The organism is Marinobacter sp. (genome assembly GCF_040904845.1).
In the GTDB taxonomy this organism is placed as follows: Bacteria; Pseudomonadota; Gammaproteobacteria; order Pseudomonadales; family Oleiphilaceae; genus Marinobacter.
In genome coordinates, this window is sequence record NZ_JBBDSR010000035.1 from 1 (window position 1) to 44397 (window position 44397).

A 44397-nucleotide genomic window follows, 5' to 3' on the forward strand; every position below is an offset into this window, starting at 1 on the left:
AACTAATGAAATTCAGGCGGAACCGCCAACTGGACAACTAGGCTGACAGAGGGGGTGATTGCCAGCAGAAAATGTAGAAAGAAGAGCGCTACTGCTAGTGCCGCAACGATTTTTCCGACCTTCTCATGCCTTTTATGTATCAGACCACCAAAAAACGCCAAAAACACAAATGTTGGGATGGCGTAGCTTATAAGATCTGAACGAACGTACCAATTCGCCGCCGTCGTGAAAGCACCTAGGAGGAGAATGAATACGAAGATACCAATAATAATCCCCATGGTTCCCGACCTATGTTCCATCATGGATTTTTACGTCTGGAGCTAGGGAGCGCAGCGTCGTCGCTGTTGGACAACCTGAGCTTGTTAATGGAATGGCACCCCATTTAGCATCAAGCGTGGTTTGTCTCGCTTTCATTTCGAGAGAACAGCTGCCACAAAATATGCCGGTGCCAACATACCTACGCCCATCAGTGCGTACATAAAGAAATCTTCACTGCCACAAGATCGAGTTTCGATACACGACATGACAGCCGACATCATCGCCATGAGTGCAAGCCAAACTATGGCTCCTGCTATCACTCCCCGCTCATCAATTTTGGACACTGTTTCCCCTCCCTGAAATCGAGATATATCCGGTCGCCAAGTGCAGAGAAGCCACTAACGTGAAGCGGCGTAAAAATTGTCCGGAAATAGTCATTTGTTGGGCCCCATCATCGTACTTGGAAGTACGACAGAACTTGCGGATCAACGCCGCCAGCACTGCGCATCAAGCCCACCACTCTCTCGTTTTTTCGCTTGAAATATTGGACCACTGAGGTTTGAGAGTCAGAAACACCCTCCAATTCCTGAAGATAGCTGCTCAGCTCCGAGACCGCCGTTGTCAGCTGCGAGTAGAGGGCCTCTACAGCTGTCCCCGGTGTTCGAGCCAATTCCAAAAATTTTGCAAACGCTCCCGTTGGAACCTGCCCACTTGATTGGCGATAAACTTCGTGAGCAATGTGATCCACGGTTATTGCTGGCTGTGTCCCAGGCTCGGAAACTAATGTCTGACGAAGCTGGCCAATTTCTTGGTCAATAAGCTGAATTATTCGGATCAGGTTCTCTTGTTTGTCGGATAGCTTCAGATGATCAATTTGCTGCTGTGCGGCATCAGCAGAGCGTCGGAATTCCACCCGGGTTTGCTTTAGCTCAGTTCTTTGTAGATTGATCGTATAAAGCAAAGCGAGAAACGCGAGGAATGCATATAGAGGATTTAAAACACCTCCCAGAAAGTCACCAAACTGGGCCCATTTTTCATGTGAGTATACTGGGTTACTCCCAAACATAAGTATATAGCCTACAACCGGCACTATCAGGATCATTCCCGCGACCGTGGCTATTATGGCTAAGATCCTATTCTCCCTCACTTGCACCCTATCCCTGTTTTACGCCCAACAGTATATTAGTTTGAATTACGACTATACCTCAGTTGTCCTCGCTGGACAGTGGCCAGCCGGACCAGTCATTTCTGAAACGGCGACTTTGCTCTGCGTGAAAACGCGCCTGGCCCTCTCAGGTTTAACGAGACCCCGAAGGATCCAATCGATGCGGTCTGCATTTATATATGTTTATTTAAACAGCATTTTCTTGAGCAAATGGGGTGCGCAGAGAGCGCCATTTGGGGCATCGAAAAGGTCCGCTTTGTGGTCATAGCAAAGAAGTTGAACCTGAGCCGAGACGTTCTAGATGTTGGTGAGCGTGATCACACGGACAAAGTTGGTTTAAATTTTTACTATAGTTTGGCCAAAGCGGACAAACTATGGGTCCATGGACAGAAGTTCAGTGCGATTGAAAGGAGTGGTGGGCCCACCTGGACTCGAACCAGGGACCAAAGGATTATGAGTCCTCTGCTCTAACCAACTGAGCTATAGGCCCTTATCAGCGAATGCTGTTCTAAGGTTTGCTTTTTTGGGGGGTTGCTTCCGGGCGGGAGCAACAAAACGGGTGCCATTATACCGGTGAGGTGTGGCACCCGCTACTGCTGTGGTGATTATCCGTTGCCCTGGTCGTCAATGAAGCCGCGCAGGTGATCGGAGCGGGAAGGGTGGCGCAGTTTGCGCAGGGCCTTGGCTTCGATCTGGCGAATTCGCTCACGGGTAACATCGAACTGTTTGCCCACTTCTTCCAGGGTGTGATCGGTGTTCATTTCGATGCCGAAGCGCATGCGCAGCACCTTGGACTCTCTTGCGGTCAGGCCGGAGAGCACGGAGCGGGTGGCTTCGCGCAGGCCTTCTGCGGTGGCGGAGTCGACGGGCGACAGGGCCTGGATGTCTTCAATGAAGTCGCCCAGGTGGCTGTCTTCGTCATCACCGATCGGGGTTTCCATGGAGATCGGTTCTTTGGCGATCTTCAATACCTTGCGGATCTTGTCCTCGGGCATTTCCATGCGCTCGCCCAGCTCTTCCGGTGTGGGCTCGCGGCCCATCTCCTGCAGCATCTGGCGGGAGATGCGGTTGAGCTTGTTGATGGTTTCGATCATGTGCACCGGAATACGGATGGTGCGGGCCTGGTCCGCGATGGAGCGGGTGATGGCCTGACGAATCCACCAGGTGGCGTAGGTGGAGAACTTGTAGCCACGGCGATACTCGAACTTGTCAACGGCCTTCATCAGGCCGATGTTGCCTTCCTGGATCAGGTCCAGGAACTGCAGACCGCGGTTGGTGTACTTCTTGGCGATGGAGATAACCAGACGCAGGTTGGCCTCGACCATTTCTTTCTTGGCGCGGCGGGCCTTGGCTTCACCGATGGACACCCGGCGATTGATTTCCTTGATGTCGGCAACGTCCAGGTCCACTTCGACCTGGATATTGTGGATACGCTTTTGCAGGCGAACCACTTCATCAATGCGCTCGTTCACTGCGGCGGCGTAAGGTTTTTTGCTTTTGCCGGTTTTCACGGCCCAGTCAAGGTTGGTTTCGTTGCCGGGGAAGGACTTGATGAAGTCCTTGCGGGGCATTTTGCTTTCCTTGACACAGATCTTCATGATCGCCCGCTCGTTCTCGCGGACCAGATCGTTGGTGGAGCGTACGACTCTGACCAGCTCTTCAAACGCTTTGTTAGCGAGCTTGAACGGGGCAAATACCTGGCCGAGTTCGTTCAGCGCCGCCTGGGTTTTCTTGTCGCCACGGCCGTGCTTTTCCAGCGCTTTGTTGGCGGCGTCCAGTTTGTCTTTCAGCAGCTCGAAGCGCAGCCGGGTCTCTTCAGGGTCCGGGCCGCTCTCGGTTTCTTCTTCGTCAGAGTCGTCATCATCATCGTCGGAGGACGAGCCGCTGTCGTTGCTTTCGGCGGGTGTTACCTCACCCATGAACGGTTCCGCACCGTCCGGGTCCAGGAAGCCGGTCACGATGTCGCTGATGCGGCCTTCGTTCTCAATGATGCGCTCATACGCCTGGAGCACGGTGCCGGAGGTGCCCGGGAAGTGAGCAACGGCGGCCATGACGTCGCGAATGCCTTCCTCAATGCGCTTGGCAATGACGATTTCGCCTTCACGGGTCAGCAATTCAACGGTGCCCATCTCCCGCATGTACATGCGAACCGGGTCCGTAGTGCGGCCAGCGTCGGATTCCACGGCGGCGAGTGCGGCAGCGGCTTCGGCGGCAGCGGCCTCATCGGCGGTGGAGTCTCCGTCGGTCATCAGCAGCGTGTCCGCGTCTGGTGCAACTTCAGAAACCTGAATGCCCATGTCGTTGATCATGCGAATGATGTCTTCGACCTGATCCGGGTCAGCAATGTCTTCCGGGAGGTGGTCATTTACCTCAGCGTAAGTCAGGTAACCTTGCTCTTTGCCTCGTGCTATGAGGTCTTTCAAACGTGATTTCTGCGAATTGCCTGACATAGACACCCTGTAGACTCGCTGGTAAAAGTATAAAAGTGAAACAGCCATTATAGCTGTCGCGCGGTTGCTCTGCCACCGGATGGTTAGATGGTGATCAAGGCTTCAAGTTTCAAGTGCAATACCGGGCGAACCCAGTATTTTCCGGCTTTCTTGCCGTTGTAGCGGCAACCGGCCCATTTTTTAATCGTCTGTGCCCCCGCTAAGGGCTTTCAGTTCCTGGCGTTCTTCCGGGCTCAGGTCTGCCAGGCTGCGCTTGGATGACAGCAGCGATGTCAGCCTTTGCTTGCGCGCCGCTTCCTGGTTGGGGCTCAGCAGCTCACGGGCACCGGCCAGGGTCTTTTCCCGCGACGGTATATGCTCAATGCCGTCAAACAGGTTGTAAAAACGGTCTCTGGCCTGCTTGTCGGTGGCCAGCGTGCGCACCAGAGTGCGCTGGTCGCCAATCTGACGCTCCAGAATCCACTCGGCGAACCCCCGCGCCAGGCGGAAGTGCCGTGACTGGCGGGCGAGGTCAACCACTTCGCTGGCCATGTCCGGGGCTTCCACCAGTGCCAGGCACAAGGTGCTGTCCTTGTTGAGCCTGACGTCAATGCGATCCTCCTGGACACGGTCCCGACGGTCGCCGTAGCGCTTCTGTCCCGGTTGCTGGCGACGGTTCTGCCACTCATTCCGCCCGCCGCACAATCTCAGCATTTCGTGCCACATGGCATCCCGCAGGGTGCTTCTGGGCATCTTGTTCAGCAGCGGTTCTGCCCGGGCCCGGAGCTCTCCGCGATGTTCCGGCAGTTTCAGGTCCAGCCCTTCACTTTGCCGGTCGAACAGGTAGCGTGACAGCGGCGTGGCACCTTCGATGCGCTTGCGGAAGGCGTCGGTGCCCTCTTTGCGCACGAGTGTGTCTGGGTCTTCGCCGTCTGGCAGCATCAGAAACTGCAGGTGCAGTCCGTCAGCCATCAGTTCCAGTGCGTTGTCCATGGCCCGGTCAGCAGCCCGATACCCGGCCTGATCGCCGTCAAAACAGAACACAATATGCCGCACCTGTCGGAGCAGGGCGGTCAGGCTGTCCTGGTTTGTCGCGGTGCCCAGGGTCGCAACCGCAAAATGGATGTCGTGCTGTGCCAGCGCGATAACATCCATATAGCCTTCGACTACCAGCAACTTGTCCAGTTGCCTGATGGCCTGTTTCGCCTCATACAGGCCGTATATCTCGCGGCTCTTGTGAAAGACATCAGACTCCGGAGAGTTGATGTACTTGGCCTTGTCGTCGCCGAGGGTGCGCCCCCCGAAGGCGATCGTCTTGCCGCGGCTGTTGCGAATCGGGAACATCACCCGATTGCGGAACAGGTCCCGTGGCCGGCCATATTTGTCAGACACGGTGCCGGTTTCAATCAATGGCCCCTGCAAGTCACTGCTGCAGGTGTCATACAGTGCGGTGCCGCTCCCGGGTGCAAAGCCCACCTGGTAAAGCTCGATGACGTTGTCGTCCAGCCCGCGCTGTTTGAGGTAGTCTCTGGCGAGCTCGCCCTGCTGGCCGCGCAGTGCCGAATGGTAAAAACGACTGGCGTAGTCCAGCGCGTCGGTCAGTGTGCGAGCCTGCTGAATTTCCTGGCGTGCGCTCTGATCGTAGGGCACTTCCAGGCCGGCGCGCCGCGCCAGTTCCTCCACAGCATCGGTAAATCCCAGCCCTTCAAACTCCCTGACAAAACTGATGGCATCGCCATGGGCTCCACAGCCAAAGCAGTGGTAAAAGCCCTTGTCGGGTCGAACGTTAAAGGACGGTGTTTTTTCGTCATGAAACGGGCAGCGGGCTTTGTAGTTGGCCCCGGCCTTTTTCAGCGTAATGCGCGATCCGATAAGCTCGGCGAGATCGACCCGGTCCAGCAGGTCTTCCACAAAGCGTTGAGGGATCAGTCCGCTCATGATGACTCCGGTTGCTCAGAGGGTGCCGGCTTGGCACCATCAATAGCCAAAAATGCCGCCGAAGCCAGGCCTCGGCGGCATTTTGGAATCGCTCTGTGCAGCCTGCGGCTTAACAGGCGATCAATGGTGTGCAGTCAAGCGGCGTCTGCTGAAGCTTAGTACAAACGCTCGAACTTGCGCTGTTCCCGCTGAAGCTTCTTGAGATGACGCTTAACGGCAGCGGCTGCCTTACGCTTGCGAACGGCTGTCGGCTTCTCGTAGTGCTCACGACGACGTACTTCCGACAGGACGCCTGCTTTTTCGCAGGAACGCTTGAAGCGACGCAGTGCTACGTCAAACGGTTCATTCTCTTTCACTTTAACAGCTGGCATTCGAAAATCACCTACCTGATTAATTCGGTTTCTGTAGTGTCTGATCGACTCGTGCGTCAAATCGACTCGAACCCTGGTCAGATTGGCTAAAACTCGACCAGTGCATATTTAAGGGCGGCAATGATAGCCCCTGCGACAGGCCGAGGTCAATGTTTGTTCGGATGAATCTGACAGCCGGTTTCGGGTTTCTGCTAAAATAGCGGCTTCCAATTTAACACCACCCGTAGTGACCGATTTATATGCTGATTCTTGGAATTGAAACGTCTTGTGATGAAACCGGTGTTGCCCTCTATGACAGCACAGCGGGTTTGCTGGCCCACGCGCTGTTCAGTCAGGTGGACATGCACGCGGATTACGGCGGCGTGGTGCCCGAGCTGGCGTCACGCGATCACGTTCGCAAGCTGTTGCCGCTGTGTGATCAGGTGCTGACCGAGGCGGGTCGAACCCGCGGCGACATCGAAGGCATTGCCTACACCGCGGGCCCCGGGCTCATTGGCGCGCTGATGGTGGGCGGGTCTGTGGCCCACGCCCTGGGCTTTGCGCTGGGCGTGCCGGTACTGGGCGTGCATCACATGGAGGGCCATTTGCTGGCACCGATGCTGGAGCCTGAGCCGCCAGCCTTCCCATTTGTGGCGTTGCTGGTGTCCGGAGGACACACCCAACTGGTCAGGGTGGATGGCATTGGCGAATACGAGTTGCTGGGTGAGTCGGTGGACGACGCCGCCGGGGAAGCGTTCGATAAAACCGCCAAGATGCTGGGGCTGGATTATCCCGGTGGCCCCAGGGTGGCGGCGCTCGCCGAGCAGGGGGCACCCGGACGGTACCGGTTTCCACGCCCGATGACCGACCGGCCTGGCCTGGATTTCAGTTTCAGTGGCCTCAAGACGTTCACCCTGAACACGGTGACGGCGGCGCAGAAAGCTGGCGAGCTGAATGAGCAGACGCGGGCGGACATCGCCCTGGCGTTCGAGGCGGCGGTGGTCGATACGCTGACCATCAAGTGTCGCAGGGCCCTGGAGCAAACAGGTTGCAAACGGTTGGTGATTGCCGGGGGCGTCAGTGCAAACACCCGTCTCAGGGCGGGGCTGGAAAAAATGGCAGCAAAGCTGAGGGCCAGCGTGTTTTACGCGCGCCCCGAATTCTGCACCGATAATGGCGCAATGATCGCTTACGCGGGCTGCCAGCGCTTGCAGGCGGGGCAGCGCGATGGTGACCGCATTGTCGCGGTGCCGCGCTGGCCAATGAATACGCTGCCACCGTTGGCGAGCCCCCGCCTGAACGGCTTGGTGGACTAGCGCGCTAGAACCGGGACTCGCGGCCTTGCGCCAGGCGTATCAGATTGTTGCGGTGTCGAACCACAATCAGGATGGCCATCAGGCCGAACAGCGGCAGGGCTTTGGGTTCGATAACGGCACTGATCAACGGCCCGCTGATGATGGCAATGATGGAAGCCAGTGCAGAAATGCGCCAGCGCCACATCACCACCAGCCAGATAACCGCCAACGACAGTGTGGTCATTGGCGCGAGCGCAAGCCCGGAGCCCAGGGCCGTGGCGACCCCTTTACCACCCTTGAAGCGATAGAACATCGGCACCATGTGCCCGGTTACAGCACACAGTGCGACCATCGCCTGCGCCAGGATCGATAGCCCTGCCGTGTGGGCAAGCCACACCGGGAAAAACCCTTTGGCGGCGTCCAGGGCCAGTGTCAGGATGGCGGGTGGCCATCCGCCACTGCGGTAAACGTTAGTGGCACCGGGGTTGCCGGAGCCCAGCGCTCGCGGGTCTGGCAGTTTCCAGAGCTTGCAGATTTCCAGCGCAAACAGCACCGAGCCGGCGAGGTAGGCGAGGGCACACAACAGTATGGTCAGTAATGGATCGCTCATTGGGTTCACTGGCAATCGGGCGGAAGCAAAGACGCGTCCGTGTCATTTGTGAGAAAATGCCGGCCCTTAATGAATGTCGGTAGGCCAACAAGGTAACAGTATCCCCGGCCTGTTCGAACTTCAATCCGCAAAACGTGTAACCCGGGAGACAGTAGCCAGTGGCAGACAGTGTTCTGATCGAAGGCCTGGCCGTAGAGGCGGTGATTGGCGTGTATGACTGGGAGCGTGAAGTGACCCAGCAACTGTTGGTTGACCTCGATATGGCGTGGGATAACCGCGTGCCGGGCGCGTCTGATAATGTTGCCGATGCACTGGACTACGCCGCAGTCAGTGAACGGGTTACACAGTGGCTGCGGAGCGCTCAGCCGGCGCTGCTGGAAACGGCGGCAGAAGGTCTGGCAGCGGTTATCCGTGATGAATTCGGCGTGAAGTGGCTGCGATTGACGCTTCGCAAACCGGGTGCCGTGCCGGCGGCAACCGCGGTCGGTGTGCGCATTGAACGAGGGCAGGGATGATGTCGACCAAAGCGCGGGTGTACATCAGTATCGGCAGCAACATTGACCGGAAGCGGTACCTCACCTCCGCACTGGATGCGCTGGCAAGCTGGTTCGAGCATTTGATGATCTCGCCGGTCTTCGAGAGCGAGTCGGTCGGATTTGATGGCTCGCCGTTTTACAATCTGGTGGTCGGGATCGATACGGACTGGAGCGTTGGCGAGTTGTCGCGGCGTTTCAAACAGTTGGAAGCAGACAACGGCCGTCACCGGGAAGCGCCCAAATTCAGTGCGCGTACGCTGGATCTGGACATTCTCACCTACGACGACATGGTGGGCGAGATTGACGGTGTTGAACTGCCGCGCCAGGAAATCCTCAGCAACGCCTTTGTACTCTGGCCTTTGGCGGAGGTGGCTCCAGACACGCGCCACCCGGTATGCGGTCAGCCTTACCGGCAGTTATGGCAAGCCTACACGAGCGACCAGAAACTCTGGCCGGTCGACTTTATCTGGCAAGGCCGAGTGATTTCACAGGCGCTTTGACTGAAACAGGCGGATAAGCTGCCCAGTAGAGGTGTCGGTGTCGGTGTCGGTGTCGGTCGATTCGGACGAAGCTCCAAGGATCTGCTCCAGAATACCCTTGCCCATCTGCTTGCCCAGTTCTACCCCCCACTGATCAAACGAATCCACATCCCATATCACGCCCTGCACAAACGTGCGGTGTTCGTACAGCGCAATCAGCGCGCCCAGTGTCTGCGGGGTGAGTTGGTCCATGAGCAGGGTATTGCTCGGCTTGTTGCCGGGGATAACCTTGTGCGCAGCCAGGCTGTCGGCGTCCTGTTCCGGCAAGCCTTCAGCGGTGAGTTCTGCCCGGGCTTCGGCATCCGTTTTGCCCGCCATCAGCGCTCTGGACTGGCTCAGACAATTGGCAAACAGCGCGGCGTGATGGTCGCCGACCCGGTTGTGGCTTCGCAGCGGAATGATGAAGTCCGCAGGAATCAGGCGGGTGCCCTGGTGCAGTAACTGGTGATAAGCGTGCTGGCCGTTAGCGCCAACGCCGCCCCAGATCACCGGCCCGGTCTGGTAGTTGACCGGTGTGCCATCCCGGGCGACGCGCTTGCCGTTGCTCTCCATGTCGAGTTGCTGAAGGTGCGCCGGCAGGCTCTCCAGATAATGGTCGTAGGGCAAAATGGCGTGGGTCTCGGCACCCCAGAAGTTGCTGTACCACACGCCGAGCATCGCCATGAGTGCCGGCAGGTTCTTCTCCAGCGGTGCCTGGCGGAAGTGGGTGTCCATATCATGGGCCCCCGCAAGCAGGGCCCGGAAATGCTCCATTCCCAACAGCAACGCCACCGGCAGCCCGATTGCCGACCACAGCGAGTACCGACCACCGACCCAGTCCCACATCGGGAAGACATTGTCCTCGCGGATGCCGAACCGGCCCGCTTCGCCGGGGTTCGCGGTGACCGCCACAAAATGTCGTGCGACCATGGCGTCGGTGCCGCCGTTGTTCAGAAACCAGTCCCGTGCGATGCGGCTGTTTTCCAGAGTTTCATGGGTGCGGAAAGATTTTGACTGCACCAGGAACAGGGTGGTCTCCGGGTGAACCCGCGCCAGCACTTCGGCGATGTCACTGCCGTCAATATTGGCGACGAAATGCGCGCGGAGCTGGCCATGATGGTAAGGACGCAGTGCTTCGCACGCCAGCTTCGGGCCCAGGTAGGAGCCGCCGATGCCAATGCTCACTACGTCGGTAAAACGTTTGCCGGTGAACCCGCTGCGCTGTCCGTCAAGCACCTCCCGGGTGAACGATTCCATGCGAGCCAGAGTGTCTTGGACGGCCGGCATCACGTTCTGGCCATCGACAGTCACCGAGGCGTCGCCTCGGTTCCTCAGGGCGGTATGAAGCGCCGGGCGATCCTCGGTTTCGTTAACGTGCTCGCCCTCGAACATGGCGTTCATGCGTTCGCGGAGTCCGCAGGACCGGGCCAGAGCCATCAAGGCACTCACCACCTCATCGGTGATGCGGTTCTTGGAGTAATCCAGGGACAACCCGGCCCCCTCGGCGAAAAACCGCTGGCTGCGGCTGGGGTCCTGTTGAAACAGGTCCCGCATATGGACCGGTTCCAGTGCACGCTGAAGGTCTGTCAGCGCCCGCCACTCAGGGCGGGAGGTAAGCAGGGAGTGTGCTGCGGCCATGGTCGGGTCCTTTCTGGCAGGGTGCAATCCGATCATCGCGTGACGGACAGGTTGTCGATCAGCCGTGTCGTGCCGAGGAAAGCCGCGACCAGAATGGTCAGCTCTGTATCGTCGGTGCTGGCCGGCTTCAGCGTTTCACTGTTGACGATATTGAAGTAGTCGGGGCGCAGGCCGCCGGCGGCCAGGGACTCAATGGCCTCGCGCTCAAGGGTACCGAAATCCTTACGGCCTTCACCGAGCTTGCGGGCACTGTCCTGCAATGTACGATAAACCACCGGTGCCATGGCCCTTTCGGATTTGCTGAGGTAGCCATTGCGGGAGCTTTTGGCGAGTCCGTCGCGCTCACGCACCGTGGGTGCACCAATCACCTGCACCGGGAGCATCAGGTCGCGCACCAGTTTGCGGATAACCGCCAGCTGTTGAAAGTCCTTCTCGCCGAAGACGGCGATGTCCGGCTGTACCATGTTGAGCAGCATGGTGACCACGGTGGCGACACCGTCGAAGTGGCCGGGACGACTGGCACCACAATGCCCGTCGCTGACTTCCGGAACCACGACTTTGGTTTGTTGTACCAGGCCCTGGGGGTATATTTCCTCAACGCCCGGGGCAAACACCAGGGTGTTGCCGGCAGCCTCGAGTTGCCTCTGGTCTTCTTCGAGGGTGCGGGGGTAGGTGTCCAGGTCTTCGCTGGCACCAAACTGCATCGGGTTGACAAAAATGCTGGTGACCACCACGTCCGCCGCCTCGCTGGCCTTGCGAACCAGCGACACGTGGCCCTCATGGAGGTTGCCCATGGTCGGAACCAGGCCGATGGTTTTGCCCTCGCGGCGGTAGCCGCGAAGGATGGTGCGCAGTTCTCTCAGGGAGTTTACGGTTCTCATGCCTTGAACGTATGCTCCTCAGCAGGGAATGAGCGGTCGCGGACCGCTTTGACATAAGCCTCAACCGCCGCCTGTATGGAGTCGGTTTCGGCCAGGAAGTTTTTAACGAATCTGGGTTTTCGACCCGTGGTCACGCCCAGCATGTCGTGCAGTACCAGAACCTGGCCGTCGGTGTCGGAGCCGGCACCAATGCCAATGACCGGAGCCTTCACCGCCTGGGTGATGCGAGCGGCCAATGGGGCGGGTACGCACTCCAGCAGGATGACGTCGGCACCGGCGGCCTGCAGCTCGCAGGCGTGCTCGATCATCATTTCAGCCGCTTTTTCATCGCGCCCCTGTACTTTGTAGCCACCGAACTTGTTCACGAACTGCGGTGTCAGGCCCAGGTGCGCGCACACCGGCACCCCACGCTCGCTGAGCGCTGCGATGGTGTCTGTCATCCAGTCGGTGCCCTCAAGCTTGACCATGTGAGCGCCAGCGCGCATCAGGTCCGCGGCGTTCTCAAGTGCGGCCTCGGTGGTGCCGTAAGTCATGAATGGCATGTCGGCCATGATCAGCGAACCGCGGTTGCCCTTGGCGACCGCGCTGACGTGGTAAATCATCTGGTCCATGGTGACTGGCAGGGTGCTGTCGTGGCCTTGCAGGACCATGCCAAGGGAGTCTCCAATCAGGATGACATCCACGCCGGCTTCACTGACGACCTGTGCAAAGGTGGCGTCGTAAGAGGTCAGGGCCGAAAATGCTTCGCCCTTCTGTTTGTATTCCCGCAGGGTATTGATGGTAACAGCCATAGAATCCGTGCCTTATGGGTGGATGGGCCAAGACTGTGCCGGGGTCTGCCGGCGCTCAGATGTTAAGGGTAATCCGGGGGTGTGGCTGAGGCAATAGTAGCACGAGGCCTGCCTTGTCAGCCGGGTGGCTGAGGCTCCCGTGGCAATGGCAGTAATCGCCGCAGCTGGTTGTCCGGGCACTGCTGTCTGAGTTCGGAGATTGAGCGCCCGTCTGGCAGGTTAAGCCCGGCGTTCAGGTCCAGCAGTGGCTGAAGCACAAAGTCCCGGTTTGGGAGCTCGGGGTGGGGCACGGTCAGGCGCTCACTGTGGATGGTCTCATGGCCAAACATCAGCAGGTCCAGGTCGAGGGTTCTGGGGCCCCAGTGTTGTACTCGTTGCCGTCCATGCTGCTGCTCAATCGCCTGGAGGTAGTCCAGCAAATCCAGCGCGCCAAGGGCGGTGCTCAGCCATACCGCACCGTTCACGAAGTCCGGCTGGTCCTGGGGGCCAACAGGATGGCTCCGGTAAAACGCTGATTGAGCGACCAGTGAAGTTTGCGGCAGGCTGGCCAGTTCGGCCACGGCGCGGGCCAACTGGATCGTGGGCTCGGCCAGGTTGCTGCCCAGCCCGATGAACGCGTCGGTCATCGCCACATTCAGCTCCGGTTGGCGGGCTTGCGCTTACGACGGCGCGGTTTCGGTGCCTCGGACGTGAGTTCACTGAGCATGCGTTCCTGGCCGCGTTCGTCGATTGCCTGGAAGTCTGTCCACCAGTGGCCCAGGCCTGGCTCGAGCTCGCCGGAGGATTCCCGCACCAGCAGGAAGTCATAGGCGGCCCGGAAACGCGGGTGCGACATGGTCACGAACGCCCGTTTGCCCTGGCGCCTGGGTAGTCGCATCTGCAGCTCCCAGATTTCCTTCATCGGACCGGAAAAGCGCTTCGGGATCGATGTAGCCTCGACCTGATGGCCAATAATGGTGCCGATGGCGCTGTGAAGTGCCGGTTGCACCGGGTCGCCGTTGTCCTGGCGACGACGCCATTCCGCTTGCAGGGCCGGCCAAAGCATGGCGGCAAACAGGAAATAGGGGGTCACCGATTTGCCTTGGGCGATACGGGCGTCGGTGTTGCGAAGCGCCTGGCGGATCAATTCGTCCGGCTCGCCGGCATCCAGAGCCCGGACGGTTTCCGGGAACAGCGGGGCCAGCAGGTTGTACTCTCGCAGCAGGTCGTAGGTGACTTCGCCGAAGCCGGCGGAAAACAGTTTCAGAACTTCGTCAAACAGTCGCGCTGGCGGTATGTGGGTCAGCAGCGGTGCCAGTTCGCGGATTGGCGCTTCCGTTTCTCTCTCGATGTCGAAACCGAGTTTTCCGGCAAAGCGCACTGCACGAAGCATGCGGACCGGATCTTCCCGGTACCGGGTTTCCGGGTCGCCAATCAGCCGCATTTGCCGGTTTTTCAGATCCTCAATACCGTTCGCAAAATCAATCACTGTGAAGTCGCGGATGCAATAATACAGTGCGTTCACGGTAAAATCGCGGCGCAAGGCATCTTCTTCCAGGGAGCCGTAAACATTGTCTCGTAACAGCTGGCCATGCTCGCTGGTGCGGCGATCGTCGTCATCGCTGTCGTCTTCGGTGTCAGTGGCGTTACCGCGGAAGGTGGTTACCTCGATAACCTCGCGGCCGAACACCACGTGCACGATGCGAAAACGCCGGCCAATCAGCCGTGAATTCCGGAACAGGTCATGAACTTCTTCCGGGGTGGCGTTGGTGGCGATGTCAAAGTCCTTGGGCAGGCCGCCCAGCAGGATATCGCGAACGCCGCCGCCGACCAGATAGGCGTCAAACCCGGACTTGTTCAGCCGGTGGAGCACCTTTTTGGCAGGCTCGCTGATGGCGGATCGGGACACGCTATGCTGGTCCCGGGGGATTTCCCGGCGTTGGTAGGTGCGCTGCCTTTGCTTTCCGTTGCCGGGCATAAAGGAGCGGAATTTTTCGACCGAGTGCTCGAATAGGGATGAGATTGATTTAGGCATTGAATTCCGTTAGTGCATGAGCAAAAACGAGAGTTTAACGTTTTGGGCAGGATTTGCACACATTTGCTGGTAAATGGGCCGGAAAAACGATTGAAAGAAGGTGCCCGGAGTGACGGCAGCAATGTCGACGGCCTAGAAAATCAAAAGGCGGATTCGTTTTCACGAACCCGCCCTGCAAGCGTTGACGATCTGCATTGTTTTTGTTTTTACCGGGATTTTTCTTCGTTTTTTTACCCCACTGTGTCTCTCCAAATACGGAGATGACAGTCACGCAAACGGAAGGCTTTGAATACACAGAGCGGTCAGGAGCAGCGGGCAAGTCGTGGGTAAATGCAGTACGTCGTCTGGAAGACGATTCTTTTCTACATCTACAACTCGCTCGTGCTGGGAAACCACTAAAAAGCACAGTACCCAAAACACTCAGTTCGCTCGCGTTCTATTTTTGTTTTTGTTACCGAACGCTTCTGTGCAGCTTTTTGTTTTTGTTTTGACGCTGCGTTGTCACTCTTGTTTTTGTTGTTGTGCCCTTAATAGACTGCAGGGCGTGTGCCAGTTTTAATAAATTCTTAATTAACAGTATCTTAATAAAATCGGGCCAATAAGTGTTACCCCGTATAAACTCGAAGTGTTACCTGTATCTCGGTTTGGCCCTGACGAGTGTTACCGTACGGAACACGAGGTAACAACTGAGTGGGGGTTCACACTTTTGACTGGCCGCCTGTGCCAAAGCGGCCAAAACGAGGGTGATGTTCAGTTTCCAGACGCTTTCTTGCGGGGGATGCCCAGGCGCTGGCGGCGCTCCCATAGGGATTTCCGGCTGATGCCGAGTTTTTGTGCCAGTTCGGTTTCGCTCATCTTGTCCTGATTTTCCAGTACAAAATGTTGGAAATAATCCTCCAGCGACAGATCGCTCGAGGACTCTGGCTCGCGGGAGCGGACCTGTTCATTATTTCCTTCCACCAGGGTCTGGGGAATGTCTTCGTCACCGCCCTCATACTCCAGGTCCAGCAGGGACGGTGTTATCAGGTCCGAATCACACAGGATGGTGGCGCGTTCAATGGCGTTTTCCAGTTCCCGCACGTTGCCAGGCCAACGGTGCCTTTCCAGGGCACGCATGGCTTCCGGGCTCAGGTTGAGGTGGGGTTTGCCCATTTTTCCACCCTGGCGATGGAGGAAGCGTGCCGCCAGCCCGAGAATATCGCCCTGACGTTCTCGCAAGGGTGGTATCCGTACCTGCATGACGTTCAACCGGTAATAGAGGTCTTCGCGGAAGTCGCCCGTTCGCGTCATCGCTTTCAGATTGCGGTGGGTGGCGGCGATCATTCGCACATCAACCTGTCGGCTCTGGGTGGAGCCTACCTTACGTATCTCTCCCTCCTGGAGTACCCGCAGTAGCCGAGACTGAGCTTCCGGCGGCAATTCACCGATTTCGTCCAGGAACAGGCTGCCGCCGTCGGCGGCCTCGATCAGACCGGTGCGTGCAGACACCGCACCGGTAAAGGAACCTTTCTCATGCCCGAACAACTCCGATTCAATCAGGCTTTCGGGAATGGCGGCACAGTTTACTGAAATCAGTGGTTTGGCGGCCCGTGGGCTCAACAGATGAAGCGCCCGGGCGGCCAGCTCTTTGCCAGTGCCCGATTCGCCCTGAATCAGCACGGTGGTTTCTGTTGGTGCCACTTTGCGAATCAGGGTGAACACTTTGTGCATGGCCTCGCACTGGCCGAACATGATGCTGGCGGGATCGCTGCCTGCCTTGTCGGTGATGTCCGGCTGCGCGTCAGTGGTGGTTTCTTTCGGAGTGCCGGATTTGCGTGCCAGGATATTTTCAACCGCGGCAAGCATTTCGTCGTGATCGAAGGGCTTGGCGATGTATTCGACGGCTCCCATTTTCATGGAGTCTACCGCTGAGCGCAGGCTGGCATAGCTGGTCATGATCAGCACCGGCGTGTTTGGGGCCCGGTTGATCAGTTCGGTGCCCGGTGCGCCAGGCAGCCGCAGGTCGGAGATTATGAGGTCGAAATCATCGGGATCATGGCTCTGTTCCGCTTCCTCTACCGAGCCGGCATCCGCGACGTCGTACCCGGCGTGTTGCAGCAGCTTGCGTACGGCGGAGCGGATAATTTCTTCGTCTTCCACGATCAGAATGCGAGGCATAGAGTTTTACGACCTTTCGTTCAGGCTGATGGCAGCATTACCGGAATCCGGTTCGTATGCCGGCAGTTTCAGGCGTACACAGGTGCCGGTGCTGGATTGCGGGCCGGCGGGGCTTTCCACATGTATGTTGCCGTAGTGCTCTTCAACAATGCTGTACACCAGCGACAGGCCCAAACCCGTTCCCTTGTTCGGAGCCTTGGTGGTGTAAAAGGGTTCGAATATGTGGTCGAGCTGACCTTCGGGAATGCCCGACCCCTCATCGGTGACTTCGATGATAGCGGAGTAGCCGTCACGGTTTCCACCAACGCGGATGGTACCACCCTCCGGGGAGGCGTCCCGGGCATTCGCCAGCAGGTTGACGAACACCTGAACCAGTCGCTGCTCATCGCCCAGTACCATCAGGTCCTGGGGGCAGTCGTTCAGGTAGTGAATGCCAAGGCCGCGTTCACTGAGAGACAGCAGATTAATGGATTCGTCAATGCAGCGGCGAATGCCGACGGGTTCATACCGGTTGGCCTGGGAATGGTTGCCGGTGCGGGCGAAGTTCATCAGCGATTGCAGGATGGCGGAGATCCTTCGGGTCTGCTGCTGGATCTGGTCGGCCGTGGAGAGGATGTCGGGATCATCGGTTTCCAGTTTCAGGTTCTGGGCGAGGGAGGAAATGCCGGTCACCGGGTTGCCGATTTCATGGGCCACACCGGCCGCCAGGCGTCCGACCGAAGCCAGACGTTCACTGTGCATCAGTTCGTCTTCGAGCAGGCGTGTTTCGGTCTGGTCCTCCACCAGAATGATGCTGCCACCCTCGGGATGGTCGGGGCCGCTCAAGGCGGCCTTGTGCAGGTTGAGCCAGTGAGGCTTGCCGTTCAGGTCCAGCCTGTGCTTGTAGCGGTGCAGGTCCTCGCCACTGTTGAAATCATCCAGCAGCAAGTGCCAGTGTTCGGGCAAGGCCTGCAGGCGTGCACCGACGACATCGTCAGCGGTGATGCCGGTCAGTTCTTCCATGGTGTTGTTCCACATCAGAATCTCGCCATCGTCACCCATCGAACAGGCCGGTATGGGATGGGTGTGCAGGGTCTGGCGGTAGGGGCGGCGCAGGTTGTCGAGCTCCCCGGCCAGGCCGGTGAGCTGGTTCTGGTATTCACCAAGAGCGCGTTCAACGTAGCGAATGTCCTGGGCGGTGCCGCCGCTGGCCATGGGTTTGTAGCCCAGGTGGCGCTTCATCAGGTCCCGGGCGACGGCGGGGCCCAGCAAGCCGGAGAGGTTAACTTCCACCTGATCCCGAAGGCGGCGCAACTGGTAGGGGCGATACTCGACATTGGGTAACTTCAGCTGCGCCAACGCTCGTTCCACTTCGCGTTTTGCAACACCGTGGCCCAACGGGTCGGCGAGCTGGCGCACAAAATCGGCGGAAGATGTTGCTACCAGCTCCCGGCGGTGGGGCCGGGACAATGCGCCCAGTGAGCAGGCCTGGGCTGCACTGGTCTCTTCGGCGGTACTGCTGCTGAGGATGGATACGAGTGCAAAGACCGCGACGTTTACCGTCAGGCTGATAAACGTAAAAATATGCCAGTTACTGTAGTCCGGAACCAGCGGGGCGCTGAGCCACTCCAGCAGGTTGGCGGTGTGGGAAAACGGCAGCACCAGCGTAATGACCCAGATCGTCATGCCGGCGGCCAGTCCGGTGATCAGCCCGCGCCGGTTGCCTTCTGGCCAGTAAATGACCCCCAGTGCGCCGGGTAACAGTTGCAGCATACCGGAAAGTGATATGACCCCGAGGATGGACAGATCAAGGTTGGTACCAACGGTCTCATGGAACAGCAGTGCCGCGAAGATGATGACGGCGATCAGCAGACGCTTGATCCAGCGCAGCCAGTGGTAGATATCACCGTGATCCTTCGGGGTTCGCAGTGGCAACACCACGTGGTTCAGCACCATACCGGCCAGCGCCAGGGTGCTGACGATCATCAGACCGCTGGCGGCAGACAGCCCGGCGATGTACATCATCAGCGTCAGTGCGGGGCTGTCCAGGGCCTGGGCGGTGCCGATGGCGAAAAAGTTGGGGCCGGTGGTTGCTGCCAGTTCCTGGCCGCCCCAGAGAATCAATGGAACCGGCAGCCCCAGCAGTAACAAATACAGGGGCAGGCCCCAGCTGGCTTTGGCCAGCGCTTTCGGGGACGGGTTCTCGCTGAACGTCATATGGTACATGTGGGGCAGTACCAGCGCGCCGGCAAACGACATCAACATCAGCGCCCGCCAGCTGCCGTCGTCGATAGACATGGCCATGGTGCTGGCGGGGGAATTTTCGTTTTCCAGCCAGGCTTCCAGCCCGGCCATGCCGTCAAACACGCTGAATAGAATCACGCCGCCAAGGACCAGTAAGGCAACCAGCTTGACCACCGAATCAAAGGCTATCGCCAGAACGAGGCCTTGATGGCTCTCTGAACCCTGATTGCGACGGGTGCCGAACAGCATGGCGAACAGCACCACGGTAATGCTGAACATTACGCTGATGACGTTCGGGGAGGTGTCAGGTGCCAGCAGGCTGGCGGAGGTGGAGACCGCCTGAATCTGCATGCTGAGCAGAGACAGAATGGCCGCACCCGAGCAAATGGTCACCAGGGTGCCCGCCCATTGGCTGCGGTAACGATAGGCAAAGAGGTCGGCGAGCGACGCCAGTTGGTAGGCGCGGCCGATCCGCATGACCGGGTTCAGTAAAACCGGAGCCAGAAGGAAGGCACCGCTGATGCCGAGGTAATAGGCCAGAAACCCGAAGCCGGATTCCGCCGCCACGCCGACAGCGGCATACACCGCCCAGATACCGGCATACACCCCTAGGCTAAGGGTATACACCAGTGGGTGCCGTACCCAATGCCTTGGCAACAGGCCACGCTCGGTGATCCAGGCAACACCAAAAAGCAGAATCAGGTACAGCAGGCTGGCCAACAGCAGGCCAGGAGCACTAAAACTCATTGGGGTCTCGCCGCCATTCCAGCCAGAAGCCGATGGCAATCAGTCCGGCCCAGATGATGTAGGGTGTGTACCAGGCATTGCCCGGTGAGGTCCACCAGTCGAGGATGTTTGGCGAGAAGATGTAAATCGCCAGAACCAACAGGAAAACCAGTCGATAGATATACATCAGGCATGCGATCCGCGCTGAAGTTTGTGAGAAGCTTTATACCATGTAGCTTACCGGGATGTCAGGGGAATTGCCTCCCGCCGCCAGTGTTCCGCTGCCCACTTCAGAATATCCCCGACACTGAACCGCTGAAGCCTTGCCGGTGGCTGTTGCCCCAGCGCCTGCAGCGCCTGTATCAGATTGCTGGCTGGCTGTTGGTCGTCGAGGGCGGGGGCGTGGTTCTGTTTGCTGAGTTTCTGCCCCTGTTCGTTCAGGATCACCGGGATATGAATCCAGCGTGGCGGCGCGGCCCCCAACGCACGGTAGATCTGCTGTTGCTGCGCTGTCATCTCCAGCAGGTCTGAGCCGCGCACGACATCGGTGATCCGCTGATTGATGTCGTCCACCACAACGGCCAGTTGGTAAGCGTAAAAGGCTTCCTTGCGCAGGATGACCGGGTCATCGGTTTCTGCCCGCACCTGTTGGCCCTGCGCGCCCAGCAGGTCGTCCTGCCAGTGACACCGCTCATCCTGCAATGCAAAACGAATGGCGAACGGACGTTTGCCCGGCTGGCATTCGCCCTCACGGCAACGCTCCGGATGGCGGCCCTGGTGCGCCTGTAACTGTTTGCGCGAACAGGCACACCGGTAGGCCTGTTGCGTTTTCAGTAGCTGGTCGATGGCGTGTTGATAGGCTGAGTGACGTTGTGACTGAAAACGTACTGGCTCGTCTGGCGTGAGGCCATGGCAAGTCAGGCTGTGAAGAATATGGTCGGAGGCTTCCGGGTTTTCGCGCAGCGGGTCAAGGTCTTCAATGCGCACCAGCCACTGGCCCTGACGGGATTTTGCCTCGGCGTAACTGGCTACAGCGGTAACCAGGGAGCCAAAGTGCAGCGGCCCGGTGGGCGATGGCGCAAAGCGCCCGCGGTAGGAGCGTTCAGTCATAAAAACAGGCTGGCCGGCCCGTGCCCGGGCCGGCGGAGGTCACCGATGGCCGGCTCAGATACCGGTCTGGCGTTCGCGGATTTCCGCCAGGGTTTTGCAATCAATACACAAGGTGGCCGTCGGGCGCGCTTCAAGGCGGCGAATGCCAACTTCCACACCGCACTGATCGCAGAAGCCGTAATCATCTTTGTCGATACGATCAATGGTCTGATCGATCTTCTTGATCAGCTTGCGCTCGCGGTCCCGGGTGCGCAGTTCCAGGCTGAACTCTTCTTCCTGGGTTGCGCGGTCGCTGGGATCCGCGTAATTTGCGGCATCTTCCTGCATGTGATGCATGGTGCGGTCGACTTCTTCCATCAGCTCCTGTTTCCATTGCAGCAGCAGATTTTTGAAGTGCCCAAGCATCTCAGCACTCATGTATTCTTCACCCTTCTTCATTTCATAAGGGGTGAAATTGGTAAAACGTTCGCGTGGTTGTTCTGCAGTGGTTGCCATTGAACCCGGCCTCTTGTTTGTACTCACAAGAACGCTGTGCTTTCCGCCGCACAGCCCGGGCTGTGCGGTTTGACCCTGGATAAAGCATTCGTCCTGAAACGGGAATTTGCGGAAAATAGCAGATATGTCACAGCGGTGCCAGCCTTGTTGTCAGACTTTTACATGGAGATCACCATGAATTTCCCCCAACCGTTAATTGAAGGCCGGCTAATTCGGCGTTACAAGCGGTTTCTGGCCGATGTGCGATTGCCTGATGGCCGCGAGGTCGTTGCTCACTGCGCGAATACCGGGTCGATGCTTGGTTGCCAGCCGGAGAACGCGCGGGTGTGGCTGAGCGAAAGCGATAATCCCAAGCGTAAACTGCGCTATACCTGGGAACTGGTGGAAACGGCTCCGGGGGAGTTGGCCTGCATCAACACCGCGCGCCCCAACGCCCAAGCCCGGTTTGCGGTCGACGATGGCGTGGTGCCGGAGCTGGCGGGGTACAAGGCAGTGCGTACCGAAGTCCGCTATGGTGCCGAAAACAGCCGTATCGACCTGCACCTGTCCGAGCACGCCACCCATGCAGACGCTTGGGTTGAGGTGAAAAATGTCACCCTTTGTCAGTCTGGACTCGGCTATTTTCCGGATGCGGTGACCACCCGGGGCCAGAAACACCTGCGAGAGCTGATGGCACAGGTGGCAGAGGGTGAGCGCGGGGTGTTGCTGTTTGTGGTGAACCATACGGGCATTGCATCGGTGCGACCGGCGGATCACATCGACGCTACCTATGGACGGTTACTGAGAGAAGCCGTGGCGGCGGGGGTCGAGGTGTTGGCTTACCGGGCCGAACTGGGTGATGACGGCGGCCCGACTGGCCGGATGCGGTTGTCGGAGGCAGTGCCGGTTATGCTGGACGCCTGATCTGTAGGTTGGCGCGAACCCTGTGTCATGGTTCGCGCCAGACAACCTGTTTATTGTTCCTGCAACCCAAAATGCTGCCGAATCCGGTCAGCGACCGCTTCTGCCACATGCTCCTGCTCGGTGTGCAAATGAACGGTATGGGTTTTCTCTTCGGCTGTTAGCGGCTCGAACCAACTTTGCTGTGTTTCCAGAAGTGCCTCGGTGGCTTCCGATGCATCTCCGGAGCGGTTGTTGATCCATTCCCGGCGCAGGGCTTCTGGCGCTTCACAGTGAATCAGCGCGAAGGGCTGGCCCTGGTTCTCCGCGACATCGGCCAGCAGCGCCCGCTCAGCCTGTTTGAGAGAGGCGGCATCGACAATGACCGGTAAGCCGGCGCTGAGCAAGCCATTGGCAAGGCTGGCAAGGCGCGCATAGGTGTCGCGTGTGGCCTCGTCAGTGTAGAGGTTGCCGCCGGTGGGTGATTTGCTTTTATCCAGCGGCCCCAGGCCAAACAGGCGTTTGCGTTCCACATCGGAGCGCAGGCGAATCAGCCCGAGTTCCGCCGCCATTGCCGCGCTGATGCTGCTCTTGCCGCTGGCGGAGAGGCCCGTGGTGGCCAGCAGGTAAGGGTTGGGAATGGTGCTGTAACTTTCCGCGAGCTGGGCGTAATCCCGGTAGCGCTGGAACAGCCCCGACTTTTCGGTATCTGAGAGTGCCGGATTGCCCATGGTGAACAGTGCAATTTTGCCACGAACCAGGGCGCGGTAGGCCTTGTACAACGGCAGCAAGGGCAGTGCCTCGAAGTCACCCCGGTATTCCAGGTACGTGTTCAGAACCAGGTTGGCCAGTTGTGGCTCGCGGCGGGACTCCAGATCCATCAGCAGGAATGCCAGGTCGTTTATGACGTCGATCCAGCGGAAGGGCTCGTTGAATTCTATGCAGTCGAAGACGGTGACTGCGTCCTGGAATAGGGTGATATTGGCCAGGTGAAGATCGCCGTGGCACTCCCTCACCAAGCCCTGCTCGTGGCGCTGGGCGATCAGGTCCTGATGGCGCTCGAAGGTGCTACGAGTCCAGGCTTCCAGGTTGGCGAGTTGATCCAGCAACCCGGCATCATCCAGCAGAGGACGTATCTGGTCGAAGTTCTCCTGCATCCCCGCGTAGACCGCCTCTGGTGTGCCCAGCGGCTTGTCTTCCGCCACTGGTGGCAGGGTGTCGTGGAAGTCAGCGACTTGCCTGGCCAAGCTGGTCAGCAGGTCCGGGGCGAGAGAACCGTTTTCCTGGCGAACATCAAACAGGTCACTCTGGTCGAACTGGCGCATGCGAATGGCGTATTCAAAGGGCTCGCCACCACCGCCCAGAACCGGTTCCTCCGGGCTGCCGGTGATGGGGATGACGTCGAGATAGAGAGAATCTGCCAGGCGTGAATTCAGGCGCAGCTCCTCCTCGCAGAAATGCTTGCGACGGGCCAGCGTGGAGAAATCGAGAAAGCCGAAGTCCATTGGCTTTTTGATTTTGTAGGCGTATTCCCCTGTGAGGATTACCTGCGAAATGTGAGTTTCAAGCACCTGGAAATCACTGACTGGGTGGTCGTACAACGCCGGATTTTGCAGCGCCAGTATCAGGTCGTTGGTCTCGGTATCGATCAAAGCTCTCTCCTCGCATTCCCTGAACTCGTTGATTTTTCCTGTCGCTATCATACCGGCCAGATTACAGAAATAACACACAGGGGGCCTGACCCCGACACCGCTGCATTCGTTATACTCCCGCCATGAAAAAATCATCTCCCTCGAAAAAGCCCGTAAAGAAATCACCCGGTAAAGGGCGCTCCGCCAGGCGGCCCTGGTTCTGGCGTCTGTTTTGGCGGGTCACGCTGATTGGTCTGGTGCTGCTGGCCGGTTGGATGGTGTATCTCGATGCCATGATTACGTCCCGGTTTGAAGGGCGGCGCTTTGACGTGCCGTCACGGGTCTACGCCAGGCCGCTGGAGTTGTATAGCGGGGCCAGTGTCAGTTCCGGTGACCTTCAGCGAGAACTGGAGCTGTCCGGTTTCCGCAAGGGCGATGGTCGCAGTCCGGGAACCTACAGCCGTAATGGCGGGCGTTTCGTGATCAGTTCCCGCGGCTTCCTGTTTGCGGATGGGCTGGAACCCCGGCGCCGACTGGCGCTGACCATCTACAGTGATCAGGTTCAGGATTTCCGGGTGCTGGACGGTGACAGCGCGCCCATCGTGCGGCTGGAGCCTGCTCAGATTGGTGGCATTTACCCGGCCCACAAGGAAGATCGCGTACTGGTGCAGCTGGATGAGGTGCCTGACCTGTTGAAGGATGCGTTGCTGACCATTGAGGACCGGAAGTTCTATGACCATCAGGGCATTGCGCCGCTGGCCATCGCCCGCGCGATGATGGTGAACCTGCAGGCCGGGCGAGTGGTGCAGGGTGGTAGTACCCTGACCCAGCAACTGGTCAAGAACTTCTTTCTGACCCGTGAGCAGACGCTGCTGCGCAAGGGCAACGAAGCCCTGATGTCGTTGTTGCTGGAGCTTCATTACGAAAAGGACGACATTCTTGAAACCTACCTGAACGAGGTGTACCTCGGCCAGGCGGGAACCCGTGGCATTCACGGCTTTGGTCTGGCGAGCCAGTTCTATTTCGGAGAATCCATCCGCGATCTTGGTTTGCATCAGGTGGCGCTGCTGGTGGCCATGGTGAAGGGGCCGAGCTACTACAATCCGCGCAGGCATCCTGAGCGCGCACTGTCGCGCCGCAATCTGGTGATCGATGTGATGGATGAGCAGGGCGTCGTCAGTGCCGCAGAGGCGGCCCGGGCCCGCGCACGGCCACTGGGCGTCAGCGAGCGTCCGTCTTATTCTGAGAACCGGTATCCGGCGTACATTGACCTGGTGCGCCGCCATCTGGCCCGGGATTACAAGAAAGAGGATTTACAAAGCGAGGGCTTGCGGATATTCACCACTCTGAATCCGGGAGTTCAGTACGCCGCCGAATTTGCCGTTGAAGACATGCTGTCGAGAATGGATTCCGGAGCTGCGGAAACCACGCTGGAGTCCGCCATGGTGGTGACTTCCCGTGACAGCGGCGAAGTGTTGGCGCTGGTCGGTGGCCGCGACCCCCGTTTTGCCGGGTTTAACCGGGCACTGGACGCGCGGCGGCCAATTGGCTCGCTGATAAAACCATTTATCTATCTGACGGCGCTGCAGGACCCTGACCGCTACACGCTGATCTCCCCGGTTGAGGATAAGAAGTTCGCCCTGGTGTTTGACGATGACCGGCGTTGGGAGCCAGAAAACTTTGATAAAAAGGAGCGCGGCGAGGTGCCGCTGCACCGGGCGCTTTCGCACTCCTACAACCTGCCGGCAGTCAGGGTAGGGCTGGATGTTGGCGTGGAAGCCGTGCAGGACACGCTGCAGGCATTCGGCGTGACCAGCCCACTCTCTGATTATCCGTCCATGCTGCTGGGCTCGGTGTCGATGACGCCGGTGACCGTGGCCCAGATTTACCAGGGGCTGGCTACTTCAGGTTTTAATACGCCGTTGCGAAGCATTCGACAGGTCACGGACGCCAACGGGAAGGCGCTGTCCCGTTACAGCCTGGAAGTGGATCAGGTGGCCGACCCGGCTGCCGTTCACCTGGTGCAGTACGCGATGCAGGAAACCATGCAGGAAGGTACCGGCCGTTCGGTGTATCGTACGGTGCCGCAACAGCTGACACTCGCGGGCAAGACCGGCACCACCGATGACGGTCGCGATGCCTGGTTTGCGGGATTCAGCGGGGATCTTCTGGCGGTGACCTGGGTCGGGCGAGACGATAACGGCCCGACAACACTGACCGGCTCCACCGGCGCTTTGCCAGTATGGGCCCGGTTTATGGAGCAGGTGCCCCAGCATGGATTTTCGCCGGTTATGCCGGATGGAGTGGATTATCACTGGGTCAATGCCGAACGGCAGGCCCTGACGGATGAACACTGCGACAATGCACGCTTTGTGCCGTTTATAGCCGGTAGCGAACCGGCTCGGGAAATGTCCTGTGGGGGCAATCTGGAACGACGGGTTCGAGGCTGGTTTGAGGAGCTTTTTCAATGAAAACAGGATTATTCAGCAATGCCTGGTTGCTGGCATTGGCGCTTACCCTTGGCGGCTGCGCCTCGCCGGGTGGTTCCATTTATGTGCCGGCCGGTGACGCGTCCCGCGATGTGGAGGAAGCCCCTGAGCCGCCACGCGCTGAGCGGGGTTCGGATACCACGCGCACCGAACGCAAGAGTGAGCAGCCTGCCGAGCCCGCTTCGGAACCGGAACCTGACCAGGAGCGGCGTACCCGTTCGCCCAGTTACCAGGAATCCGGTGATCAATTGTCTCCGGCAGCGCAAAGCCTGATCAACAAGGCCGATACGTATCTCGCGCAAGGGGATGCCGCTGCGGCGGTGACACAGTTGGAGCGTGCCCAGCGTATAGCACCACGTTCCGCAGACGTGTATTTCAAGCTTTCCGAGGCTTATGTGGCCATGGATCAGTTGGGTTCTGCCGAGCAGTTTACGCTCAAGGGACTGTCTTTGGCGGGGAGTGATGCCCGGCTGCAACGGGCTGGCTGGCTATTGCTGGCGGATATTCGTCGTGCCCGGGGCAATGTGGCTGGGGCGGATCAGGCTGAGGAGAGGGCCGGGGCGTTATAAGGGGCATGTATCCATAAGAACCCCGCGAGTGCGGGGTTCTTATGGTTTACGAGCTGTATTACTCGAAACTAGCGGTAGTTTCTGTATCCGCCTCAACCGTTACATCCTGTGGACCAACGAACGTCAGGTCTTCATCAATTTCGTTGTCGTCAGCTGAACAGGAATAGCTGACGGTGTAGGTGCCTTCGGTGAGGAATGCCGCTTTGTAAGTGTAGGTGCCAGGGTCGTCCTCGTCAGAGACCGGGACGGCCACGAGAGGTTCGTTTTCACTTCCTAGGTCATCCGGGGTAGCACCTGGCTCTCCATATACGTAAACCATGCCAGAGTAGGTTGCTACATCCGCACATTCGGTCGCGATGACCGTAGATGCGTTAACAGTGCCTGCAATTGACCCAACGTCGAGGTTGTTCACCAAACGCAGGGCGGGTCTCAGCATGTAGTCGGCCAGCGCCTCTCCTGCAGGATTGACGATAGCCCTCTGGGCGTCAAAGTCAATAGTGAAGTCGGTGCTGGTGTCTGCCGCCACAATGAATTCGCCCTGTAGCTTCAGGCCACTTTGTTCGCCGGATGGAACGGCTAGCGAGTACTCTGTATCGCCGGTGCTTTTAAGTTTTACGAACGAATTATCAGTATCAACGATGAGGCGCAGTTGCGTGTAGTTGCCAGCCAAGACTTCTTCATCGGTGATCAGTGGCTCGGTAACGCCACCCTGCAAATCCAACATGTTGACGGTTTCAAATCCGTCCAGCGGAAATGTAATCCAGTCGCCATCAGCAGGCTTTAGCTGGATTTCTGTAAACGCAACGGTGACATTGCTGAATTCAGTTGCCGGTGCATCCGTGATACCAAAGGAGACGGTGCCAGTTTCGCCGGAATCAGAACTGCCGCCACAGGCAGTAACGCCCGCAGCCAGGGCAGCAACAGTAAAGAGTTTCAGAGAGCTGTTCATATAAACCTCCGGGGTCCATTGTTTTGCAAGTGCTAGGCGCTTTGTGCGCGCTACGTGTCCCCTATGAAACGATAGATGTGGTTACCGGGTTCCTGCGTTTTTGTTAACGTTTTATCATTTTGTGTCAAGAAAGGTTTCCGGAAAAGGGCGTCAGCCACGTATAACGTATCCTTCAACTGGTATAGACTTGTTGGCTGAAATTCAGCCAGATAACGATCTACAGCACAGGCGAGCACCGGTTTTGGCATTACTTCCCTTCCGCCCTTCGCGGTCCAAACGATTCGAGAAGCTCGTTCAGCCACATTTGCAGGCGATGTACCGTTTTGCTTTTCGTCTGGCCGGACAGCAGCAGGACGCGGAAGACCTGGTTCAGGACGTTATCGTCAAGCTTTATCCCCGCCTGGATGAACTGGAATCCATCGACCAGTTAAGGCCCTGGCTGAATCGGGTGCTGTACCGACACTTTATCGATCAGGTGCGTCGCAAGAGGCGGCAGTCGGACCGCCCTCTCAGCGAAGTGGTGGATGCGGAAAACCAGTCGGCCTATATGGAAAGCTTTGCATCGGATGATGCCGGGCCGGAGGCGCTGGTGGATAGCAGCCGGCTTGGACCGGTGCTGGATCAGGTCATGGCGACCCTGGCCCCGGACCAGCGCACCCTGATTATGCTCCACGATGTGGACGGCTGGCGGCAGGAGGACATCGCCGAGATTCTTGATATCCCGCTGGGGACGGTGAAATCCCGGTTGCATCGCTGTCGCGCGGCATTGCGGGAAAAACTGCAGAGAGAGCTGGAACCTTTTTCGGGCATCGGACGTGTGAAAGAATGAGGTGATGGATATGTCTTGTCGAGAATGCCGGGAGCTCATGGTTTCCTACCTGTTGAATGAGTTGTCTACCGCGCAGTCTGCCCGTTTGGAGCAGCATGTGGCGGAGTGTGCTCGCTGTGCGACAGGAGTGGCGAGTGAAAAGGTGCTGCAGTCGACCGTTGCTGATCGTTTTGCCATTCCGGATCCATCACCGGACTTTGAGACTCGGGTATTGGCTGCTGCAAGCGCCCGTGTCGATGGTGGGCCCGCTCACCGTGGGTGGAGTACGCCGGTGGTCGGTGGCACCATTGCTGCCGCATTGGCGCTAGGTATCGCCCTGGGCGTGGGTTTAAGGCCGGGAGTGGATACCGGGCCGGTGGTTGCGACGAGTCAGTCGGAAGTTCATGAACCGTCAGTGGCCAGCGATCCGGTGATCCAGACTGTGCGCTTGGCCTTCAGTTCGGGTAAGCCGCTTGAGGGCGTGACACTGACTCTGGAATTGCCAGCCAACGTTGAGTTGGCAACCTTCCCCGGCAGGCAGCAGTTAAGCTGGAAGGTCGATCTGGAGCAAGGCGAGAATGTGCTGGCGCTGCCGCTCAGGGTGCTGTTTCCCGGAGCCGGTGAACTGGTAGCGCACATTGACGATGGCCAGCGCCAGAAAACCTTCAGGGCAGCTATTCCCAGTCAGAGCAGGGCAGATAATAGGGAGCCAGCATCATGACAATGCACGACAGACAGTGGTTAAGGCCGGCACTGATGTGCCTGGCAGTACTACTCGCATCGCCAGCAATGGCGCAGGCCACGGATGATCTGGATGTGACCATGAGAATGGTCGTGGATGACGAAGACCTGACCAGTTCAGTGGTCCGGGAGATCGAGCTGCCGGAGCCCACGGGCGCGGCTGATCGGGGTGGATCCGGTAGCTCCGCTCGCCCGGAAAGGCCCGATATTGAAACCGCTCTGGATGCGATGGAGCGTGGGCAGGAAATGGGTGAGTCGGCCTCCGAGAGAGCGAGTGAAGCGCGAGAGGTCATTGATTCGGAGCGCCCCGGCAAGGATGGCCTGTTGGATTCCTTACCCGGTGAGGACGATGTCACCGACTTGCCGGGTTCGGATGACCTGGTCAATGACGCTGGCGACCAGTTGGACGATGCCGGGGATCAACTCGATACGGACAATCTCGATCTGTAACCATCCTGGGCGAATTATACCCCATACTGACACCAATCAGTCTGGACGTGTCGTTGTGCATTTTATTCCTGCTTTTCCTTGTTATACTCTCCTGAGTTAACACCGGCCATGTGGACTTGAGGTCAGCCTGCCGGTGAATGTCTTCCTCAGGCTCCGGAGAGATCTGTTTGCAGGCTGTAGTTCGGCTACCCACCCTATCTTGCTTGTTGCTGATAGCGACCGTTTCTCTTCCGGTAGCTGCGTCCGATACGCCCAGGGCGCGGATGTCCGCTGGTATTGAATACTTCCAGAACGGCGAACTCGAGTTGGCCAGAGCTGCATTTGAAGATGCACGGGCGGCCGGACTTGAGAGCAATGCCCTGATGTACAACCTCGGTGTTGTGTATTACCGGTTGGGTGAATACGAGCTCGCCGCAGATGCCTTTTCGGCGCTGCTTGAAACTGACAGCCAGGCGCTGGCGGAGTATAACCTCGGGCTGGTGGCCAAGGCGGCGGGTGATCAGGGTGTAGCAGACATGTGGTTTGCCCGCGCGGCTGCGGAGTCTTCCCCCGAGAAAGTTCGCGCGCTGGCTGCAATCCAGCTTCAGGAGACTGAACAATCCTTATCGCCCGCCTATTCCCCGATGCCCTGGATGGGTTATGTCTCCCTGGCGGGTGGTTACGATGACAACATTGCCAGCGTCCCGGCGTCCGGCAGTTCCGGTCGTGAAGGCGGATTTGGTGAGTTGCTGGCAGCCGGGTCGGCAGATGTCTACCAGTCCGGAGATTCGGTTTTTCGGCTGGAAGGGGCGGCCTACTCCCGTCAGTATCCGTCGGAACCCGAATTTGATACCGATGTTCTGCAGTTTGGTGCGGGTTGGCTGAAACGCCTGGGACCGGGCAGGGTGGACGTCACCGCCGGTATCAGCCAATCCTGGTTTGACTCCGACGAGCTTGAACGCACCTATCGACTGGACCTTTCCTACCGACTTGATCAGTGCCCCTTCACCGGCACGGGATCCCGGTGTCAGGCGTCTGTGTCTTCCGGAATTGTTGAAGGCGGTGAAGGATTTGAGGCCTATGACGGTCAGTGGTACCAGGCTCGTGTGAAAGGGCGAAAGGATTACACCCGCTGGCGCATCGATGCCCAGTATCGATGGGATCTGAATGCCCGCGAGGATCTGGAAGCGGGCGAGCAGTTTGTAAGCGTGTCTCCACAGCGGCACATGGCCGAGTTGACCTTCCGCTTCAAGGTCTCCCGGCGTTGGAATCTTGGTGTGGAAGGCAGTTATCGCCACAGCCGCTATGCGGATCCTCACCGCTTGATCAGCTCACAGGGCGCGCTGGAAAGCGAGCGCCGAATCGATAAACGAACGCAAGGCAGCCTGTTGACGGAATACGCCTTGAGTACACACTGGTCCGTGCGTGGCGAGTGGATGTTCAGGGACAACCAGAGCAGTTTCGATCGCTATGACTACCGTCGGCAGACGGCCTTGGTGGGGATTGACGGCGTGTTTTGATCCCCGGTGGCTGAGTTCGCCACCGGGGCAAGGCTGATGCCGTTATAGCCCGGCGTTTTTCAACCGGTTGGCGTGTTGCTGATACACCGCCTTGGGATCAGTTTCGAACAGGCTGTGAAGGCCCAGGGTCTGGTTTACCTCATCCAGGTGGTTCATAAAGTAATTGTCCCGGATGACCTTGCCAAAGTGGTTGCTGCAACGGCCGACCAGGCCGTCGTTGGCGGAGAAGCCAAACGCCAGGCTGGTAGTGCCCAGCAATGCGTCGGATGGATCCAGAGCGTTGGTCAGAACCCCGGTGCCACCCCAGGAGTAGAAGCGCACGCCGTTCGCCGAATAGACCCCTTCGCCGCAAGCTGAAGCCGGAACCCCGGCCGGGGCAAAGTTGTTGAACTCGGCGCTGCCTTGGGTGGTCAGTGAGTACAGGCTTGCACTCATGTCCTGGTCGTAACCGCCGCCTGACAGCAGATCAATCAGACCGCCCAGAGCGTTGCCCAGAGAAACGGCCAGACTATCCGCTGGAGAGCCATAGATCAGATCGGCAACTGGAGTGCCCTTGTGGGGAGAGCCCACGGAGGTCACCGAAGCGACCAGGTCGGGCCGAACGCGGGACACATAGCGCGCGGTCGGACCGCCGTGGCTGTGGCCAATCAGGTTGACCTTGCCGTGGACTGCTGCAATCGCTTCGATTTGTGGTAACAGTGCCTCGCCCCGAGCAACGCTGCTGTCCAGCGCGGGAACCTGAGTGGTGTAAACGTCAGCGCCATATTGGCGCAGGTCTTCAGAAACGCCATACCAGTAGTCAACGCCGGCAATGTCGTCGAAGCCGAACATACCGTGCACCAGTACAACCGGGTAGCGGGTATCGGTGTAGTCGGACGGGGTGGAGTCCCACCACCAGGCCATGGAGGGGGCGGACCATGCCATTACCAACAGCATGGTGGCTGCTTTTAACCATTGTTTCATCGTTGCACCTACAGTTTGTTGTCTTTGTTATCAAACTGCGGCTGAACCTAACGGGTTGCTCCAGAGACTTCTTGGGGCCTGCCTGTGGCAGGGTCCGGGCTTCCGTGCGCTGATTTTTTACATCGTTGTTGTTAGGTTGTCGCAGTCAGGCCATCTCATATGAGATATGCACATAGTTTGATCTGGCGACCGTGAAGTCAATGTCGGAACGGGCAATGTGGCGGTGTAAAGTGTGGGTTTGTGAGGTGGGTCACGCAGGGGCCCGGGATGACAAGCGATCAGTGTCGCCTGTCATCCGTGGGAGAGCTCAGAGTGTTTTCATCACCCGCCTGGCGGCTTCGATGGTGAAATCGATATCCTGCTGAGAGAGCGCGGCACTGGTAAATCCGGCCTCAAACGCGGATGGTGCCAGGTAAACACCTTCTTTGAGCATGCCCTGGAAAAACGCCTTGAAGCGCTCTGTGTCGCACGCCATGACGTCGTCAAAGCGAGTGATGGATTTGGCCTCGGTAAAGAAAAAGCCAAACATGGCACCGGCGCTTTGCACCGCGAGAGGGATGCCGGCTTCGTTGGCGGCGGCCTTCAGGCCATCGCGCACGGCGTTGGTCTTTTCTGTCAGCCGGTCATGAAAGCCTGGTTCAGATAGGGCATTCAGGGTTGCCAGCCCGGCGCACATGGCCAGCGGGTTGCCGCTGAGCGTGCCGGCCTGGTAGACCGGCCCGAGTGGCGATATGTGTTCCATGATCTCGCGCTTGCCGCCGAATGCGCCGACCGGCAGGCCACCCCCAATGACTTTGCCAAGCGCGGTCAGGTCCGGCGCAACGCCGTAATACCCCTGAGCCCCGCCAAGCGACACCCGGAACCCGGTCATGACTTCGTCGAAAATCAGTACCGTGCCGTGTTCGTCACACACTTCCCGCAGGGCTTCGAGAAAGCCCGGCACCGGCGGGACGCAGTTCATGTTGCCAGCTACGGGTTCAACGATGATGGCAGCGATTTCATCGCCCATCGCGGCAAAGGTTTCCCGCACCTGATCGATGTCGTTGTAGGTCAGCGTCAGCGTCAGTTCCGCCAGGCTGGCAGGAATGCCTGGGGAATTGGGAACGCCAAGGGTCAGCGCGCCGGAACCGGCTTTCACCAGCAGTGAGTCAACGTGGCCGTGGTAACAGCCTTCAAACTTAACGATCTTGTCCCGGCCGGTGTAACCCCGTGCCAGGCGGACCGCACTCATGGTGGCTTCGGTGCCGGAATTGACCATGCGGACCAGCTCTATGGACGGCACCAGCTCGCAGACTTTTTTAGCCATCTCGGTTTCAATGGCGGTAGGGGCACCGTAGCCAACGCCGAGATCGACCTGGGCGTGGAGCGCATCCTTGATCACCGGGTTGGAGTGGCCAAGAATCATCGGTCCCCAGGAGCCGATATAGTCGACGTATCGGCGATCATCCTCGTCGTACAGATAGGCCCCTTCCGCATGTTTGAAAAAGATCGGTGTGCCGCCAACGCCACGGAACGCCCGGACCGGCGAGTTGACGCCGCCGGGGATGTATTTCTGGGCTTCTGCAAAGAGTGTTTCAGAGTGGTTCATGGTGTCAGGGCTCCTGATTGCGTGAAAGCGTGTCGTATTGTGATGGGGTTGTCTGGAACAGCGGGTGATGGGCGACAAAAAGCCGTGTGAAATCCCTGGCGCGCTGTTCAGTCTGCGCGGGGCTGCCGCCAAACAGGCCGCCAACGACGGCAAGCATGTCGGCACCGGCCTGGATCAAGGCCGCGCCGTTCTCAGTGGTGATGCCGCCGATGGCGGTCAGCGGCAGCCGCCACTGTCGAGCCTGCGTTAACACGGCAGGGTCCGCTGCTGGCGCGCCCGGTTTGGTGGATGATCCGTAAAAGCGGCCAAACGCGAGATAGTCGGCACCATCCGTCCTGGCGGTTTCAGCGAGGACAAGGTCTCCGTGGCAGGTGGCACCAATAATGGCCTGGTCGCCTAGCAATCGGCGAGCGCTGGCCAGTGACTCATCTGATTGGCCAAGATGGACGCCATCGGCGTGCACCCGCTTTGCCAGTTGCGGATCGTCGTTGATAAGCAGGGGGACGCCAGCCATGCGGCACAGAGCCACAAGGTTCCTCGCCTGATTCAGGCGGGTAATGTCAGCGCTGTGTTTGTCACGATACTGAACCAGGGCGACGCCCCCCTTTAGCGCCGCCTCCACTGCGGGCAGCAGTGTGTCGTCGGGTAGCAGGGCACTGTCAGTGATGGCATAGAGGCCGGGGTTCAGACCTTTGGGGTAAGCGGCTGACATGGTGGGTTAGCGCTCCCAGGTGATGCCGCGATCAGGTACTGGCTGGCCATGGCCAACCTCAAGGGCATGTGAGATGGCCCGGTTTACGAAGTTCTGCGCCTGGGATATGGCGGCTCGCGCTGACAGGCCGGCGGCACGGCCGGCGGCAATCGCCGCTGCCAGGGTGCAACCGGTGCCATGGTATTCGCCGCCCATCCGGTCGATCTGCCAGGTGGTCGGTTCGCCACTGGTACTGAACAATGTATTGATGATCTGCGGGCCGTCGCCATGGCCGCCGGTTGCCAGCACCGACTGGCAGCCTGCGGCCATCAACCGGCGGGCGGCCTCGGCGGGGTCATCGGTTTCGCCAAGCATGGCCAGCTCGATTCCGTTCGGCGTAATCATTTCTGCCAGACTGAACAGGCGGTGCTTCATGGCTTCAATCAATGCGTCATCGGCAAGATCACCGCCACCGGCGGCCTTGATGACCGGGTCGGTGATCAGTGGAATGTTTGGGTACCTGGTGGCAAAGGCCGCCAGCACCTCGACCACCGCCGCGTTGCCGAGAGCCCCGGTTTTGATGGCGTGAATCGGAGCGTCCGCAGCAAGGCACTCAAGCTGTTTGTGAATCAGGCCAGCGTCCACCGCCGCGGCGTCATAGACGTTGCGTGTGTCTTGCACGGTCAGGCAGGTCACCACCGGCAGCGGATGGCAGCCAAGGGCCGTAACAGTCTGGATGTCGGCCTGGATGCCGGCCCCGCCTGAGGGGTCCAGTCCTGACAGTATCAATACCTGAGGGCGAGTGTGACGATTGATGGCTTAACTCCTTAAAATGGTTTTACAACGGCCAGAAGTACCACGGCGACCAGAATGAATACCGGCAGTTCGTTAAACCAGCGATAAAAGACGTGGCTTCGGGTGTTGCGGTCATCCCGGAATACGTTAATCAGGTGACCGCAATAAAAATGATAGGCCATCAATACCGCGACCAGCAGCAGCTTGGCGTGCATCCAGCCCTGGCTGAAATAACCGTTCGCATTATAGCTGATGAGCCATATCCCAAAAACGAGTGTCGCAACCATCGATGGGGTGCTAATGCCGCGGTAGAGCTTGCGCTCCATAATCTTGAAGCGCTCGCGGCCAGGTTCATCCTCGCAGGCGGCGTGGTATACGAACAGCCGTGGCAGGTAAAAAATAGCGGCGAACCAGCACACCATTGAAATGATGTGGAGGGCTTTGACCCAAAGCATGGTTTAGCTCCGTCGGTATTGGTAGTAGCTTTCGATGTCGGACTTCAGCACGATGCCATACACCCGCTGAATCATCGGAGCGACATGGCGCTGCACATAAAGCGCTTCTACGCTGGTCTTGTCAAATTCGTCCAGTGCCTCTTCGAGCGTCGCCTGATACTGCACCGGGGCGATATCTCGACGGTTGGCGGGAATTTCCATCAGGTCCACCTTTTCGGGGAAGTTGGTTTCATCCTCGGCAGCCTGCTTTTCCGCATCTTCGAGGTAGCGGGCGAGGTCGACCGCTGGCACCAGCCCCGTGGGCCCGTTGTTACCCTCGACGACCAGCCATTTGGGTTCGGACTTCAGAATGTTCCGTGACTCCTCAACCGTGAGGTGGCGTTCTGTGCGCAAAATGCTGCGATCCATAATGGCACCTACTGACACTCGGCGTAGCGCCTGAATGACCGGGGAGTTCTGATAACTCAGCCCCTGCCTTTTCAGGATCGTCAGAAACAGCGATTTCTTACCGAACACTTCGCTGGTGACCAGGCTGGCGGTGGTGATGATTAGCATGCCGGGGAGCACGATGTGGGGGTTTCGTGTCAGTTCCATCAATGCCATCAGTGCGGCAAGCGGGGCCTGCAGGACGGCACCCATCATTGCGCCCATGCCGAGCATCGCATAAAACCCGACCGAAGAGGCAGTGTCCGGTGCTATCTGGGCACCAATAAGCCCCATGGCACCACCGAGGGTGGCACCCATGAAAATGGTTGGGCCGATGACACCGCTGGGCATCCCCAGGCCGATGGTCAGCGCTGTGATCACCAGTTTGGCTACGCCCGCGCCCAGAAGCAGCCAGAAAGCAAGGTGGCCGTGAATCGCCAGGTCGACGGTGTCATAGCCAATCCCCATGACTTCCGGTGCCACGATGGCAAACGGCACCATCAGCAGGCCGCACACAGCAATCCTCAGCAGCACCGGGCGGTGGTGGTATCGGCCCATGGTGTCGACCAGGTGGATAAAGATCGCCGCAGCGATCCCGATAATCACCGCGATGGCTAAAATCCACGGAATCTCCAACAGCGAATTCATGGTCAGCGCTGGTACGCTGAAGGCGGGTTCGGCACCGTACATGGCCTGAGTGACGATGGCTGCGCTAACGGCGGCGAGGATGATTGGCGTGAAACCGGCGATGGTGTACTCCATCATCACCACCTCCATGGCGAAAATGACACCGGAAATGGGGGTGTTGAAGGACGCAGAGATCGCTGCAGCACAGCCGCAGGCGACCAGTGTGCGGATGCTGTTATTGGGCAGTTTCATCCACTGGCCCATGAGGCTGGAGAAAGTCGCGCCCAGGTGCACTGCCGGCCCCTCGCGGCCGGCGGATTGGCCTGTGACGACAGTGGCAACCCCGGTCACGAATTGTACGATGGCGCTGCGTACGGAGATATAGCCCTGATGATAGTTCAGGCGCTCCATGACATGGACAATGCCGACCTTGCGATCGTGGGTCGCGAGCCTGTGGAGAAACAGCCCGAGCAGCAGGGCTCCGGCAAGAGGAAGCAGTCCGCGGGTCACGATGTCCAGTTGCTCAAAGGATTCGGAGCCGTCGCCGGGCAGAAAATAGTTCAGAGGCCACTCGATCGCCAATCGGAAAACAAGGATGACGCCGCCGGTGATCAGCCCTGAAAGTAACCCCAGAACTGCCAGTTGTGGCAAGGCATCGACGCCGGAAAGCCTGCGACGAAAGGCGGGAATCCCGTTCTCTGTAATTTGGTGCCAGAACTTGCGCATGGGAGCCGGAATTCCGCGAGTGAGTGGAGGCTAACGTTATTGTAATGGTCGCCAGTCTGGCTGCAATAAGTCGTTGGTTTATCATGGTAGACTAGCAGGTCTGAATTGACTCGATTTTACAGATAACGACGCTAGTTGGAGTGACAGGTGATAAAAGTAGGCATTGTAGGCGGCACCGGGTACACCGGTGTGGAGCTGCTGAGGATTCTGGCAGTACACCCTGATGTAAAGGTGAAGTGTATAACGTCCCGCTCCGAGTCGGGAATGCCAGTGGCAGAGATGTACCCCAATCTTCGTGGCCACTACGATCTGGCCTTCTCAGAGCCTGACGTTCAAACCCTCGCTGCTTGTGATCTGGTCTTTTTTGCCACACCCCACGGCGTCGCCATGCGGATGATGCCCGAATTGATGGCGGCGGGTACCCGTGTGGTGGATTTGTCCGCGGACTTCCGCCTTCGGGATCTGGACGTGTGGGCACAATGGTATGGGATGCCCCACGAAAGTCCGGAGTGGGCGGCGAAAGCCGTTTACGGCCTGCCTGAAACCGTGAGGGATGAAATACGTGATGCGAGGTTGGTCGCCAACCCCGGGTGTTACCCGACCGCTGTGCAGCTTGGTTTTCTGCCACTGTTGGAACACGGCCTGGTCGATCCGTCGCGCCTGATTGCCGATGCCAAATCCGGCGCCAGTGGGGCCGGCCGGCAGGGCAAAATTGGCATGCTTCACGGTGAAGTTGGTGAAAGCTTTAAGGCATACGGTGCGTCAGGTCACCGGCATTTGCCTGAGATCCGTCAGGGGCTGACTCAGGCAGCCGGTGTCGACGTCGGTATCACCTTTGTGCCTCACCTGATCCCGATGATTCGGGGCATCGAGGCCACGCTGTACGCCGAATTGCGTGACCCAGCGGATTTTGTGCGTTTGCAGACTCTGTACGAAGACCGGTTCCGCGACGAACCGTTTGTCGATGTCATGCCGTTTGGCAGCCATCCCGAGACGCGCAGCGTTCGGGGTGCCAATCACTGCCGCATGGCATTGCACCGTCAGGAAAACAGCAATGTGGTGATCGTTTCCTCGGTTATCGATAACCTGGTCAAGGGTGCCGCCGGACAGGCGATACAGAATATGAATGTGATGTTTGGCCTGAACGAAACGCTCGGGCTGGAAGCGCCCGCTTTGCTGCCATAGGATCTGCCGGTGAGTGATCATAGAAAGCCGTCAGAAGAGTATGTCGTTATCCGGCACCGCCCCGGGTATCGGCTGAGGCGAACCCTGATTTTGCTGGTATTTTCTGTAGCTGCTGCGGTAGGTGGCTATGCCACCGGTCTTGCGCAGGGCGGTTTCCGGTTCTCTTCCGTGGAGGACTCCCGGGATCAGCTTGAAAAAGAAGTGGAAGAGTTGCGGGCCCAGCACCGGGCTGCCTCTCAGCAACTGACGAATCTTGAACGCGGCAGAACCATCGATCAGCAGGCGCTCAATCAGGCGCGCCGAACCATGGTGAAGCTGGAAACGCAGATTTCATCGCTCAATGCGGACCTGACCTTCTACAAAAACATCATGGCTCCGTCGGAGGCCAGCAAAGGCCTGCAGGTGGACCGCCTGTCCCTTCAGCGGGACCGCCAGGGCTCAGGATACAACTTCAAGTTGGTATTGACTCAGGTTGGTAACAATAAGAGTTATCTCTCGGGGGTGGTGGCGGTTAACGTGATTGGCACCCGTAATGATGAAAAAGAGGTGATCGCGTTGCGGGATCTGTCTGACGATATTGCTGATCTGGGAGTGAAATTTCGGTTCCGCTACTTCCAGGACGTGGAAGGCTTGCTGGCCGTGCCCAAAGATTTTATACCCGAAAAGATTCAGGTCGTTGCGAAATCTCACGGGCAGGCCTCGGCGCAGGCGGAACGTACATTTGACTGGAATGACCTAACGGAGAATTGAGATGCTTGGCAAGAAAAAACAGAAGCCCCGCCGCCCGTCAGGGCACTTTGACACGTTGATTTCCTCCCGCACCACAGTCGAGGGGAATGTTCAGTTTTCCGGTGGCCTCCACGTGGACGGGCGCGTGCGCGGAAAAGTCGTTGCCGAGGAGGGTAGTGATGCCGTGCTCAGAATCTCCGAGGTCGGCGAAATTGCCGGGGATATCGTCGCTCCGCATGTAATTATTAACGGTACTGTTCATGGGGATGTTTATGCGTCGGCACATCTGGAGCTGGCCGCGAAAGCCGCTATTAACGGCAACGTCTATTACAACCTGATTGAGATGGCCATTGGTGCCTCGGTGAACGGTAACCTGGTCCATCAGCGCGAGACTGTCGGCCTGCTAACCAAAGATGGCACCAAGAAGGCACCTTTGGAAATTGCGGCGGAAGAGCCAGACGGTGCCAGCCCAAAGACGGAATAGTTGATTGTTTTAGTCAGGAATACCATAATCGTGAACATGGTCAGCACAGTTAGCCGGAGGCGGAATTGAGTGTAGTTCAACAGCAGATGGCCGCACCGCTATTTCTTAGCGACAGTGCGGTAGCGAAAGTGCGTGAATTGGTCGAGGAGGAAGGCAACTCCGGGCTCAAGTTACGTGTTTTTGTGACTGGGGGCGGCTGCTCTGGCTTTCAGTATGGTTTTTCCTTTGATGAGAGCCAGGAAGACGAAGACACCACCATAGAGAAAGGTGGCGTGACGCTGTTGGTGGATCCGATGAGCTACCAGTATCTGGTGGGTGCCACGGTGGAATACACAGAAGGGCTTCAAGGCTCCCAGTTCGTCGTCAGTAACCCCAATGCCAGCTCTACCTGCGGCTGCGGCAGTTCGTTCTCGATCTGATCAGATGGCGCTCTCATTCCTCTGAATTAGGAATAGCGCTGTTCAGGAGTAGCACCGTTCAAGAGTAGTGCCGTTCAAAAGTAGTACACCGCGCCCAGAATTCTCTCCCCGCGTGCTCCGGTCACCTCTGGCAAGTTCCCCGGGAGGCCGGCCATTGTCTGTTTCGCCAGCCATCCGAATGCAACTGGCTCTACCCATTGGGGATCCAGGCCGAGTTCAGCGGTCGATGACATCAAAAAGGGGCTGCAGGTCCGTTTCAGCTCCCGCATCAGGAAGGTGTTGCGGGTGCCGCCGCCGCAAGCAAAAATCGTCATTTCCGGTGACCGTGGAAGTTGGCGGGCAATGGATGCCACTGTTAATTCCAGAAGCGTGCGCTGAATATCCTCCGCGGAAACCTCAGGGTGGCGATGCGCCAGGGTTTTTACCCATTCCAGGTTAAACTTTTCTTTGCCGGTGCTTTTCGGTGCAGCGCGAGAAAAGTAGCCATCCGAGAGCATATCTGCCAATAAATCCTGATGTACGGTGCCTTCCTGCGCCCAGTGGCCATCGTCATCGTAAGGTCGGCCAGTCTGGTCCTGACACCAGGCGTCCAGAAGTGCGTTTGCGGGGCCGGTGTCGAAGCCCGAAACCGGCTCAGTCGGGCCTTTTGGCAGCCAGCTGATGTTGGCGATGCCCCCGAGGTTGAGAATGCAGCGGTTTTCCGCTGGTGAGCTGAAGAATGCTTTGTGAAATGCCGGTACCAAAGGCGCGCCCTGGCCGCCTGCCGCCATATCCCGCCGCCGGAAGTCGGCAATCGTGGTAATGCCGGTGCGTTCCGTTATCAGGTTCGGGTCGCCGATCTGCAATGAAAAGGGAGCTGAGCCGAGAGGTTGGTGGCGCACCGTCTGCCCATGGCTCCCAATGGCACGAATCTCACTGCGGTCAATATCCGCTCTTTCGATGACGCTTTCGGCGGCCTCGGCAAACAGGTTGCCCACAATGTGGTCCAGCTCCCCCAGGTCATCCGGCGTGCCCTGGTTTTGTGACAGTTGAGTCAGTCGCTGGCGAATGTCGTCGGGGTAGGGGGTGGTGTGTTTAGCGTGTATCTGGACGCGGTTGTCGGGAAACGACACCAGCACGGCGTCAATGCCGTCCATGCTGGTGCCAGACATCAGCCCAAGCCACGTGTCCACGGCTTCAGTCTTCCCGGGCCAGTGCGAGTTGCTGAGTACCTTCCCGGTAGACTTTGAACTGGGAGATCTGCTGGTCAGCAACCTGCCGGAAGCGAGCCATTTCAGATGCGACAATCGGGCTTGCGTCAGGAAGATCAATGGTTCTGGAGTTGCGCGCAACGCCGTTTACATGAAACTCATAATGCAGGTGCGGCCCGGTGACCATGCCAGACGAGCCAACATGGCCGATGGTTTCACCCTGTTTGACTCGGGTGCCATTTTTGATGCCCTTTCCGAGCCGGCTCATGTGGGCGTACAGCGTGGTGATGTTATCTCCGTGAGACAGGATGACAGTTCGGCCGTATCCGCCTTTCCATCCGGCAAAACGTACACGACCATTGCCGGCCGCTTTGATGGGCGTGCCCGGAGGTGCGGCATAATCAGTGCCTTCATGCGGGCGAACAACATCAAGCACCGGATGGCGCCGCTGCTTATTAAACGGGGAGGAGACACGGGCATTGATGGGCGTGCGCAAGAAAGCCTTGCGCATACTGGCACCATCAGGTGCGTAATAATCACTGTCACCATTGCTGTCGGTGTATAACAGCGCAACATTTTCCTCGCCCCGGTTTACAAAGCGGGCAGAAAGAATTTTTCCGGTATCGAATTTTTTGCCATCAAGGTAGAGCTCTTCGTAGATGACTTCGAACTGATCGCCTTTACGAACATCGTATACGAAGTCGATGTCCCAACCGAAAATGCCGGCCAGCTCCATTGAGAGACGGTCGCTCATTCCCGCTTCTCGGGCGGCGATATACAATGAGCCATCAATGATGCCTGTCGCGAAAGCGGGGCGGACCTCAGGCTCCCTGATCACTGTTTCGCCCTGAAAGCCTTCTTCTGAGCGGGAAATTTGCAGGGTTTCAAGCAGGCTTCGCCTGAGGTTAATGGCCGCCAGTTTGCCGTCATTGTCGGTGGCAAACGCAATGGTTTCACCTGCGTAGAGGCGCTGGAGTTTGTCGGCATCGCCTTCGCCGTTAATGACCTTGAGCATGATGCCATCGTTGAATCCGGCATCGCGGAACAGCGATGACAAAGTCGCACCCGACTCAACCTTGTGTTCTTGCCAGTCCAGAGCAGGCTTCCGCTTTTCTGCTGGGCCTGTATCCGGCCCTTCCGTCTCACTGCCGGCTATTGCGTTGCCCTCAGATGTCGCGGTAGGTGCCTCAGCGGGCCGGGCGCTCTCAGGTGCTCGTGACTGTTTGGATGTATTGCCGTCCAGATCCAATGAATAGGACATCCGCTTGGCCTCGACGTCGGAACTCGGGCTCATGAGGATGGCGGCAGTCACCAAAACGGTGGCGGCGGCCGCGATGGTGATGTGTGTTTTCGGAAACGTTTTCAGCACGTGAGACATCCATTTTAATCGTTATTCCGGTAGGTTGAACTACCTAATTAAAGCTATTTTTCAAGTATAGTCCAACAGATTACCGTATGAAAAGCATGCGGAACATTACGGTTGCTGCTCCATTCTTCGGATTTCTGGCGGCTTGGTTGATATAATGCGCCGCCTTTGATCTTCAGCATTGTTTAAAAACTGAGCGGTTCTAATATATCAAGGCTGTGGGTAACTCACAGATTTCTTTTGTTGAGGTCTGTAACTGTCAGAATAATTTTGCATACAACGTGGGGGCGAGTAGTTCATGGCATCAATCGATGAGGCGTTAGCCATAATTAAACGTGGCGTTGATGAGCTGATTCCGGAAGACGACCTGATCGCAAAATTGAAGGAGGGTCGCCCGCTTCGTATAAAGGCAGGTTTTGATCCGACCGCACCTGACCTTCACTTGGGGCACACGGTCCTGATTAACAAGCTGCGTCAGTTCCAGGACCTGGGGCACGAGATCCTTTTCCTCATCGGCGACTTCACTGGAATGATCGGGGACCCGACCGGGAAAAGTGCCACTCGCCCCCCGCTGACCGAGCAGCAGGTAGTCGACAACGCGGTCAGCTATAAAGAGCAGGTGTTCAAGATTCTTGATCCGGCGAAAACCCGGGTGGTGTTCAATTCCGAATGGATGAGCAAGATGGGGGCTGCCGGCATGATCCGGTTGGCCGGACAGTACACCGTTGCCCGGATGTTGGAGCGGGATGATTTCACCAAGCGATACCGGGCAGAGCAGTCCATTGCGATTCACGAATTTCTTTACCCATTGGTGCAGGGCTATGACTCTGTAGCGCTTGAGGCGGATGTCGAGTTAGGGGGTGCGGACCAGCGGTTCAATCTTCTGATGGGCCGTATTCTGCAAAAGCATTACGGTCAGCCGTCCCAGGCGATTCTGACGATGCCGATTCTTGAGGGGCTCGATGGGGTTCAGAAGATGTCCAAATCGCTGGGCAATTACGTGGGGGTGAACGACGCTCCGGGTGAGATGTACACCAAGTTGTTGTCCATGCCAGATAGTCTGCTGTGGCGATACTTTGAGTTGCTCAGTTTCCGCCCGCTGGCAGAGGTTGATGAGTTTCGTCAGGAGGTAAAGGGTGGGGCCAACCCTCAAATCTACAAGAAGTTGCTGGCTGAAGAAATTATTACCCGGTTCCATGATGAGGAATCCGCCAAGACCGCTCATAAGTCTGCAGGTAACCGGGTCGCGCTCGGAGAGATCCCTGATAACGTCCCAACCGTTGAGGTGTCGCTGGAGGGGCAGGGTGAAATTCCCATGGCGGCCGTGCTCCGTTTGGCAAAGCTGGTAAAGAACGGGGCCGCCGCCCGGGATGTACTGGATCGTGGCGCGGTTTTTGTGGATGGAGAGAAATACGGTGGCGAACGCACCTTTAAAGAGGGTGACGACTGCGTGATCCAGGCCGGAAAGAAGAAGATTGCCCGTGTTTTGGTTACTGCGTAACCGATTTCAGGCGATTTTAAGGTTTTTCCAGAATCGCCGTTGACAGCTCCGCTGGTGTCTGTAGAATGCGCATCTCCTTCGAGGGGTAGGCCAATTAGTCGGC

Annotated in this window: 41 protein-coding genes and 1 tRNA gene; 15 read left to right on the forward strand and 27 right to left on the reverse strand. The window is 58.2% G+C overall.

Annotated features, from left to right (window positions below):
* Nucleotides 1-2: 2 nt before the first annotated feature.
* The 6 genes from WD429_RS03575 to rpsU form a co-directional block, all read right to left on the reverse strand.
* Complete coding sequence (locus WD429_RS03575) at nt 3-278, reverse strand: hypothetical protein (protein ID WP_368420800.1); 276 nt, start codon at nt 276-278, stop codon at nt 3-5.
* A 431-nt stretch (nt 279-709) separates the two neighbouring features.
* The gene (locus WD429_RS03580; RefSeq protein WP_368420801.1) at nt 710-1360 is read right to left on the reverse strand and encodes a hypothetical protein; all 651 of its coding nucleotides are present in this window, start codon (nt 1358-1360) and stop codon (nt 710-712) included.
* Between the two features lie 476 nt (nt 1361-1836).
* Nucleotides 1837-1913, reverse strand: a tRNA-Ile gene (locus tag WD429_RS03585).
* Between the two features lie 115 nt (nt 1914-2028).
* On the reverse strand, nt 2029-3873 hold the full coding sequence (gene rpoD / locus WD429_RS03590; RefSeq protein WP_368420802.1) for an RNA polymerase sigma factor RpoD: 1845 nt from the start codon (nt 3871-3873) through the stop codon (nt 2029-2031).
* Nucleotides 3874-4053: 180 nt separating this feature from the next.
* Nucleotides 4054-5790 carry a DNA primase gene (gene dnaG / locus WD429_RS03595; protein WP_368420803.1) on the reverse strand — a complete coding sequence of 579 codons (1737 nt, stop codon included), beginning with the start codon at nt 5788-5790 and terminating at the stop codon, nt 4054-4056.
* Between the two features lie 155 nt (nt 5791-5945).
* A complete protein-coding gene (rpsU, locus tag WD429_RS03600; protein WP_007153483.1) occupies nt 5946-6161 on the reverse strand; it encodes a 30S ribosomal protein S21 in 216 nt (71 codons plus the stop codon).
* A gap of 239 nt (nt 6162-6400) precedes the next feature.
* On the opposite strand from rpsU, the gene tsaD reads away from it, so the two are divergent.
* A complete protein-coding gene (tsaD, locus tag WD429_RS03605; RefSeq protein ID WP_368420804.1) occupies nt 6401-7456 on the forward strand; it encodes a tRNA (adenosine(37)-N6)-threonylcarbamoyltransferase complex transferase subunit TsaD in 1056 nt (351 codons plus the stop codon).
* Nucleotides 7457-7460: 4 nt separating this feature from the next.
* Here tsaD and plsY read toward each other — a convergent pair whose 3' ends face one another.
* Nucleotides 7461-8054, reverse strand: a complete 594-nt coding sequence (plsY, locus tag WD429_RS03610) for a glycerol-3-phosphate 1-O-acyltransferase PlsY (protein WP_368420805.1) — start codon at nt 8052-8054, stop codon at nt 7461-7463.
* 149 nt (nt 8055-8203) lie between these two features.
* On the opposite strand from plsY, the gene folB reads away from it, so the two are divergent.
* Both folB and folK (WD429_RS03620) read left to right on the forward strand, forming a co-directional pair.
* A complete protein-coding gene (folB, locus tag WD429_RS03615; RefSeq protein ID WP_368420806.1) occupies nt 8204-8560 on the forward strand; it encodes a dihydroneopterin aldolase in 357 nt (118 codons plus the stop codon).
* Nucleotides 8560-9081 carry a 2-amino-4-hydroxy-6-hydroxymethyldihydropteridine diphosphokinase gene (gene folK / locus WD429_RS03620; protein WP_368420835.1) on the forward strand — a complete coding sequence of 174 codons (522 nt, stop codon included), beginning with the start codon at nt 8560-8562 and terminating at the stop codon, nt 9079-9081. Before folB ends, folK (WD429_RS03620) begins: the two co-directional genes overlap by 1 nt.
* On the opposite strand, the gene pgi is transcribed toward folK (WD429_RS03620), so the two are convergent.
* The 10 genes from pgi to dksA form a co-directional block, all read right to left on the reverse strand.
* Nucleotides 9067-10737 (reverse strand): glucose-6-phosphate isomerase, encoded by a 1671-nt coding sequence (pgi, locus tag WD429_RS03625; RefSeq protein WP_368420807.1) that lies wholly within the window; start codon nt 10735-10737, stop codon nt 9067-9069. The two genes, folK (WD429_RS03620) and pgi, sit on opposite strands and share 15 nt — an antisense overlap.
* Nucleotides 10738-10769: 32 nt before the next feature.
* The gene (panC, locus tag WD429_RS03630; protein WP_368420808.1) at nt 10770-11618 is read right to left on the reverse strand and encodes a pantoate--beta-alanine ligase; all 849 of its coding nucleotides are present in this window, start codon (nt 11616-11618) and stop codon (nt 10770-10772) included.
* Complete coding sequence (gene panB / locus WD429_RS03635; RefSeq protein ID WP_368420809.1) at nt 11615-12409, reverse strand: 3-methyl-2-oxobutanoate hydroxymethyltransferase; 795 nt, start codon at nt 12407-12409, stop codon at nt 11615-11617. The genes panC and panB overlap by 4 nt, the downstream gene beginning before the upstream one ends.
* Before the next feature lie 116 nt (nt 12410-12525).
* Complete coding sequence (gene folK / locus WD429_RS03640) at nt 12526-13035, reverse strand: 2-amino-4-hydroxy-6-hydroxymethyldihydropteridine diphosphokinase (protein WP_368420836.1); 510 nt, start codon at nt 13033-13035, stop codon at nt 12526-12528.
* A gap of 8 nt (nt 13036-13043) precedes the next feature.
* On the reverse strand, nt 13044-14366 hold the full coding sequence (gene pcnB, locus WD429_RS03645; RefSeq protein ID WP_368420837.1) for a polynucleotide adenylyltransferase PcnB: 1323 nt from the start codon (nt 14364-14366) through the stop codon (nt 13044-13046).
* A gap of 807 nt (nt 14367-15173) precedes the next feature.
* Complete coding sequence (locus WD429_RS03650; RefSeq protein WP_368420810.1) at nt 15174-16580, reverse strand: sigma-54-dependent transcriptional regulator; 1407 nt, start codon at nt 16578-16580, stop codon at nt 15174-15176.
* A 6-nt stretch (nt 16581-16586) separates the two neighbouring features.
* On the reverse strand, nt 16587-19550 hold the full coding sequence (locus WD429_RS03655; RefSeq protein ID WP_368420811.1) for an ATP-binding protein: 2964 nt from the start codon (nt 19548-19550) through the stop codon (nt 16587-16589).
* The gene (locus WD429_RS03660; protein WP_012139305.1) at nt 19540-19716 is read right to left on the reverse strand and encodes a hypothetical protein; all 177 of its coding nucleotides are present in this window, start codon (nt 19714-19716) and stop codon (nt 19540-19542) included. Before WD429_RS03660 ends, WD429_RS03655 begins: the two co-directional genes overlap by 11 nt.
* A gap of 50 nt (nt 19717-19766) precedes the next feature.
* Nucleotides 19767-20639 (reverse strand): tRNA glutamyl-Q(34) synthetase GluQRS, encoded by an 873-nt coding sequence (gene gluQRS, locus WD429_RS03665; RefSeq protein ID WP_368420812.1) that lies wholly within the window; start codon nt 20637-20639, stop codon nt 19767-19769.
* Nucleotides 20640-20693: 54 nt separating this feature from the next.
* The gene (gene dksA / locus WD429_RS03670; protein WP_368420813.1) at nt 20694-21134 is read right to left on the reverse strand and encodes an RNA polymerase-binding protein DksA; all 441 of its coding nucleotides are present in this window, start codon (nt 21132-21134) and stop codon (nt 20694-20696) included.
* Nucleotides 21135-21308: 174 nt separating this feature from the next.
* Here dksA and sfsA point away from each other — a divergent pair, with 174 nt between their 5' ends.
* On the forward strand, nt 21309-22037 hold the full coding sequence (gene sfsA, locus WD429_RS03675; protein WP_368420814.1) for a DNA/RNA nuclease SfsA: 729 nt from the start codon (nt 21309-21311) through the stop codon (nt 22035-22037).
* Nucleotides 22038-22087: 50 nt separating this feature from the next.
* Here the strand turns inward: sfsA and WD429_RS03680 are convergent, their stop codons facing one another.
* Complete coding sequence (locus WD429_RS03680) at nt 22088-23665, reverse strand: AAA family ATPase (RefSeq protein WP_368420815.1); 1578 nt, start codon at nt 23663-23665, stop codon at nt 22088-22090.
* 122 nt (nt 23666-23787) lie between these two features.
* Between WD429_RS03680 and mrcB the strand changes: the two genes are divergently transcribed.
* Both mrcB and WD429_RS03690 read left to right on the forward strand, forming a co-directional pair.
* Complete coding sequence (gene mrcB / locus WD429_RS03685) at nt 23788-26115, forward strand: penicillin-binding protein 1B (protein ID WP_368420816.1); 2328 nt, start codon at nt 23788-23790, stop codon at nt 26113-26115.
* A complete protein-coding gene (locus tag WD429_RS03690) occupies nt 26112-26702 on the forward strand; it encodes a tetratricopeptide repeat protein (RefSeq protein ID WP_368420817.1) in 591 nt (196 codons plus the stop codon). Before mrcB ends, WD429_RS03690 begins: the two co-directional genes overlap by 4 nt.
* A gap of 58 nt (nt 26703-26760) precedes the next feature.
* On the opposite strand, the gene WD429_RS03695 is transcribed toward WD429_RS03690, so the two are convergent.
* A complete protein-coding gene (locus WD429_RS03695) occupies nt 26761-27651 on the reverse strand; it encodes a DUF4382 domain-containing protein (RefSeq protein WP_368420818.1) in 891 nt (296 codons plus the stop codon).
* 241 nt (nt 27652-27892) lie between these two features.
* Between WD429_RS03695 and WD429_RS03700 the strand changes: the two genes are divergently transcribed.
* The 4 genes from WD429_RS03700 to WD429_RS03715 all read left to right on the forward strand — a co-directional run bounded on the left by WD429_RS03700 (nt 27893) and on the right by WD429_RS03715 (nt 31149).
* Nucleotides 27893-28480, forward strand: coding sequence for an RNA polymerase sigma factor (locus WD429_RS03700; RefSeq protein ID WP_368420819.1), 588 nt, complete (start codon nt 27893-27895; stop codon nt 28478-28480).
* Between the two features lie 10 nt (nt 28481-28490).
* A complete protein-coding gene (locus tag WD429_RS03705; RefSeq protein WP_368420820.1) occupies nt 28491-29180 on the forward strand; it encodes an anti-sigma factor in 690 nt (229 codons plus the stop codon).
* On the forward strand, nt 29177-29650 hold the full coding sequence (locus WD429_RS03710; protein WP_368420821.1) for a hypothetical protein: 474 nt from the start codon (nt 29177-29179) through the stop codon (nt 29648-29650). The genes WD429_RS03705 and WD429_RS03710 overlap by 4 nt, the downstream gene beginning before the upstream one ends.
* 263 nt (nt 29651-29913) lie before the next feature.
* The gene (locus WD429_RS03715) at nt 29914-31149 is read left to right on the forward strand and encodes a tetratricopeptide repeat protein (protein ID WP_368420822.1); all 1236 of its coding nucleotides are present in this window, start codon (nt 29914-29916) and stop codon (nt 31147-31149) included.
* A gap of 42 nt (nt 31150-31191) precedes the next feature.
* Here WD429_RS03715 and WD429_RS03720 read toward each other — a convergent pair whose 3' ends face one another.
* From WD429_RS03720 to WD429_RS03745, 6 genes are all read right to left on the reverse strand, one after another.
* A complete protein-coding gene (locus WD429_RS03720) occupies nt 31192-32112 on the reverse strand; it encodes a lipase family alpha/beta hydrolase (RefSeq protein WP_368420823.1) in 921 nt (306 codons plus the stop codon).
* A 307-nt stretch (nt 32113-32419) separates the two neighbouring features.
* The gene (gene hemL, locus WD429_RS03725) at nt 32420-33700 is read right to left on the reverse strand and encodes a glutamate-1-semialdehyde 2,1-aminomutase (RefSeq protein ID WP_368420824.1); all 1281 of its coding nucleotides are present in this window, start codon (nt 33698-33700) and stop codon (nt 32420-32422) included.
* Nucleotides 33701-33704: 4 nt separating this feature from the next.
* A complete protein-coding gene (thiE, locus tag WD429_RS03730) occupies nt 33705-34412 on the reverse strand; it encodes a thiamine phosphate synthase (protein WP_368420825.1) in 708 nt (235 codons plus the stop codon).
* A gap of 6 nt (nt 34413-34418) precedes the next feature.
* Nucleotides 34419-35180 carry a hydroxymethylpyrimidine/phosphomethylpyrimidine kinase gene (locus WD429_RS03735; protein WP_368420826.1) on the reverse strand — a complete coding sequence of 254 codons (762 nt, stop codon included), beginning with the start codon at nt 35178-35180 and terminating at the stop codon, nt 34419-34421.
* Between the two features lie 38 nt (nt 35181-35218).
* Nucleotides 35219-35641 (reverse strand): protoporphyrinogen oxidase HemJ, encoded by a 423-nt coding sequence (gene hemJ / locus WD429_RS03740; RefSeq protein ID WP_368420827.1) that lies wholly within the window; start codon nt 35639-35641, stop codon nt 35219-35221.
* 3 nt (nt 35642-35644) lie between these two features.
* Complete coding sequence (locus WD429_RS03745; RefSeq protein WP_368420828.1) at nt 35645-37420, reverse strand: chloride channel protein; 1776 nt, start codon at nt 37418-37420, stop codon at nt 35645-35647.
* A 147-nt stretch (nt 37421-37567) separates the two neighbouring features.
* Between WD429_RS03745 and argC the strand changes: the two genes are divergently transcribed.
* The 4 genes from argC (at nt 37568) to erpA (ending at nt 40237) form a co-directional block, all read left to right on the forward strand.
* Complete coding sequence (gene argC / locus WD429_RS03750) at nt 37568-38605, forward strand: N-acetyl-gamma-glutamyl-phosphate reductase (protein ID WP_368420829.1); 1038 nt, start codon at nt 37568-37570, stop codon at nt 38603-38605.
* Between the two features lie 9 nt (nt 38606-38614).
* Entirely contained in the window at nt 38615-39355 is a 741-nt protein-coding gene (locus tag WD429_RS03755; RefSeq protein WP_368420830.1) for a DUF6776 family protein, read from the forward strand.
* A gap of 1 nt (nt 39356) precedes the next feature.
* The gene (locus WD429_RS03760; protein ID WP_368420831.1) at nt 39357-39818 is read left to right on the forward strand and encodes a polymer-forming cytoskeletal protein; all 462 of its coding nucleotides are present in this window, start codon (nt 39357-39359) and stop codon (nt 39816-39818) included.
* An 86-nt stretch (nt 39819-39904) separates the two neighbouring features.
* Nucleotides 39905-40237, forward strand: coding sequence for an iron-sulfur cluster insertion protein ErpA (gene erpA / locus WD429_RS03765; protein WP_368420838.1), 333 nt, complete (start codon nt 39905-39907; stop codon nt 40235-40237).
* A gap of 74 nt (nt 40238-40311) precedes the next feature.
* Here erpA and WD429_RS03770 read toward each other — a convergent pair whose 3' ends face one another.
* Nucleotides 40312-41409 (reverse strand): anhydro-N-acetylmuramic acid kinase, encoded by a 1098-nt coding sequence (locus tag WD429_RS03770; protein ID WP_368420832.1) that lies wholly within the window; start codon nt 41407-41409, stop codon nt 40312-40314.
* A gap of 4 nt (nt 41410-41413) precedes the next feature.
* Nucleotides 41414-42796, reverse strand: coding sequence for an OapA family protein (locus WD429_RS03775; protein WP_368420833.1), 1383 nt, complete (start codon nt 42794-42796; stop codon nt 41414-41416).
* Between the two features lie 295 nt (nt 42797-43091).
* On the opposite strand from WD429_RS03775, the gene tyrS reads away from it, so the two are divergent.
* Nucleotides 43092-44294 (forward strand): tyrosine--tRNA ligase, encoded by a 1203-nt coding sequence (gene tyrS, locus WD429_RS03780; protein ID WP_368420834.1) that lies wholly within the window; start codon nt 43092-43094, stop codon nt 44292-44294.
* The last annotated feature ends 103 nt before the right edge of the window (nt 44295-44397 follow it).

Bases quoted from the DNA above. Each gene is read 5' to 3' on its own strand.
- erpA (WP_368420838.1), top strand. From the start codon at position 39,905: ATGGCCGCACCGCTATTTCTTAGCGACAGTGCGGTAGCGAAAGTGCGT.
- WD429_RS03705 (WP_368420820.1), top strand. From the start codon at position 28,491: ATGTCTTGTCGAGAATGCCGGGAGCTCATGGTTTCCTACCTGTTGAAT.
- WD429_RS03580 (WP_368420801.1), bottom strand. From the start codon at position 1,360: ATGATCCTGATAGTGCCGGTTGTAGGCTATATACTTATGTTTGGGAGT.
- WD429_RS03710 (WP_368420821.1), top strand. From the start codon at position 29,177: ATGACAATGCACGACAGACAGTGGTTAAGGCCGGCACTGATGTGCCTG.
- tyrS (WP_368420834.1), top strand. From the start codon at position 43,092: ATGGCATCAATCGATGAGGCGTTAGCCATAATTAAACGTGGCGTTGAT.
- WD429_RS03695 (WP_368420818.1), bottom strand. From the start codon at position 27,651: ATGAACAGCTCTCTGAAACTCTTTACTGTTGCTGCCCTGGCTGCGGGC.
- sfsA (WP_368420814.1), top strand. From the start codon at position 21,309: ATGAATTTCCCCCAACCGTTAATTGAAGGCCGGCTAATTCGGCGTTAC.
- WD429_RS03690 (WP_368420817.1), top strand. From the start codon at position 26,112: ATGAAAACAGGATTATTCAGCAATGCCTGGTTGCTGGCATTGGCGCTT.
- WD429_RS03655 (WP_368420811.1), bottom strand. From the start codon at position 19,550: ATGAGTTTTAGTGCTCCTGGCCTGCTGTTGGCCAGCCTGCTGTACCTG.
- dnaG (WP_368420803.1), bottom strand. From the start codon at position 5,790: ATGAGCGGACTGATCCCTCAACGCTTTGTGGAAGACCTGCTGGACCGG.
- WD429_RS03760 (WP_368420831.1), top strand. From the start codon at position 39,357: ATGCTTGGCAAGAAAAAACAGAAGCCCCGCCGCCCGTCAGGGCACTTT.
- hemJ (WP_368420827.1), bottom strand. From the start codon at position 35,641: ATGCTTTGGGTCAAAGCCCTCCACATCATTTCAATGGTGTGCTGGTTC.
- gluQRS (WP_368420812.1), bottom strand. From the start codon at position 20,639: ATGACTGAACGCTCCTACCGCGGGCGCTTTGCGCCATCGCCCACCGGG.
- hemL (WP_368420824.1), bottom strand. From the start codon at position 33,700: ATGAACCACTCTGAAACACTCTTTGCAGAAGCCCAGAAATACATCCCC.
- pgi (WP_368420807.1), bottom strand. From the start codon at position 10,737: ATGGCCGCAGCACACTCCCTGCTTACCTCCCGCCCTGAGTGGCGGGCG.
- mrcB (WP_368420816.1), top strand. From the start codon at position 23,788: ATGAAAAAATCATCTCCCTCGAAAAAGCCCGTAAAGAAATCACCCGGT.
- WD429_RS03720 (WP_368420823.1), bottom strand. From the start codon at position 32,112: ATGAAACAATGGTTAAAAGCAGCCACCATGCTGTTGGTAATGGCATGG.
- thiE (WP_368420825.1), bottom strand. From the start codon at position 34,412: ATGTCAGCCGCTTACCCCAAAGGTCTGAACCCCGGCCTCTATGCCATC.
- WD429_RS03715 (WP_368420822.1), top strand. From the start codon at position 29,914: ATGTCCGCTGGTATTGAATACTTCCAGAACGGCGAACTCGAGTTGGCC.
- WD429_RS03745 (WP_368420828.1), bottom strand. From the start codon at position 37,420: ATGCGCAAGTTCTGGCACCAAATTACAGAGAACGGGATTCCCGCCTTT.
- panB (WP_368420809.1), bottom strand. From the start codon at position 12,409: ATGGCTGTTACCATCAATACCCTGCGGGAATACAAACAGAAGGGCGAA.
- dksA (WP_368420813.1), bottom strand. From the start codon at position 21,134: ATGGCAACCACTGCAGAACAACCACGCGAACGTTTTACCAATTTCACC.
- WD429_RS03660 (WP_012139305.1), bottom strand. From the start codon at position 19,716: ATGTATATCTATCGACTGGTTTTCCTGTTGGTTCTGGCGATTTACATC.
- folK (WP_368420836.1), bottom strand. From the start codon at position 13,035: ATGACCGACGCGTTCATCGGGCTGGGCAGCAACCTGGCCGAGCCCACG.
- panC (WP_368420808.1), bottom strand. From the start codon at position 11,618: ATGAGAACCGTAAACTCCCTGAGAGAACTGCGCACCATCCTTCGCGGC.
- rpoD (WP_368420802.1), bottom strand. From the start codon at position 3,873: ATGTCAGGCAATTCGCAGAAATCACGTTTGAAAGACCTCATAGCACGA.
- rpsU (WP_007153483.1), bottom strand. From the start codon at position 6,161: ATGCCAGCTGTTAAAGTGAAAGAGAATGAACCGTTTGACGTAGCACTG.
- pcnB (WP_368420837.1), bottom strand. From the start codon at position 14,366: ATGCCCGGCAACGGAAAGCAAAGGCAGCGCACCTACCAACGCCGGGAA.
- WD429_RS03575 (WP_368420800.1), bottom strand. From the start codon at position 278: ATGGGGATTATTATTGGTATCTTCGTATTCATTCTCCTCCTAGGTGCT.
- tsaD (WP_368420804.1), top strand. From the start codon at position 6,401: ATGCTGATTCTTGGAATTGAAACGTCTTGTGATGAAACCGGTGTTGCC.
- WD429_RS03650 (WP_368420810.1), bottom strand. From the start codon at position 16,580: ATGCCTCGCATTCTGATCGTGGAAGACGAAGAAATTATCCGCTCCGCC.
- folK (WP_368420835.1), top strand. From the start codon at position 8,560: ATGTCGACCAAAGCGCGGGTGTACATCAGTATCGGCAGCAACATTGAC.